Genomic DNA, 53,987 nt, shown 5'->3' with positions numbered 1-53,987 from the left:
TCCGCGGTGCCGGTTTCCGCGCCAGTCCCGAGGAGACGCCCCGGAGGGGCCCCACCCGCCCCACCACCGGACAGCGCGGCGGCGCCCCCGGGGGGCACGGCGCCGAAAATCAAGCCCGTCCGGCGATTGAGGACGGAACCCCCGCCCCCGGACCGGGGTGCGAGAACCGCACCGCCCGCCAGGACGGCCCCGCGCTCCCGGACCGGGGCAGAAAAAACGCCGGGTTACCGGGCCCGAAAAGGCACCCGGCAACCCGGCGGTACGTTTCTGCTGGCCGGGGCTTCAGCCCCGGACGTCAGCCTTCCTCGTGGGCAACCGCGCGACGCGCATCCGCGTCCAGCACGCCCCAGCTGATCAGCTGTTCCGTGAGCACGGACGGCGACTGGTCGTAGATCACGGCCAGCGTGCGCAGGTCGTCCTGGCGGATCGAGAGCACCTTGCCGTTGTAGTCACCGCGCTGGCTCTGGATCGTCGCGGCGTAGCGCTGCAGCGGTCCGGCCTTCTCCGGCGGGACGTGAGCGAGGCGCTCCAGGTCCAGGACAAGCTTCGGCGGCGGCTCTGCGGCCCCGCCAGGCGTCGTACCGGGCAGAAGCTCCTGCACCGGGACCCCGTAGAAGTCCGCCAGCTCGGCGAGGCGCTGCACGGTCACGGCGCGGTCGCCGCGCTCGTACGAGCCGACCACGACGGCCTTCCAGCGGCCCTGGGACTTCTCCTCCACGCCGTGGAGGGAGAGGCCCTGCTGGGTGCGGATGGCACGGAGCTTGGCCCCGAGCTGTTTTGCGTATTCGCTGGACATAAGGCTCCCCGGACGAAGTCTGGTAACTCACTGTGAGGTTACGCAGCGTTACTTGGATGCGTCAAGCCGAATGGTCCGGACCGGCACCTCCCGGGGGTGCGACCAGGGTCGGGTTCAAGCCCTGGTAACGTTGATGACGCAATTTCGACGTCCTTTAAGGTCCGTCCAGTGAGGCGGAGAAGGAGGTCCGTTTCTTATGGACGCACAGCACGAAGCCACCGGCAATGCGGCACGCCCCGTTCTGGAGGCTCCCGACGTCGCCCGGGTACTGACCCGCATCGCCCACGAAATCGTCGAACGCGCCAAGGGCGCCGACGACGTGGTCCTGCTCGGCATCCCGACCCGAGGCGTCTTTCTCGCCCGTCGGCTCGCCGACAAGCTCCAGGAGATCACCGGCCGGAAGATGCCGGTCGGCTCCCTCGACATCACCATGTACCGCGACGACCTGCGGCTGCGCCCGGCGCGCGCCCTGGCGCGTACCGAGATCCCCGGTGAGGGCATCGAGGGCTGCCTGGTCGTCCTGGTGGACGATGTTCTCTTCTCCGGCCGCACGATCCGCGCCGCGCTCGACGCGCTCGGCGACATCGGCCGGCCCCGCGCGGTGCAACTTGCGGTCCTCGTCGACCGCGGCCACCGCGAACTCCCGATCCGTGCCGACTATGTCGGCAAGAACCTCCCCACGTCGCTGCGGGAGACGGTCAAGGTCCAGCTCGCCGAGGAGGACGGCCGTGACGCCGTACTGCTCGGCGTCCAGCAGACCGCTCCGGCAGGCGAGCAGTAGCTGCACACATCCCCGTACGACGCACCGGTCGTACGACGGCTTCCGCACGCCCGCATGCCTGAACTCTCCAGGAGAACACCCAGATGAAGCGTCACCTCATCTCGGCCGCCGACCTCACCCGCGACGACGCCGTCCTGATCCTCGACACCGCCGAGGAGATGGCCCGGGTAGCGGACCGGCCGATCAAGAAACTCCCGACCCTGCGCGGCCGTACCGTCGTCAACCTCTTCTTCGAGGACTCGACGCGCACCCGCATCTCCTTCGAGGCCGCTGCCAAGCGCCTCTCCGCCGATGTCATCAACTTCTCCGCGAAGGGCTCGTCGGTCTCCAAGGGCGAGTCGCTCAAGGACACCGCGCTGACCCTGGAGGCGATGGGCGCCGACGCCGTCGTCATCCGGCACGGTGCCTCCGGCGCCCCGTACCGCCTCGCGACGTCCGGCTGGATCGACGGCGCCGTCGTCAACGCCGGTGACGGCACCCATGAGCACCCCACCCAGGCGTTGCTCGACGCGTTCACCATGCGTCGCCGGCTGGTGGGCGCCGACGCCGGCCTGGGCCGGGACCTGGACGGACGGCGGATCACCATCGTCGGCGACATCCTGCACAGCCGGGTCGCCCGCTCCAATGTCCACCTGCTGCACACACTCGGCGCCCACGTCACCCTGGTGGCCCCGCCGACCCTCGTGCCGGTGGGTGTGGAGCAGTGGCCCTGCGAAGTCAGCTACAGCCTCGACGAGGTGCTGCCGAAGTCCGACGCGGTGATGATGCTGCGTGTGCAGCGTGAACGGATGAACGCCGCGTACTTCCCGACCGAGCGCGAGTACTCCCGCCGCTACGGCCTGGACGGCGAGCGCATGGCCAAGATGCCGGAGCACGCCATCGTCATGCACCCCGGTCCGATGGTCCGCGGCATGGAGATCACCGCCGAGGTCGCCGACTCCGACCGCTGCACGGCCGTCGAGCAGGTCGCCAACGGTGTCTCCATCCGGATGGCGGTGCTCTATCTGCTGCTGGGTGGGTCCGAGCCCGCCACCACCCTTGATCGAAACGCTGCGCGCCCCGCTGATTCCGAGGAGAACAAGTAATCATGAGCAAGATCCTTATCCGCGGCGCGAAGGTCCTCGGCGGCGAGCCCCAGGACGTCCTGATCGACGGCGAGACCATTGCCGCCACCGCCCGGCAGGGCGAAATCGACTGGAGTGGCGCCGGGATCGACGCCGGCGACGCGACGGTCGTCGAAGCCGAGGGGCAGATTCTGCTGCCCGGTCTGGTCGACCTGCACACCCATCTGCGTGAGCCCGGGCGCGAGGACTCCGAGACCGTTCTCACCGGCACCAAGGCGGCGGCGGTCGGTGGCTTCACCGCCGTGCACGCCATGGCCAACACCTTCCCGGTCGCCGACACCGCCGGTGTCGTCGAGCAGGTCTGGCGGCTCGGCAAGGAGTCCGGGTACTGCGACGTGCAGCCGATCGGCGCCGTCACCGTCGGACTGGAGGGCAAGCAGCTCGCCGAACTCGGCGCCATGCACGACTCGGCCGCTGGAGTGAAAGTCTTCTCCGACGACGGCAAGTGTGTCGACGACGCGGTGATCATGCGGCGCGCGCTGGAGTACGTGAAGGCGTTCGACGGTGTCGTCGCCCAGCACGCCCAGGAGCCCCGCCTGACCGAGGGCGCCCAGATGAACGAGGGCATCGTCTCGGCCGAGCTCGGTCTCGGTGGATGGCCGGCCGTCGCCGAGGAGTCGATCATCGCCCGCGATGTTCTCCTCGCTGCGCACGTCGGCTCCCGGGTGCACATCTGCCACCTGTCGACCGCCGGCTCGGTGGAGATCGTCCGCTGGGCCAAGTCCAAGGGCTGGAACGTGACCGCCGAGGTCACCCCGCACCACCTGCTCCTCACCGACGAGCTCGTACGGTCGTACAACCCGGTCTACAAGGTGAACCCCCCGCTGCGCACCGAGGCCGACGTGCTGGCCCTGCGCGAGGCACTCGCCGACGGCACGATCGACTGCGTCGCCACCGACCATGCCCCGCACCCGCACGAGGACAAGGACTGCGAGTGGGCCGCGGCCGCCATGGGCATGGTGGGTCTGGAGACCGCGCTCTCCGTCGTCCAGCAGACGATGGTCGAGACGGGGCTCCTCGACTGGGCGGGCGTCGCCGACCGGATGTCGTTCCGCCCGGCGGCCATCGGCCGGCTCGACGGACACGGCCGCCCCGTCTCGGCCGGTGAGCCTGCCAACCTCACGCTGGTCGATCCGGCATACCGTGGAGTCGTGGACCCCGCGGGCTTCGCCTCCCGCAGCCGCAACACCCCGTACGAGGGGCGCGAGCTGCCGGGTCGCGTCACCCATACCTTCCTGCGGGGCCGTGCCACGGTCGTCGACGGGAAGCTCGCGTGACATCACTGACCCCCCTGTACCAGCTGGCCGCCGAGCAGAAGTCGGCGGACGTGACCGATTGGCCCGCCCGCATCAGCTGGGTGATCGGACTGATCGTCTTCATCGCCTTCATCTACTGGCTGATGCGCCAGGGGTGGAAGTGGCGGGGGAGCCTGCAGTCCGATCTGCCGGAGCTGCCCGCCACGCCGGAGGGGTACGCCGACGGCGAGCCGCTGCTGACGATGACCGGCCGCTACCACGCCTCGACGACCGCCGGGCAGTGGCTCGACCGGATCGTCGCCCACGGCCTCGGTACCCGCAGCCGCGTGGAGCTCACGCTGACCGAGCAGGGACTCGACGTCGTACGCCCCGGAGCAGCCGACTTCTTCGTCCCGGCCGCGCAGCTGCGTGACGCCCGGCTCGACAAGGGCATCGCGGGCAAGGTCCTCCCCGAGGGCGGCCTGCTGATCATCACCTGGGCGCTCGGCGACAAGCTGATCGACTCCGGCTTCCGCTCCGACCGCTCGGCCGAACACCCGGCCTGGGTCGACGCCATTCACCACCTCACCAGCACTACGGAAGGCACCGCACGATGACCATCTCCACCCGGGGAGCCGCCAAAGCTCCCGCCGTACTCGTCCTGGAGGACGGCCGCGCCTTCCGCGGCCGCGCCTACGGGGCCGTGGGGGAGACCTTCGGCGAGGCGGTGTTCTCCACCGGCATGACCGGCTACCAGGAGACCCTGACCGACCCCTCGTACCACCGCCAGGTCGTCGTGATGACCGCCCCGCACGTCGGCAACACCGGGGTGAACGACGAGGACCCCGAGTCCCAGCAGATCTGGGTCTCCGGCTACGTGGTGCGCGACCCCGCACGGGTGCCGTCCAACTGGCGCTCGCAGCGTTCGCTCGACGAGGAGCTGGAGCGCCAGGGCGTCGTCGGCATCAGCGGCATCGACACCCGCGCCCTCACCCGCCACCTGCGCGAGCGCGGCGCCATGCGCGTCGGTATCTTCTCCGGCGACGCGGTCGCCGACGAGGCCACGCTGCTGGCCCGAGTGCTGGAAGCCCCCGAGATGGTGGGCGCCGACCTCTCCGCCGAGGTCGCGACCAAGGAGACGTACGTCGTCCCCGCGATCGGCACCAAGAAGTTCACCGTCGCCGCTATCGACCTCGGCATCAAGGGCATGACCCCGCACCGGATGGCCGAGCGCGGTATCGAGGTGCACGTCCTGCCCGCCACCGCCACCCTCGACGAGGTGTACGCGGTCCAGCCCGACGGAGTCTTCTTCTCCAACGGCCCCGGCGACCCGGCCACTGCCGACCACCCGGTCTCCGTCATGCAGGGCGTCCTGGAGCGGAAGACGCCGCTCTTCGGTATTTGCTTCGGCAACCAGATCCTGGGCCGCGCGCTCGGCTTCGGCACGTACAAGCTCAAGTACGGCCACCGCGGCATCAACCAGCCGGTGCAGGACCGCACGACCGGCAAGGTCGAGGTCACCGCGCACAACCACGGCTTCGCCGTCGACGCCCCGCTGGACAAGGTGTCGGACACGAAGTTCGGCCGCGCCGAGGTCTCCCACGTCTGTCTGAACGACCAGGTCGTCGAGGGGCTGCAGCTCCTCGACCAGCCGGCCTTCAGCGTCCAGTACCACCCCGAAGCAGCCGCGGGCCCGCACGACGCCGCGTACCTCTTCGACCGCTTCGTATCCCTGATGGAGGGCCAGCGTGCCTAAGCGCTCCGATATCCAGTCCGTCCTGGTCATCGGCTCCGGCCCGATCGTCATCGGTCAGGCTGCCGAGTTCGACTACTCCGGCACCCAGGCCTGCCGCGTCCTCAAGGCCGAGGGCCTGCGCGTCATCCTGGTGAACTCCAACCCGGCGACGATCATGACCGACCCGGAGATCGCCGACGCCACGTACGTCGAGCCGATCACCCCCGAGTTCGTCGAGAAGATCATCGCCAAGGAGCGCCCCGACGCGCTGCTCCCGACGCTGGGCGGCCAGACCGCGCTCAACACCGCGATCTCCATGCACGAGAACGGTGTTCTGGAGAAGTACGGTGTCGAGCTCATCGGCGCCAATGTCGAAGCCATCAACAAGGGCGAGGACCGCGACCTCTTCAAGGGCGTCGTCGAGGCCGTCAACGCGAAGATCGGCCACGGCGAGTCCGCCCGCTCGGTCATCTGCCACACGATGGACGACGTGCTCCAGGGCGTCGACACGCTCGGCGGCTACCCCGTCGTCGTCCGCCCCTCCTTCACGATGGGCGGTGCCGGCTCCGGCTTCGCGCACGACGAGGAGGAGCTGCGCCGGATCGCCGGTCAGGGCCTCACGCTCTCCCCGACGACCGAGGTGCTCCTGGAGGAGTCCATCCTCGGCTGGAAGGAGTACGAGCTGGAGCTGATGCGCGACAAGCACGACAACGTCGTGGTCGTCTGCTCCATCGAGAACTTCGACCCGATGGGCGTCCACACGGGTGACTCGATCACCGTCGCCCCGGCGATGACGCTCACCGACCGTGAGTACCAGCGGCTGCGCGACATCGGCATCGCGATCATCCGTGAGGTCGGCGTCGACACCGGCGGCTGCAACATCCAGTTCGCCGTCGACCCGACCGACGGCCGGGTCATCGTGATCGAGATGAACCCGCGCGTCTCCCGCTCCTCGGCGCTGGCGTCGAAGGCCACCGGCTTCCCGATCGCCAAGATCGCCGCCAAGCTGGCCGTCGGTTACACGCTCGACGAGATCCCCAACGACATCACCGAGAAGACCCCGGCCTCCTTCGAGCCGACGCTCGACTATGTCGTCGTCAAGGCACCGCGGTTCGCCTTCGAGAAGTTCCCGTCCGCCGACTCGACCCTCACCACCACCATGAAGTCGGTGGGCGAGGCCATGGCGATCGGCCGCAACTTCACCGAGGCGCTCCAGAAGGCGCTGCGCTCCCTGGAGAAGAAGGGCTCGCAGTTCGCCTTCACCGGTGAGCCCGGTGACAAGGCCGAGTTGCTGGCCGAGGCGGTCCGCCCGACCGACGGCCGGATCAACACGGTCATGCAGGCGATCCGGGCCGGCGCCACCCAGGAAGAAGTCTTCGACGCCACGAAGATCGACCCCTGGTTCGTCGACCAGCTCTTCCTGATCAAGGAGATCGCCGACGAACTGGCCGCCGCCGACAAGCTCGGTCCCGAGCTGCTCGCCGAGGCCAAGCGGCACGGATTCTCGGATGTCCAGATCGCCGAGATCCGCGGTCTGCGCGAGGACGTCGTCCGTGAGGTGCGGCACGCGCTCGGCATCCGCCCGGTCTACAAGACGGTCGACACCTGCGCCGCCGAGTTCGCCGCGAAGACGCCGTACTTCTACTCCTCGTACGACGAGGAGAGCGAGGTCGCGACCCGCACCAAGCCCGCGGTGATCATCCTCGGCTCCGGCCCCAACCGCATCGGTCAGGGCATCGAGTTCGACTACTCCTGCGTCCACGCCTCCTTCGCGCTGAGCGACGCGGGCTACGAGACCGTGATGGTCAACTGCAACCCGGAGACCGTCTCCACGGACTACGACACCTCCGACCGCCTGTACTTCGAGCCGCTGACGCTCGAGGACGTGCTGGAGATCGTGCACGCCGAGTCCCTCGCGGGCCCGATCGCCGGTGTCATCGTCCAGCTCGGCGGCCAGACCCCGCTGGGTCTGTCGCAGGCGCTCAAGGACAACGGGGTGCCGGTCGTCGGCACCTCCCCCGAGGCGATCCACGCAGCCGAGGACCGCGGCGCGTTCGGCCGTGTCCTGGCCGAGGCCGGGCTCCCGGCCCCGAAGCACGGCACCGCCACCACGTTCGCAGAGGCCAAGTCCATCGCCGACGAGATCGGTTACCCCGTCCTCGTGCGCCCGTCGTACGTGCTCGGCGGCCGTGGCATGGAGATCGTGTACGACGAGACGCGGCTCTCCTCGTACATCGCCGAGTCCACCGAGATCAGCCCCACCCGGCCGGTCCTGGTCGACCGCTTCCTCGACGACGCCATCGAGATCGACGTCGACGCGCTCTACGACGGCACCGAGCTCTACCTCGGCGGCGTCATGGAGCACATCGAGGAGGCCGGCATCCACTCCGGCGACTCCGCCTGTGCGCTGCCCCCGATCACCCTCGGCGGCTACGACATCAAGCGGCTGCGCGCCTCCACCGAGGGCATCGCCAAGGGCGTCGGCGTGCGTGGGCTGATCAACATTCAGTTCGCGCTCTCCGGCGACATCCTGTACGTCCTGGAGGCCAACCCGCGTGCCTCCCGTACCGTCCCCTTCACGTCGAAGGCGACTGCGGTGCCGCTCGCCAAGGCCGCCGCCCGCATCTCGCTGGGCGCGACCGTCGCCGAGCTCCGCGAGGAGGGCCTGCTGCCGAGGAGCGGCGACGGCGGCACCCTGCCGCTCGACGCGCCGATCTCTGTCAAGGAGGCCGTCATGCCGTGGTCGCGGTTCCGCGACATCCACGGCCGCGGCGTCGACACGGTCCTCGGCCCGGAGATGCGCTCCACCGGTGAGGTCATGGGCATCGACTCGGTCTTCGGCACGGCGTACGCCAAGTCGCAGGCCGGCGCGTACGGCCCGCTGCCCACCAAGGGCCGTGCCTTCATCTCCGTCGCCAACCGTGACAAGCGCTCGATGATCTTCCCGGCCCGTGAGCTGGTCGCCCACGGCTTCGAGCTGATGGCCACCTCCGGCACCGCCGAGGTCCTCAAGCGCAACGGCATCAACGCCACCGTCGTGCGCAAGCAGTCCGAGGGCGAGGGGCCGAACGGCGAGAGGACCATCGTCCAGCTCATCCACGACGGCGAGGTCGACCTGATCGTCAACACGCCGTACGGGACGGGCGGCCGCCTCGACGGCTACGAGATCCGTACGGCGGCCGTGGCCCGCGCGGTGCCGTGCCTGACCACGGTCCAGGCGCTCGCCGCCGCGGTCCAGGGCATCGACGCGCTCACCCACGGAGACGTCGGCGTACGTTCCCTCCAGGAACACGCGGAACGTCTGACCGCGGCCCGCGACTAGGGCGCGTTTCGAAAGTCCCGTCTGCCGGGCGGCGTCCGGTACGCACGCTCCGGACGCCGCCCGGCCCGCCCCGCGGGCGGACGACGCTACTTTCGAAACAAGCCCTAGGCAGCCCAGCAGGGGGACACCGGAAACGGTGTCCCCCTCTCTGTGAGGACACTCCCATGTACAAGTTCTTCTTCCGGCTGGTCTTCAAGCGGATGGACCCGGAGCAGGCCCACTACCTGGCCTTCCGGTGGATCCGCCTCGCGGCCCGCATCCCCGTCCTGCGCACCTTCGTCGCCGCGGTGCTCGCCCCCCGCTACAAGGAGCTGCGCACCGAGGCCCTCGGTCTGCGCATGCACGGCCCGTTCGGTCTAGCCGCGGGCTTCGACAAGAACGCCGTCGCGATCGACGGCATGTCGATGCTCGGCTTCGACCACATCGAGATCGGTACGGTCACCGGCGAGCCGCAGCCCGGCAACCCCAAGAAGCGCCTCTTCCGCCTCGTGGCGGACCGTGCGCTGATCAACCGCATGGGGTTCAACAACGAGGGCTCCGCGGCCGTGGCCGAGCGCCTGGCCGCCCGTAACCCCGTCTTCCGGACGACGGTCGGCGTCAACATCGGCAAGACCAAGGTCGTGCCGGAGGCCGAGGCCGTCGGCGACTACGTGAAGTCCACCGAGCGGCTCGCCCGCCACGCCGACTACCTCGTCGTCAACGTCTCCTCGCCCAACACGCCCGGTCTGCGCAACCTCCAGGCCACCGAGGCGCTGCGCCCGCTGCTCACCGCCGTACGCGAGGCGGCCGACCGGACCGTCACCGAGCGCCGGGTCCCGCTCCTCGTCAAGATCGCCCCCGACCTCGCCGACGAGGACGTCGACGCGGTCGCCGACCTCGCGGTCGAGCTCGGCCTGGACGGCATCATCGCCACCAACACCACCATCGCCCGCGACGGTCTCGGGCTGAAGTCCTCACCGTCGCTCGTCGAGGAGACCGGCGGACTCTCCGGAGCGCCCCTCAAGGCGCGCTCCCTGGAGGTCCTGCGGCGCCTCTACACGCGGGTCGGCGACGAGATCACCCTGGTGGGCGTCGGCGGCATCGAGACCGCCGAGGACGCCTGGCAGCGGATCCTTGCCGGCGCCACCCTCGTCCAGGGCTACAGCGCCTTCATCTACGAGGGCCCGTTCTACGCCCGTGCGATCCACAAGGGCCTGGCCGCACGCCTCGCCGCTTCCCCGTACGCCACCCTCGCCGAGGCCGTCGGCGCCGAGACCCGGAAGGCCACGAAGTGACTCTTGAACCGTTCGGCGCACGACTGCGCCGCGCCATGGACATCCGCGGGCCGCTCTGCGTCGGCATCGACCCGCACGCCTCGCTGCTCGCCTCCTGGGGTCTGAACGACGACATCGCGGGCCTGGAGCGCTTCACCCGCACCGTCGTCGAGGCGCTGGCCGACCGGGTGGCCGTCCTCAAGCCGCAGTCCGCGTTCTTCGAGCGGTTCGGCTCGCGCGGCATCGCCGTCCTGGAGAAGGGCGTCGAGGAGGCGCGGGCGGCCGGCGCGCTCGTCCTGATGGACGCCAAGCGCGGCGACATCGGCTCCACCATGGGCGCCTACGCGGAGACCTACCTGGACAAGGACTCGCCGCTGTTCTCCGACGCGCTCACCGTCTCGCCGTACCTCGGCTTCGGCTCGCTGCGCCCGGCGCTCGACGCGGCCGTCCTCTCCGGTGCGGGGGTCTTCGTCCTCGGACTCACCTCCAACCCCGAGGGCGCCGAGGTGCAGCGCGCCACCGCCGCGGACGGCCGGTCGCTGGCCCAAGTGATGCTCGACCACGTGGCCGGCGAGAACGAGGGTGCCGAGCCGCTCGGCTCGGTCGGCGTCGTGATCGGCGCCACGCTCGGCGACGCGGGCGTGGATCTGGCGGTCAACGGACCGCTGCTGGCCCCCGGGATCGGCGCCCAGGGTGCCACCCCCGCCGATCTGCCGGGTGTCTTCGGTGCCGCGGTGGGCAACGTGCTGCCGAGCGTGAGCCGGGGCGTGCTGCGCCACGGACCGGACGCGTCCGGGCTGCGCGAAGCCGCCGAACGGCTCACGGACGAGGTCCGTGCAGCCGTTCAGGAAAACTGACCATGCCATGTAACAGCGTGTTGACGGAATCATGACCTGAAAACTCGGTTGTTATGTCTGAAATGTCCTGGTCGGCTGAGGCTGACCAGGACTTTTCGTCTGTTCTCGCTGACTCCGGCGGCCTTGGCCGCTAGTCTCCGACGAGAGCCAACGTGCACAGGTTGTTCGTTGCTCACCAGGTGTGGGGCGACTAGGTTCCTCACTGGTCCGTATCCGACAGATCGACATCCGAGGTGACGTAGGCGTGGCTCTTCCGCCCCTTACCCCTGAACAGCGCGCAGCCGCGCTCGAAAAGGCCGCCGCGGCTCGCCGGGAGCGGGCCGAGGTCAAGAATCGACTCAAGCACTCCGGCGCCTCGCTCCACGAGGTCATCAAGCAGGGCCAGGAGAACGACGTCATCGGCAAGATGAAGGTCTCCGCCCTTCTGGAGTCCCTGCCCGGCGTGGGCAAGGTCCGCGCCAAGCAGATCATGGAGCGGCTCGGGATCTCCGAGAGCCGCCGTGTGCGGGGTCTCGGCTCCAACCAGATCGCTTCCTTGGAGCGAGAGTTCGGCGGCTCCGCCGCCTGACGTTCTCAGGCACCCCTGAGAACGGGGATAATCGCTCCATGGCTGCAACATCCCGGGGGACGTCCCCCGTACCCCCGGACGTACGTCCGCGGCTGACCGTGCTCTCCGGCCCCTCCGGTGTCGGCAAGAGCACGGTCGTCGCTCACATGCGAAAGGCGCACCCCGATGTCTGGCTCTCGGTGTCGGCGACGACCCGCAAGCCGCGCCCGGGGGAGCGCAACGGTGTCCACTACTTCTTCGTGGACAACGACGAGTTCGACAAGCTGATCGCCAACGGCGAACTGCTGGAGTGGGCCGAATTCGCCGGTAACCGGTACGGCACACCGCGCCGCGCTGTGGTCGAACGCCTCGACGCGGGCGAGCCGGTTCTCCTGGAGATCGACCTCCAGGGCGCCCGGCTGGTCCGCCAGTCGATGTCCGACGCGCAGCTGGTCTTCCTCGCCCCGCCGAGCTGGGACGAGCTGGTGCGCCGGCTCACCGGCCGCGGGACCGAGGCGCCCGAGGTGATCGAGCGTCGGCTGGCCGCCGCGAAGATCGAGCTCGCCGCCGAATCGGAGTTCGATACGACGCTGGTCAACACCTCCGTCGAGGACGTATCACGTGAGCTGCTAGCCTTGATGCTTCAGGCTTCCGCCCGCCGTGACAGCAGCGCCTGAACCAGCCGAACCGGAGCACCACCCCGGCGGAATCCGCAGTATCAAAGATTTCTTTGATCTTTACCCCCTTCGGAAGGCAGAGAGTGTCCTCTTCCATCACCACGCCCGAGGGCATCATCAACCCGCCGATTGATGAGCTCCTTGAGGCCACCGACTCGAAGTACAGCCTTGTGATCTACGCCGCCAAGCGTGCGCGTCAGATCAACGCGTACTACTCGCAGCTCGGCGAAGGTCTCCTCGAGTACGTCGGTCCGCTCGTCGACACCCACGTGCACGAGAAGCCGCTCTCGATCGCGCTCCGCGAGATCAACGCGGGCCTGCTGACCTCCGAGGCCATTGAAGGCCCCGCTCAGTAAGCAGGAACAAAGCACCTTCACCACAGGCCCGGCGGCCACCATCGCCGGGCCTGTGGTGTGTCCGGGGGCGTGGCGGTGCCGTCGGTGCCGTGAGGCAGCATGGGGGTTGTACGTGTCCGAGTACGTACCCGAGTGCGGGGAGACGCAGTGGAGAAGCCGAAGGTCGTTCTGGGGATCAGCGGGGGTATCGCCGCCTACAAGGCGTGCGAGCTGCTGCGACGGCTGACCGAGTCCGGTCATGACGTACGGGTCGTCCCGACCGGATCCGCGCTCCAGTTCGTGGGCGCCGCCACCTGGTCGGCGCTCTCCGGCCACCCGGTGTCGACCGAGGTATGGAACGACGTCCACGAGGTGCCGCACGTCCGCATCGGGCAGGGTGCCGACCTCGTCGTGGTCGCCCCCGCCACCGCGGACGTGCTCGCCAGGGCCGCCCACGGTCTCGCCGACGACCTGCTCACCAACACGCTCCTCACCGCTCGCTGTCCGGTGGTCTTCGCGCCCGCCATGCATACCGAGATGTGGGAGCACCCCGCCACCCAGGAGAACGTCGCCACGCTGCGCCGACGTGGAGCCGTCGTCATCGAGCCCGCCGTCGGCCGGCTTACCGGCGTCGACACCGGCAAGGGCCGGCTGCCCGATCCCGGTGAGATCTTCGAGGTCTGCCGCCGGGTGCTGGCCCGCGGGCCCGTCGCGCCGGACCTGGTGGGCCGCCATGTGGTGATCAGCGCGGGCGGTACGCGGGAGCCGCTCGACCCGGTCCGCTACCTCGGCAACCGCTCCTCCGGGAAGCAGGGGTACGCGCTGGCCCGTACCGCGGTCGCCCGCGGGGCCAGGGTCACGCTCATCGAGGCCAACACCGGACTGCCCGATCCGTCGGGTGCCGACGTCGTACGGGTCGGCACCGCGGTGCAGCTGCGAGAAGCGGTGCTGAAGGCCGCGTCCGATGCCGATGTCGTGGTGATGGCGGCCGCGGTCGCCGATTTCCGCCCGGCCGAGTACGCCGAGGGGAAGATCAAGAAGAAGGACGGCCAGGAGCCTGCGCCGATCCTGCTCGTCCGTAATCCGGACATCCTCGCCGAGGTCTCCGCCGAGCGGGCGACGCCGGACCAGATCGTCGTCGGGTTCGCCGCCGAGACCGACGACGTGCTCGCCAACGGCCGCGAGAAGCTCCTGCGCAAGGGCTGCGACCTGCTCGTCGTCAATGAGGTGGGGGAACGCAAGACCTTCGGCTCCGAGGAGAACGAGGCAGTGATCCTGGCGGCCGACGGCGGCGAGACTCCCGTGCCGTACGGCCCCAAGGAGGGGCTCGCCGACACGGTCTGGGATCTCGTGTCGGCACGCTTCTCGTTCCAGGCGTGATTAAGCTCTCAGATCGGTGAAAAAACATCCATACCCGGGCGTCAGTGGCTTCTCCGCAGGGTGATTCTCGTACCGTGGGCATCAGTGCCGCGGGTCACAGAACTCCCAAAGGGCGAGATACGTGGTCCGGCAGGTGGCGGCGACCGATAAACTGTTCCCGGATCGTGCCGGGCGCAGCTCCCGGCCGTCCGCCAATGATCAGCCAGCAGCCGCTGCAACCCCAGGGAGCGATGTGTCCCGCCGTCTCTTCACCTCGGAATCCGTCACCGAGGGTCACCCCGACAAGATCGCTGACCAGATCAGCGACACCATTCTCGATGCCCTCCTGCGCGAGGACCCGACTTCGCGCGTCGCCGTCGAGACCTTGATCACCACCGGTCTGGTGCACGTCGCGGGTGAGGTCACGACCAAGGCCTACGCCGACATCCCGACTCTGGTGCGCAACAAGATCCTGGAGATCGGCTACGACTCCTCGAAGAAGGGCTTCGACGGCGCCTCCTGCGGCGTCTCGGTGTCCATCGGCGCACAGTCGCCCGACATCGCTCAGGGTGTCGACACCGCCTACGAGAAGCGGGTCGAGGGCGCCTCCCGGAGGGACGAGGAGGACGAGCTCGACAAGCAGGGCGCGGGCGACCAGGGCCTGATGTTCGGCTACGCCTGCGACGAGACGCCCGAGCTCATGCCGCTCCCGGTCTACATCGCGCACCGGCTCTCCCGCCGGCTGTCCGAGGTCCGCAAGAACGGGACCATCCCGTACCTGCGCCCCGACGGCAAGACCCAGGTCACCATCGAGTACGACGGCGACAAGGCGGTCCGCCTCGACACCGTCGTCGTCTCCTCGCAGCACGCCAGCGACATCGACCTGGACTCGCTGCTCGCTCCCGACATCCGCGAGTTCGTCGTCGAGCACGTCCTCGCGCAGCTGATCGAGGATGGCATCAAGCTGGACACCGACGGCTACCGGCTGCTGGTCAACCCGACCGGCCGCTTCGAGATCGGCGGCCCGATGGGCGACGCCGGTCTGACCGGCCGCAAGATCATCATCGACACGTACGGCGGCATGGCCCGTCACGGCGGCGGCGCCTTCTCGGGCAAGGACCCGTCGAAGGTCGACCGCTCGGCGGCGTACGCGATGCGCTGGGTCGCCAAGAACGTCGTCGCGGCGGGCCTCGCTGCCCGTTGCGAGGTGCAGGTCGCGTACGCGATCGGCAAGGCCGAGCCGGTGGGCCTGTTCGTCGAGACGTTCGGCACCGCCGCGGTCGAGACCGAGAAGATCGAGCACGCCATCGGCGAGGTCTTCGACCTCCGCCCGGCCGCGATCATCCGCGACCTCGACCTGCTGCGTCCGATCTACGCCCAGACCGCGGCGTACGGCCACTTCGGCCGTGAGCTCCCCGACTTCACCTGGGAGCGCACGGACCGCGTGGAGGCACTGCGCACGGCGGCCGGGCTGTAGGCCCGCCGCACTCGCTCTGTACGCCGGGGCCCGGACGCCGCACGTGGTGTCCGGGCCCCGGTGCGTGAGCCCGGGGCCGCTGTCAGTGGCGTCTGGTAGGAATGTGGCTGTGAGCAGGGACAACGAGCAGTCCGCGGAGCCCGACGGCGGGGCGCCGGAGCAGCTTGCGCTCATCCGGGAGACCGTGCGGCAGGCGAAGGTGCCGCGGGCCAAACCGCGGACCTGGCGGGGCGCCGCGCTCGCGAAGGAGCTGCCCGTCGCCCGGGTGCTGGTCAACAAGGGCGTGCTCCACCTCGACCAGTACTTCGACTACGCCGTACCGGAGGAGCTCGACGCCGAGGCGCAGCCCGGGGTGCGGGTGCGAGTCCGGTTCGGGGCCGGGGGGCGCAATGTCCGCGCCGGGCGCCGTGAGGGCGGCGGCCTCATCGACGGGTTCCTCATCGAGCGGCGCGCCGAGTCGGACTACCCGGGGGCGCTTGCCGCGCTGGCCTACGTCGTCTCGCCCGAGCCGGTGCTCGGACCCGAGCTGCTCGCCCTGTCGCGCGCAGTGGCCGACCGGTACGCCGGCAGCCTCGCGGATGTGCTGCAGCTCGCCGTGCCGCCCAGGAACGGAAGGGCCGAGTCCAGGCCCTCACCGGAGCCGCTGCCACCGCCCCCGGCGCCGTCGCCCGGGAGCTGGGAGCGATACGAGCAGGGGCCCGCGTTCCTGCGGTCGCTGGCCGAGGGCGGTGCCCCCCGGGCGGTGTGGACCGCGCTGCCCGGGCCGCACTGGCCTCAGGAGATCGCGAGGGCCGTGGCCGCCACCCTCGCCTCGGGGCGGGGCGCGCTCGTCGTCGTACCGGACGGGCGCACGGCGGGACGTGTGGACTCCGCGCTCACCGAACTGCTCGGGGTGGGCCGCCACGCCCTGCTGACCGCCGATTCCGGACCCGAGAAGCGGTACCGGGAGTGGCTTGCAGTGCGGCGCGGATCGGTGCGTGCGGTGGTCGGGACACGGGCCGCGATGTTCGCGCCGGTCGCGGACCTGGGCCTGGTCGCAGTCTGGGACGACGGGGACTCGAGCCACAGCGACGACAACGCCCCCTTCCCGCATGTCCGGGAGGTCCTGGAGCTGCGGGCCGCGCACGGCCGGTGCGCGTTCCTGCTCGGCGGCACGAGCTGCACCGTGGAGGCCGCCCAGCTCGTGGAGACCGGCTGGGCGCTGCCGCTGCGCGCGGACCGGGAGCAGCTGCGGATCGCGGCGCCGTTGGTGCGTACCGTCGGCGACGGCGAGCTGGCCCGGGACGAGGCGGCCAGGGCCGCCCGGCTGCCCAGTCTCGCCTGGCAGACCGTACGGGACGGGCTGCGCCGCGGACCGGTGCTGGTCCAGGTGCCGCGTCGCGGATACGCGCCGCGGCTGGCCTGCGAGCGGTGCCGTGAACCTGCCCGGTGCCGCCACTGCGCCGGGCCGCTGGAGGCGCCGGACCAGCAGGATCTCAACTGTGCGTGGTGCGGGCGGGCCGAGACCGCCTGGCACTGCGTGGCCTGCGGCTCCCAGCGGCTGCGGGCCCGGATCGTCGGCGCTCGCCGGACGGCCGAGGAACTCGGCCGGGCCTTCCCCGCCGTGCCGGTGCGGACGTCCGGCCGCGACCACATCCTGGACTCCGTGCCGGCCGCGCCCGCGCTGGTCGTGAGCACCCCGGGTGCCGAACCCGTCGCCGAGGGCGGTTATGCGGCCGCGCTGCTGCTGGACGGCTGGGCGATGGTCGGCCGCCCCGATCTGCGGGCCGGTGAGGAGGCGCTGCGCCGCTGGACCGCCGCGGCCTCGCTGGTACAGGGCCAGCCGGAGGGCGGCACGGTGGTGATCGTCGCCGAACCGACCCTGCGGCCGGTCCAGGCACTGGTGCGCTGGGACCCGGTCGGCCATGCCCGCCGCGAGCTGGCGGAACGTGCCGAGCTGGGTTTCCCACCGGTGTCCCGGATGGCGTCGGTGACCGGCCTGCCGGAGGCACTCGCGGCGTTCCTTGCCGCGGCCGAACTGCCGCCGGAGGCGGAGGTGCTCGGCCCGGTCCCGGTTCCGGGTACGGAACCCGGCAGGCCCAGAAGACCGTGGGACGCGCCGTTGGGGGAGAGCTGGGAGCGGGCGCTGCTCAGGGTTCCTCCGGGCAGCGGCGCCGCGCTGGCTGCCGCGCTGAAGACGGCGCAGGCCGCGCGGACGGCCCGGGGCAGCGGTGATCCGGTCCGGATCAGGATCGACCCCCCGGACATCGGCTGACCCGGCCCGCCGTTCACCGGTGCCCGGTGCCCGGTGGACGGCGCACATACGACTGCCCCCGCCGCGTGCCAGGCACGGTGGGGGCAGAAGGGCACTCGGTCAGCCGTTGCGCGGGCCGGGGAAGACGCCGGGGCGCAGCTCCTCGCGCAGGGGCGGCCGGTCCGCGGCGGGCTGCGGGGGCATGGAGCGGGCGGCGGGTACGGCGGGCAGCACCGGAGCCGTGCCGGCCCCGGGCGTCACGGGCAGCGGACGTGGCACTGCTGTCTCGGCCGGCAGCTCGGTGGTTCCCGGCTGGGGGGTGTTCCGGCGGGCGCCGTAGCGCCGGTGGACCGCCTGCTTGGTGACTCCGAGCGCGGAGCCCACCGCATCCCAGGAGAAGCCCAGCGAGCGGTCGAAGTCCACAGCCGCCGTCACCAGGGTCTCGACGCTGTCGCGCAGTTCCTGGGCCAGTCTGACGGTGGGGGCCGGGGCCCTGCCGTAGACGACGAAGCCCGTGGACGGGCCGGAGCGGCGCGGACGGTAGACGTTGCCCAGTTGGGCCGTGAGCGTGCGCAGTGCGTCCACCTGCCGCCGGACCCGCTCGATGTCCCGCACCAACAGATGCAGGCTGGCCCGCGCTTGGGCGTCGTGGGTTGAGTGGTCGGCCATGAAGAAGCCTCTCGAACGGGCGTTGAAAGGGGCCGGGCTGCACTGTGGCGGCCCGCTTCGGTCAATCTCTCTTGACCAACGCGTGACCCGGTGATGTGGTCACGCTCCCAGGGCGTATGGGTAGATGCGCGGGGCGCACGGCCGGGAGTACGCCCCCGGCGGGGCGGTGTTCCCGCACCGGCGTAGTACGCTCTGGCTCTGCCCCTGGGCCGCGGTCAGGGCTTGGCCGTCACGAGGCTCTGGTGAGCCAAGTGAGAAACCGCCCCGTTCGTGGGGCGGAGGAGTCACAGACTGGTGCGCTGCTCAAACCCGTACCAGCTTGAGAGGCCATCGGATGAAGCTCGTCTTCGCAGGCACCCCCGAGGTTGCCGTACCCGCCTTGGACGCCTTGATCGCCTCCGACCGCCACGAGGTGGCCGCTGTCGTCACCCGCCCCGACGCACCTTCGGGACGGGGGCGCCGCTTGGTCGCCAGCCCCGTCGCCGAGCGCGCCGAGGAGGCCGGGATCGAGGTGCTCAAGCCCGCCCGCCCGCGCGACGAGGACTTCCTCGCGCGGCTGCGGGAGATTGCCCCGGACTGCTGTCCGGTCGTCGCGTACGGGGCGCTGCTGCCCAAGACCGCTCTCGACGTACCCGCCCGCGGCTGGGTCAACCTCCACTTCTCGCTGCTGCCCGCCTGGCGCGGCGCGGCCCCCGTCCAGCACGCGGTGATGGCCGGCGACGAGGTCACCGGCGCCTCGACCTTCCTGATCGAGGAGGGGCTCGACTCGGGCCCGGTGTACGGCGTCCTCACCGAGGAGGTGCGGCCCACGGACACCAGCGGTGATCTGCTGACCCGGCTCGCCTTCGCCGGTGCCGGGCTGCTCGCCGCGACCATGGACGGCATCGAGGACGGCACGCTGCACGCCGTGCCGCAGCCCGTGGACGGCGTCACCGTCGCACCGAAGATCACCGTCGAGGACGCCCAGGTTCAGTGGTCCGCACCCGCGCTGAGGGTCGACCGGGTGGTGCGTGGCTGCACCCCCGCCCCCGGGGCATGGACGCTCTTCCGCGGGGAACGCCTCAAGCTGATCCAGGCCGTGCCGGTCCTGGACCGGCACGATCTGGCGCCCGGTGAGCTGTCCGCGTCCAAGAATCATGTGCACGTCGGCACCGGATCGCACGCCGTCGAGCTGCTCTGGGTCCAGCCGCAGGGCAAGAAGCCGATGCGGGCCGCGGACTGGGCGCGTGGGGTGCGGATCGTCCCGGGGGAGCTGGTCGGAATCTAGCGTGTTTCGAAAGCCCCGTCTGCCGGGCTGCGTCTGGCCAGGGTCTTCGTCCGGATCAGGCTGGACCGGGGAGCGGCTGGTGCCGCCGTGGTGAGCACGGCCGCCCCCACAGGGCGGAGGAGGGGCCCTCCGTACCCCTGAAGGCTGTGGAGGCGTCGGCGACCGATGAGGCGACGAACGCACGCACCTCGGGTCTCGTCCGCCCGTGATCGGTTACCGCCGCTGCCCAGGGCAAGGCGTCCTGGCAGCTCACTCAGCCACTGTCCCGGTACGGAGGGATTAGGCTGGGAGGGTTCGTCCCTCACCATCAGCGGAGCACCTTTCACGTGAACGACCAGCAGCGTCGCCGTCCCGCCAAGCCGCATCGCCGGCCCCAGAAGGACCCGGTCCGGTTCCTCGCCTTCGAGGCACTCAGGGCCGTCGACGAACGCGACGCGTACGCCAACCTCGTCCTGCCCCCGCTGCTGAAGAAGGCACGCGCCAAGGGCGATTTCGACGCCAGGGACGCGGCGCTGGCGACCGAACTGGTCTACGGGACGCTGCGCCGCCAAGGCACGTACGACGCGATCGTCGCGGCCTGCATCGACCGGCCGCTGCGGGAGGTCGACCCGCCGGTTCTCGACGTGCTCAACATGGGCGTGCACCAGCTGCTCGGCACCCGTATCCCCACCCACGCCGCGGTCTCCGCCAGTGTGGAGCTGGCCCGGGTGGTGCTCGGCGAGGGGCGCGCCAAGTTCGTCAACGCCGTGCTGCGGAAGGTCGCCGCGGACGACCTCGACGGCTGGGTGGCGCGCGTCGCCCCGTCGTACGACGAGGACGCCGAGGACCACCTCGCGGTCGTGCACTCGCATCCGCGCTGGATCGTCTCCGCGCTCTGGGATGCGCTGGGCGGCGGCCGCGCCGGGATCGAGGACCTCCTCGAGGCCGACAACGAGCGGCCCGAGGTCACCCTCGTCGCCCGCCCCGGCCGCTCCACCACCGAGGAGCTGCTCACGGCTCTCGGCGACGAGAACGGCCTCCCCGGCCGCTGGTCGCCCTATGCCGTGCGGATGGCGGAGGGCGGTGAGCCCGGCGCCCTGGGCGCCGTGCAGGAGGGCCGCGCCGGGGTCCAGGACGAGGGCAGCCAGCTGGTGGCAGCCGCCCTCGCCAACGCGCCGGTGGAGGGCAGCGACAGCCGCTGGCTCGACGGGTGCGCCGGGCCGGGTGGCAAGGCCGCCCTGCTCGCTGCCCTCGCCGCCGAACGCGGAGCCGCGCTGCTGGCCGCCGAGAAGCAACCGCACCGGGCCCGTCTCGTGGAGCGGGCGCTGGCCGGTAACCCCGGCCCGTACCAGGTGATCACCGCCGACGGCACCCGCCCGCCGTGGCAGCCCGGCGCCTTCGACCGGGTCCTGATGGACGTACCGTGCTCCGGCCTCGGCGCGCTCCGCCGCCGCCCGGAGTCCCGCTGGCGCCGCCGCGCCGAGGACCTGGAGAACTTCGCGCCGCTCCAACGCGGTCTGCTGCGGGAGGCGTTGAAGGCCGTGCGGGTCGGGGGCATCGTCGGTTACGCGACCTGCTCGCCGCACCTCGCGGAGACCCGGGTGGTGGTCGAGGACGTACTCAAGGGACGCGGCGGTGAGCCGGTCGAGGCGGAGTGGGTGGACGCGCGTCCGCTGATGCCGGGCGTGCCCGCGCTGGGCGACGGACCCGACGTCCAGCTGTGGCCGCATCTGCACGGCACGGACGCGATGTACCTCGCGCTGTTGCGTCGTACAGCCTGACGGCGACCTTCCAGGCCCTCGGCGCGGGTCGAATCGCCGGGATTGCGCGAACTGTAATGATCCCGTGAGGCTTTGGGGCGCACCGAGGCAGGGAAGTGTCGCGGAACGTGGCAGGCTTGGCACATGGCCCAGATCAACCCGAGCATCCTGTCCGCCGACTTCGCCCGGCTCGCCGAGGAGGCGACGGCCGTCGACGGCGCCGACTGGCTCCACGTCGACGTGATGGACAACCACTTCGTGCCCAACCTGACCCTCGGCGTGCCGATCGTTGAATCGCTCAGCCGGGCCACGGAGACACCGCTGGACTGCCATCTGATGATCGAGGACCCGGACCGCTGGGCGCCGCAGTACGTCGAGGCGGGTGCCGGTTCCGTCACCTTCCACGTGGAGGCCGCGGCAGCGCCCGTACGGCTGGCGCGGGAGATCCGGGCCAAGGGTGCCCGCGCCTCGATGGCGCTCAAGCCGGCGACGCCCATCGAGCCGTACGAGGACCTGCTCCCCGAGCTCGACATGCTGCTGATCATGACGGTGGAGCCGGGTTTCGGCGGCCAGGCCTTCCTCGACATCATGCTGCCGAAGATCCGCCGCACCCGTGAGCTGATCTCCAAGCACGGTCTGGAGCTGTGGCTGCAGGTCGACGGTGGCGTCTCGGAATCCACCATCGAGCGGTGCGCCGAGGCCGGTGCGGACGTCTTCGTCGCCGGATCGGCGGTGTACGGGGCCAATGACCCGGCCGAGGCGGTACGCGCCCTGCGTACCAAGGCGGACGGGACGATCGCTTCGGCGCCCTGGGCGTGCAACCACTGAGGCCGACGGGGACGTCGGCAGTGACGGAGGCACCGGCTCCGGCCCCCGATTGTCGGTCGGCTCGGCCACGTGCAGATGAACGCGGTCCGACGGGACCGATCAAGGATTGCCGTATCTGACAGGATGAACGGCGTATCGAGCGTGTGAACAGCAGTGAGGAGATCGCGGTGTCTGCAATGTCGGCGGGCAGGTCCGCCCTGCGGATGGGGCCCGCGGAGCTGGTGCAGGCGGCGGCCATGGCCCGTCGCTTCTACCTTGAGGGGAAGTCGAAGATCCAGATCGCCGAAGAGTTCGGCGTCAGCCGCTTCAAGGTGGCCCGGGTCCTGGAGACGGCCCTTGAGCGTGACCTCGTACGGATCGAGATCCGGGTCCCCGCAGAGCTGGATGCGGAGCGCTCCGACGCGCTGCGGGCCCGCTACGGGCTGCGGCACGCGGTCGTCGTCGAATCGCCGGCAGAGGAGGAGGACGACGCCCCGGACCCGGAGAATCTGGGCGAGGTCGCGGCCGACCTTCTGGGCGAACTGGTGAACGAGGGTGATGTGCTGGGCCTGGCCTGGGGCCGGTCCACCATTCACATGGCGGCGGCCCTCGACCGGCTGCCACCGTGCACCGTCGTCCAGCTGACCGGCGTGTACGACGCGGGAACGGCCGAGCGCGGCTCGGTCGAGGCGGTCCGCAGGGCCGCCCAGGTTTCCGGCGGCGAGGCCCACCCGATTTATGCGCCGATGCTGCTGCCCGACCCGGCCACCGCCGCCGCGCTGCGTCACCAGACCGGCATCGCCCGTGCCTTCGAATACTTCGACAAGGTGACGGTTGCTGCGGTCTCCATCGGCTCGTGGGAGCCGGGTATCTCCACCGTCCATGACATGCTCACGGACGAGGAGCGGGCGCACTACGCGTCGCTCGGCGTCGCCGCCGAGATGTCCGCCCACCTCTTCGACACGCAGGGGCGCCGGGTCGGCCGCGACCTGGGGGAGCGGTGCATCACGGTCGAGGCGGACCGGCTGCGCCGGATCCCGGAGGTGGTGGCGATCGCGGGCGGCCAGCGCAAGGCGGCGGCGATCGGGGCGGTCCTGCGGTCCGGTCTGGTCACCAGCCTGGTGACGGACACGGCCGCTGCCGACTATCTGCTGACGGAGTCGGCGGCGCCGCAGCGGCCCGCGCTGGAGCGCGCCGACCCGGACGGCGCTTAGACCGGCCGGCACAGGAGGCGGCGTCGAGGGGCCCCGTACGCACCTCTGCGAGGACGAACGGTCAGGAGGAAAGCCGGGTGCGGCACGCGCACCCGGCTTTCTCCGTACTGTCTGCTCTTTTCTGCGTGGTCCTCAGCCGACGCGCCCCTCGGCCCCGCAGTCGGCGGGTTCCGCTCCGATGCCCAGGACCGTCGCCTCCAGGTACTGATCCGGCTCCTTGTACTGGCTGACGTCGGCCGGGTTGTAGCGGGGCGTCTGCCGTGTCCAGTCCAGATTGCCGCGCATCCAGCTACGCATCCCGTCCAAGTACGGGAGAAGCACCCCGGACAGCTGGGGATAGGCCATGAGCAGTTCGGCCTCGGCTGCCAGGAAGCGCTCGGTCTCGGTGGCGATCTCCGCGCAGACGTGTTCGAGCGCCTGCTGTTTTCCGTAACCGCGGTGGTGCCGTACCAGATGGACGAGGTTGTGGATCTCGCCGAGCACCTGTTCCTTCTCGTACGAGTACACGTCGTTGGCCCAGCACACGACGTTGCACGAGGTTTCCACGGCGACGATGAACCGGGGGTCGTTGTGGATCGACTCGGGCGCCTCGATGCCGGCCACGATCTCGATCAGGTCCATGCAGACGTGTATCGCGCCGGTGTGCCGCCGCTTGGCGATGTAGGTCTCCTCGGACGGCACGACACCGTTCGCCCGGTTCCCCGCCTCCCAGGTGGTGGCCGTGGTGAGGTAGGTGACCAGGTGCCAGGTGAAGCGCCGGAGCCAGTGCGCCGCCGCGTTGGGCGTCGTACGTTTCCACAGGTCGGCCAGGGCGACCACGGCGGCCGGGAGGTCCTCGTCCGGCAGCGGGCCGGTACCGGTGCCCTCGACCACGCTGCGCATCAGGGCGACCACGTCCCGCACCCGCTCCGGGTTGCGGCCGAGATGGCCGTCGTCGAGCTGGTCGTCGACGAGGAACAGCCACACGAACCAGTCGGCGACGAGGTCGAGATCGTGCTCGTTCGCGGTCGGGTGCACCATGCCGACGAAGGTGCCGAAGTCGGCTTGCTTGAAGCGCTCCCTGGCTGAATCGCGCTGCACCAGACCGGTGTTGCGCGTCCAGTTGTCGAGGTGTTCGCGGGTGTGCGCGACGTGCGGATTCGTCCGCTGCGGGAACGGGCAGTAGATTTCCGGCAGTTCGTTCTCCACGGGCGGGCCTGGATCCTCTCCGGTCGTACGTATGACGGAAGTTGGGGCCGTTCCGCCTGTTCCCCGGGGCGCAGTTGTGACCCGCGGGACCTGCGCGTTTGAAATTACCTGACCCTTTGTTATCAGGTCCAGGAAAGATGATCGTGAATGGTTCGTATGCCATGCGGGTAGGGTCCCCGCACAAGGCAGGTTCCACGTGCCCGGGGCTCCCGCACTCGCTCCTTCTCCCCCCATGTGCCGGTCGGTCTTGGAGGAACGTACGAACGCGGGGGTCATCTGCTGTGTCTTCAGGGCAGCGACCTGCGCCGTTTCGCGTGAAAATATGAGTGTCATGCGTTTTCTTGAACCCGGCACCGGTCGCTACACACAGTCCCCCGCGGTCCCGTACGACCTCACGTACGACGATGTCTTCATGGTTCCGGGCCGTTCAGCGGTCGGTTCCCGCCACGGGGTCGACCTCTCCTCGCCGGACGGCACCGGCACCACCATTCCGCTCGTCGTCGCCAACATGACGGCGATCGCGGGCCGCCGGATGGCCGAAACGATCGCCCGCCGAGGCGGTCTGGTCGTCATTCCGCAGGACATCCCGATCGACGTCGTTACCGACGTCATCTCCTGGGTGAAGACGCGCCACCTCGTGCTCGACACGCCGATCGTGCTCGCCCCGGGCCAGACGGTCGCCGACGCCCTGTCCCTGCTCCCGAAGCGCGCCCACGGCGCGGGCGTCGTCGTCGACGAGGAGCAGCGGCCCATCGGCGTCGTCACCGACCACGACCTGACCGGCGTCGACCGCTTCACCCAGCTCTCCGTGGTCATGTCCAAGGACCTCGTGGTGCTCGACGCGGACATCGACCCGCGCGACGCGTTCAACAAGCTCGACGGCGCCAACCGCAAGCTTGCCCCCGCGGTCGACGCGGACGGCCGGCTCGTCGGCATCCTCACCCGCAAGGCGGCGCTTCGCGCCACGCTCTACACCCCGGCCACCGACGCCGACGGCAGGCTGCGGGTCGCCGCCGCCGTCGGGATCAACGGCGATGTCGCGGGCAAGGCCAAGCAGCTCCTCGACGCGGGCGTCGACACGCTCGTCGTCGACACCGCCCACGGCCACCAGGAGTCCATGATCAGCGCGGTCCGCGCGGTCCGGGCGCTCGACCCGCAGGTGCCGATCGTCGCGGGCAACGTCGTCGCCGCCGAGGGCGTGCGCGACCTCATCGAGGCCGGCGCGGACATCATCAAGGTCGGGGTCGGCCCCGGTGCCATGTGCACCACGCGGATGATGACCGGTGTCGGACGGCCGCAGTTCTCCGCAGTGCTGGAGTGCGCCGCCGAGGCGAAGAAGCACGGCAAGCACGTCTGGGCGGACGGCGGCGTCCGCCACCCGCGCGATGTCGCCATGGCACTCGCCGCGGGCGCGTCCAACGTGATGATCGGCTCCTGGTTCGCCGGTACGCACGAGTCGCCGGGCGACCTCCAGCAGGCCGCCGACGGCCGGTACTACAAGGAGTCCTTCGGCATGGCGTCCGCGCGCGCCGTGAAGAACCGTACGTCGGACGAGTCCGCGTACGACCGGGCCCGGAAGGCGCTCTTCGAAGAGGGCATCTCCACCTCGCGGATGTTCCTGGACCCGGCCCGTCCCGGCGTCGAGGACCTGATCGACTCGATCATCGCGGGCGTCCGCTCCTCCTTCACGTACGCCGGTGCGGCCTCCCTGGAAGAGTTCGCCGAGAAGGCGGTCGTCGGTGTGCAGAGCGCCGCCGGTTACGCCGAGGGCAAGCCGCTCCACGCCAGCTGGAGCTAGTGCCGTGACCGGCAATGTTCGCCCCGTGAGGAGCGTCGTCCAGCGCGTGCGATCGCAAGGCGGGCGGAAGTCCTTGTAGCCGAGCTATCAGGACTTTTGGCCAACGCGGCGAGCGGGCGTGCTGGACGACGCGACGGGGCAAAGCTTGCCGGGAGGGGCACCGGGGCGAATTTCGAAAGTCCCGTCTGCCGGGCGGAGCCTGGTACGCGCGCTCGCTGCGCTGTCGGGCTCGCCCTGATACGACCGGTATCGGGGCGATCCTCCGCCTGACGGTCGCACGCACCGGACGCAGCTCGGCCCGCCCTACGGGCGCACGACGCTGCTTTCGAAACACGCCCTGGGCCCTGTCCTGTCGATCTTCGCGGATCAGCCCGGGGCGTCCGGTGCGGCCCGGGCGTTCTCCGTTGCCACGGGTATGTGCGGGGTGAGGGCATCTGCGACCGCCGCCGCCAGCAGGGCGTGGCCTCTGTCGTCCGGGTGGAGGCCGTCCACCAGGTGTTCCGGGCCCAGGACATCCCGTCCCGGCAGCACTGACAGCCGGGCGTCCCCCGCCCGGACGAGGCTCGCGCCGGCCCGCTCCAGCGCCGTCCGCAGCTCGGACAGTGTGGCTCCGAGGGCGTTCGGGGTGTCCTCCGCGTCCGGGCGCAGCAGCGGCGAGACCAGCAGGATCGGCGTCCCCGGGTGGCCCGCGCGCACCAGGGCGACGAAGGCGCGCACCGTCTCGTACAGCAGCGGCGCCGAGAAGGGTACCGACGACCAGCAGTTCGTGCCGAAGGCCAGCGTCAGTACGTCGGCCGGGAGCCCGGCCATCTGCTCGGCGACGCACAACTCCCCGCGCGCCGAACCTGCGTACCCGAGGTTGACCGGGTCGAGGCCCAGCGCGCGGCCCGCCACGGCGGGCCAGGCGTGGGCTGGGCGCGTCGACCACCAGCCCTCGGTGATCGAGTCCCCGTGGACGACCCACCGCGGCCGTACGGGGGCGGGCAGCAGCGCACCGCCCACCGCCCGCAGACCCAGGATCGCCGGGCCCAGCGTCTCCGGTGGATGAACGGTGAACGGGCCTTCCCCCGGCGGGAGCCCGATCACGGTGACGGCCTCCTCGGCGGGCGCAACGAGGATCTCGGCGACACACCGCCCGCCCTGCCACAGTGCGAAGAGCCCGGCTTGGCCGTCCGCCGCGCCCCGGCCCGGGGCGCGGTAGCGGATCTCCACCGCACGCGCTCCCGGTGCCAGGAACTCCAGCCGGATCCCGGTCGGCAGCAGTGCCCGCTCCGTGGTGTCCCACGGCAGCCGCGCCAGATCGGCCGGGTCGGCCCGGACCGGGCGCGCGCCGTCCCGCCAGGCGACACCTCGCAGGAAGGGGCCGGGGTCGAGCCAGGTCATCGGAGCTCCATTCGCCGGGTGTGCACTCCACCCCTACCCCGTTGCACCGGGCCGACGTCCGTACGGCCCCGCCCACCACCACGTGTTCTACTTCGGTTGCGGCACCGTGCTGCCGACGCCCCGAACGGCCATCGCAGAGAAGTGATCCACCTGAAGTGCGACTGAACGATCTCGACGAACGCATCGTCCACGCCCTCGCCGAGGACGCCCGCCGCTCCTACGCCGACATCGGCGCGATCATCGGCCTGTCCGCGCCCGCGGTGAAACGCCGGGTCGACCGGTTGCGGGCGGAGGGGGCCATCACCGGATTCACCGTGCGGGTGGATCCGGCGGCGCTCGGCTGGGAGACCGAGGGTTTCATCGAGATCTACTGCAGCCGCAACACCTCCCCGGAAGCGATCAAAAGCGGTCTGGCGCGCTACCCCGAGATCGCCTCGGCCTCCACGGTCACCGGGGAGGCCGACGCGATCGTCCAGGTCTTCGCCGCCGACATGCGCCATTTCGAACAGGTGCTGGAGCGGATCGCGGGCGAGCCCTATGTGGAGCGAACCAAGTCCGTGCTGGTGCTGTCGCCGCTGCTGCGGCGGTACTCCTCGGGGACGCCGGGCTGATCCTGCGGGCGGGCCTCAGCTCTTCTGCTCGTACTCCGGGTGCCAGGGCAGCACCGTGAAGTCGCCGCTGCCCGCCTCGACCTTCTCGAACGGGGCCGAGGACACGCAAGGGGGCAGGTGGTCCTCCGCCTCCGGGTTCACCCAGCTGTACCCCAGCCGGTCGTGCCTGCCCAGGTCGTGGACCGACATGCCGACCCGCCTGCCCTTGATGCCGATGTCGGTCGCCGTGATGACGCCGGTGACCACGGCCACCTTGCCGCCGGTCAGCAGGCAGTCCACCGAGCCCTCGGCCCAGCCGGACGTGCCGTTCGGGAAGACGTGGCGGAAGCGGAAGGTACCGTACGCCCGATCCGGGTGCATGTTGTCCTTCGCGGCGAGGTGGGCGTCGAAGGTGAAGGTGATGTCGTCCCCGGCCGGGCGGTACAGCTTCGCCGTGCCGGTCAGGGCGGCCGCTTCCCGTTGCTCCCTCGCAGATCCGGGGGCGGAGTCGCCGAGCGCCGCTGCCGAGCCGGCGGCGCTCGCGGTGATCAGCAGCGCAGCTGCGATCGCGGCGAGCCGGGTGCGGGTGTGCGCGATGCGGGTCATGACAGGCCTTCCGTGGAACGGAGCGGGAGTCGCTCGGACGGCTCCCACTCTTCCGGCGGGACCGCCGCCGCACATCGCGCCAGGGTCCCCGTCCGCTCTCCGCCGCGCGGCGGGGACCCGCTCCGACGCGAGACCGATATCACCCCTCTGACCTGCCCAGATGCTCCACGCAACGAATCGCCGCCGGACCGGCACATTGCGCAATGGATCGACGGTCGGCGCGCAACGCTCGCGCCTTGTCCAGCCGGATTACCGGCCCGTACCGTCTATACGTCCCCGCCCCGCCCGCACTGCCCGAGGTCAGCCATGCCGCCGTTGCGCACCGCCCTGCTCCAGAGCTCCGGACGTCCGGGCTCGGTGGCCGAGAACATCAAGACCCTCGACGAGGCGGCAGAGCGCGCGGCAGCCGCCGGGGCGCGGCTGCTCGTCTGTCCCGAGCTGTTCCTGACCGGGTATGCCATCGGCGACGACGTACCCCTGCTGGCCGAGCCCGCCGACGGCGCCTCCGCGCAGACCGTCGCCTCCATCGCCGCACGGCACGGGCTCGCGGTCCTCTACGGGTACCCGGAGCGCGCGGACGAGCTGATCTTCAACTCCGCGCAGCTGATCGGCCCCGACGGCACCCGGCTCGCCAACTACCGCAAGACCCACCTCTTCGGCTCCTTCGAGCAGCAGTGGTTCACCCCCGGCGAGCAGACCGTCGTCCAGGCCGAACTGGACGGTGTACGCATCGGGATCATGATCTGTTACGACGTCGAGTTCCCGGAGAACGTACGGGCGCACGCCCTCGCCGCCACCGACCTGCTGCTGGTGCCGACCGCGCAGATGCACCCCTTCCAGTTCGTCCCCGAGTCCCTCGTGCCGGTCCGCGCCTTCGAGAGCCAGATGTATGTCGCGTACGTCAACAGGACCGGTCCGGAAGGCGAGTTCGAGTTCGTCGGGCTGAGCTGTCTGGCCGGCCCCGACGGCACGGTCCGCACCCGCGCCGGACGTGGCGAGGAGCTCGTGGTCGGCGAGGTCGACCCGGAGTTCCTGACTGCGTCCCGCGCCGGCAACCCGTATCTGCGCGACCGCCGCCCCGGTCTGTACGGCTCCCTCGTCTGAGCCCAAGGCGCCCTGCTCTTCCGCTGCCCTCGTAAGGAGTCCCTACCCCATGACGTCCACGGTGCCCAACGCCGTTCAGCACACCGACGCGCAGCCGCCGATCACCATGTTCGGTCCGGACTTCCCCTACGCGTACGACGACTTCCTGGCGCACCCCGCGGGGCTCGGGCAGATACCGGCGACCGAGCACGGCGCCGAGGTGGCGGTCATCGGCGGCGGGCTCTCCGGCATCGTGGCGGCATACGAGCTGATGAAGATGGGCCTCAAGCCCGTCGTCTACGAGGCGGACCGGATAGGCGGCCGGCTGCGTACCGTCGGCTTCGACGGGTGCGACCCCTCACTGACCGCGGAGATGGGCGCGATGCGCTTCCCGCCGTCGTCCACGGCGCTGCAGCACTACATCGACCTGGTGGGCCTGGAGACCAGCCCGTTCCCGAACCCGCTCGCGTCGGCCACCCCGTCGACCGTCGTCGACCTCAAGGGCGAATCGCACTACGCGGAGACGATCGACGACCTGCCGCAGGTCTACCGCGACGTGATGGACGCCTGGAACGCGTGTCTTGAGGAGGGCGCCGACTTCTCCGACATGAACCGTGCGATGCGCGAGCGCGACGTCCCGCGGATCCGGGAGATCTGGGCGAAGCTCGTCGAGAAGCTCGACAACCAGACCTTCTACGGCTTCCTCTGCGCCTCCGACGCCTTCAAGTCGTTCCGGCACCGCGAGATCTTCGGCCAGGTCGGGTTCGGCACCGGCGGCTGGGACACCGACTTCCCCAACTCCATCCTGGAGATCCTGCGGGTCGTCTACACCGAGGCCGACGATCATCACCGCGGCATCGTCGGCGGCAGCCAGCAGCTCCCGCTGCGGCTCTGGGACCGTGAGCCGCAGAAGATCGTGCACTGGCCGCTCGGTACCTCGCTGTCCTCGCTGCACGATGGGGAACCCCGTCCCGCCGTGACCCGGCTGCACCGCACCGCCGGGAACCGGATCACCGTCACCGACGCGACCGGCGACATCCGCACCTTCCGGGCGGCGATCTTCACGGGGCAGTCCTGGCTGCTGCTCTCCAAGATCGCCTGTGACGACGAGCTGTTCCCCATCGACCACTGGACGGCGATGGAGCGGACCCACTACATGGAGTCGTCGAAGCTGTTCGTGCCCGTCGACCGGCCGTTCTGGCTGGACAAGGCCGTCGACGGCAGGGGGGTTCCCACCGGACGCGACACCATGTCGATGACGCTCACCGACCGGATGACCCGGGGCACGTACCTTCTCGACGACGGGCCCGACAAGCCGGCCGTCATCTGCCTCTCGTACACCTGGTGCGACGACAGTCTGAAATGGCTGCCGCTCTCCCCGAACGAGCGCATGGAAGTGATGCTGAAGTCGCTCGGCGAGATCTACCCGAACGTCGACATCAGGAAGCACATCATCGGCAACCCGGTGACGGTCTCCTGGGAGAACGAGCCCTATTTCATGGGCGCGTTCAAGGCCAACCTGCCGGGCCACTACCGCTACCAGCGGCGGCTGTTCACCCACTTCATGCAGGACCGGCTGCCCGCCGACAAGCGGGGAATCTTCCTCGCGGGCGACGACATCTCCTGGACGGCCGGGTGGGCCGAGGGCGCCGTGCAGACCGCGCTCAACGCCGTATGGGGTGTGATGAACCACTTCGGCGGTGCCACGGACGCGACGAACCCCGGCCCCGGCGATGTCTTCGACGACATCGCCCCGGTCGAACTCCCGGAGGACTGAGCGGCGTTACGCGGGCCGGCAGACGCTGCGCTGCCGGCCCAGGCCGGAGATCTCGACCTCCATCACATCGCCCGGTCCCAGGTACGGGAAGCGACCGGACAGCGCCACGCCCTGCGGCGTACCGGTGTTGATGATGTCCCCGGGCTCCAGCACCAGATACTGCGACAGATGGTGCACCAGATGCGCCACGCTGAAGATCATGTCCGCGGTGCCGGAGTCCTGCCGCAGCTCCCCGTTGACGTAACTGCGCAGCCGCAACTGCTGTGGGTCGCCGACCTCGTCGGCCGTCACCAGCACCGGGCCCAGCGGGTTGAACGTGGCGCAGCTCTTGCCCTTGGACCACTGGCCACCCGACTCCTCCAGCTGGAAGGCGCGCTCCGAGACGTCGTTGCTGACGGCGTAACCGGCGATGTATGAGGCGGCGTCGGCCGGCGAGTCGAGGTAGGCGGCGCGGCGGCCGATGACGACGGCCAGCTCCACCTCCCAGTCGGTCTTCTTCGAGCCGCGCGGGATGAGGACGTCGTCGTACGGGCCGACGATCGTGTTCGGCGACTTGTAGAAGAGGATCGGCTGCTCGGGCGGCTCGGCCCCGGACTCCGCGGCATGGGCCGCGTAGTTCTGGCCGATGCAGAGCAGCGCGTGCGGACGGGCGACGGGCGCGCCGATCCGCCGGCCGGTGATGTCGGTCTCCGGGAGCTTCGGCTCGGCGGGGATCAGGGTCGGTTTCTCGGTGAGCGCGGCGAGGAACACGCCGTCGATGTCGTCGGTGACGTCCGACAGGTCGTAGTGGCGGCCTTCTGGGCGGACGAGGACCGGACGCTCATGGCCCGGCTCGCCGATGCGCATCAGTCGCATGGGTGAACTCTCCTGAGGGGTGAAGGGAACGACGCGATGGATCAGTGCAGGCGGGTCAGGGCGCCGACGGTGACCGCATGGGCCGGGGGCTGCCCGGCCAGCAGCCGCAGCACCTCGCCGACCGCACTGGCACCGAGCCGCTGCCGGCACTCGACACTGCCCGCTGCCTGATGCGGGGTCAGCAGCACATTCGGCAGGGCGCGGAACGGGTGGTCCGACGGCAGCGGCTCGGCGTCGAACACATCGATCGCCGCATCGAGCCGGCCCGACCGAAGTTCGGCGAGCAGCGCGTCCTCGTCGACCAGCCATGACCTGGCCGTGTTCACCAGGCCCGCCCCGTCCGGCATGAGTGCCAGCTGTCCGGCGCCGATCATCCGACGGGTCTCCTCCGTCACCGGCGCGTGCACGGCCACGATCCGGCTGCGCGACAGGAGTGTGTCCAGAGGGACGGACTCCACGCCGAGCGCGCTGGCATCCGCCTCGGACAGGAACGGGTCGGTGACGGAGACCCGCGCGCCCATCGCCTGCACCATTGCGATGTACGCCCGTCCGGTACGGGACGCGCCGATCACCCCGATGTCGCTGCCGTGGATCTCGTGGCGGGGCGGGGCCTCGCTCGCCGCTGCCCACTCGGCGCCGCCCTGCAGCGCGTGGTCGAAGCGCTGGATGCGGTGGAGCAGCGACAGGGTGAAGGCGAGTGCGACCTCGGCGACCGGCCGGGCCATCTCGTCCCCGGCCTGGGTGACACGGATCCCGCGCCGGAACACCTCTTCGGTGACGTACGGGGCGACGGCCGAGCCGGTGTGCGCCACCAACTCCAACCGGTCGGCCGCGGACAGGAGTTCGGCGTCGACCTGGGGGGCGCCCCAGGAGAGGATCAGCGCGCGGGCGCCGGGCAGCGCCGCTGCCACTGCCGCCCGGCCGGAGTGCTCGTCGAGGACGGTCAGCTCCGCCGCCCGTGCCAGCTCCTGCCAGACCGCGCCGGTGAAGAACTGGGCGCGCAGCCGGGGCGGTACGGCGACGACGACCCGGGGGCGGTCAGGAGAGCCAGGCATCGAGGTGCTCCGCAATGAAGGCGTCATCGGTCAGCCAGGGGTAGGCCGCGGCCACCCGGGTGATCTCGTCCGCCTGCCCGGGGGAGAGCGTCTCGGCCGGGTCCAGGCACCGGATGTTCGCCAACAGGCCCTGTCGGCGCAGCACTTCGTGCACGCCTGCGATGCAGCCGCGGAACGCGCCGCGGACATCGAAGACCGCGCTGTTGGCGTCCGTCAGCTCGGAGCGGCGGGCCAGGCAGCGTACCGTCGCCGCGTGGTCGCCGGCGCGGGCCGCGCGGACGTCGTCGAGGAGGGTGGCGGCTGAACTGGTCCATACGGCCCACTGGCCGAGGAGCCCGCCCGCGAACCAGCGCCGCGTGCCGTTCGCCGTCTCGTACGGGGTGAGCAGGTCACCGATGATGTCGTCGTCGTTGCCGGTGTAGAGCGCCACCTCGTCGGCGCGGTCGGCGGCGGCCACCGCCCGCACGACATCCGCGGTGCGGTACCGGTCGAACGGAGCGACCTTCACGGCGACCGTGGACGGCAGATCGGTGAAGGCCGACCAGAACGCCGGGGAGAGATAGCGCCCGCCGACGGCCTCCTGGAGGTAGAAGCCGATCACGGGCAGCACCTCGCCGACCGCGCGGGCCCGCTCCAGCAGACCCTTCTCGTCGGCGCCCGGCACGGCCGGGCTGAGCAGCACGGCGTCATAGCCGAGTGCGGCGGCGGTCTCGGCCTCGGCGACGGCCTGCGCGGTGTAGCCGCAGGCGCCGGCGACCTTGATGAACGGGCGGCCCGCCTCGGCATCGATGGTCTCGGCGGCGAGTTCGAGCACCGGCCGCAGGAGACCGACCTCCGGCTCCCGGATCTCGAACTGGGTGGTGTGCACGGCGACGGCGACACCGCCGGCACCGGACGCCAGGTAGTAGCGGGTCAGCGCACGCTGACGCCGCTCGTCGAACGTACCGTCGGCGTGCAGTGCGAGCGGGTGGGCGGGGATCACCGCCCCCCGGGCGAGCGCGTCGAGGGAGGGCGTGGCCGTGGCCGCGGTGGAGGTAGTGGACATGGAGTGGATCAGAACCTTCCGTCACGGACCTGGAATTTGGTGGGCTTGCCGGACAGCGGCAGCCCGCGGCGCAGCCAGTCGGCCTGCCACTCGACGAGCGTGCGCAGGGTGACGTCCGGGTAGCCGAAGAGAGCATGACAGCGGCTGGCGTCGGAGAGCAGCGCCGTCGGTGCTTCCTCGCCCTCGAACACCGGCTCCCGGCCGAATTCGGTGCCGAACCACTCGGCGATCCGGCGCACCGAGGCGGTCTCGGGGCCGGTGAGGTTGAGGGTGAACGCCCGGCCGTCGGTGGCGTGCAGTAGCGAGCGCAACGCGACCTCGTTGGCGTACCCCTGCCACACCACGTTCGCATGACCGGTCGTCACATTCACGGGCTCGCCCGCCTGCACGCGGGACGCGATGTCGGCGAGAACGCCGTACCGCAGGTCCACCGCGTAGTTGAGGCGGATGGTGGCGACCGGCGTGCCGCGGGTCAGCGCGGCGTGGTCGAAGATCCGCTCACGGCCCAGGCAGGACATGGCGTACTCGCCGACCGGCCCGACCGGGTCGGTCTCGGTGCAGCCGCCGGAGGAGACGGGCACCAGCGGGTACACATTGCCGGTGGAGAAGGCCGCGATCCGCGAGTCGGACCAGCGGCGCGCCACCCGGTCCGGCATGGCGGCGTTCACCGCCCAGGCGTGCGAAGGCGCCCCGGCCGAACCGAACTTGGCGCCGACCATGAAGACGACGTTCCCGGCGTCGGGCAGCTCCGCCAGATCGGCGGCCGGGTCCATCAGATCGAAGGCGACGGTACGGACCCCTGCTCCCTCGAGTTCCTCGGCGGCGGACGTGTCCGACCAGCGGGACACGGCGTACACCGTGGTGTCCGTACGTCCGGCGGCGTCCAGTGCACTCCGGGCCAGCCGGCACAGACTGGGGCCCATCTTGCCGCCCGCGCCGAGGACCAGCAGGTCGCCTTCGAGGCGGCCGAGGTCGGCGACGAGCGCGGGGGAGGGGGTGGCGAGCCGCTCTTCGAGAGCGGCCTCATCGGTGAACATGCGTGGCTATCCCTTGATTCCGGACGCGGTGACGCCCTCGGTGAAGTAGCGCTGGCCCACCATGTACGCGGCGAAGATGGGCACGAACGCGATGACGGAGCCGGAGAGCACCACATTGAGCGGCACGTTCTGCTGCTGGAGCGAGGCGATGCCGACGGTGAGGGTGCGCATATCGGTGGACTGGCCGATGACGAGCGGCCAGAGGAAGTCGTTCCAGTGCCACAGGAAGACGAACACGCCGAGCGTGGCAAGGATCGGCTTCAGCAGCGGCAGCACGATGCGGTGGAAGATCTGCCACTCGTTGCAGCCGTCGAGGCGGGCAGCCTCGAAGAGTTCGTCGGGCAGTCCCTGGATGAACTGCCGCATGAGGAAGACCGCCTGGGCGTTGGCCAGGGTCGGCACGATCAGACCCCAGTACGTGTCGACTCCGCCGAGCTTCGCGATCATCGCGAAGGTCGGGATCATCGTGACGTGGTAGGGGACCATCACCATCGACAGGAACGACCAGAACATGGTCTCCCGGCCGGGGAACCGCTTCTTGGCGAAGGCGTACCCGGCGAGCGAGGCGAGCAGCAGCACGCCGACGACCGAGACGACGGAGTAGACCAGGGTGTTGACCAGCCAGCGCGGCACGTCCTGGGCGTTCATGACGGTGTCGTACGCCTCGCCGGTCAGCGGCCAGGGCAGCAGGCTGCCGGGGAACTCGACCGCCGCGGACGGCTTCAGGGAGAGCACGACCATCGCGTAGAAGGGGAAGATCGTCACGATCGCGGCCGCCGTCAGCAGCAAACCGCGGGCGATCCGGCCGGCCGGGGTGGCGCGCATGCCGTGCGGGACGGTGTCCTGCTCGGACAGTTTGCGCAGCTTGCGTTCGGCGCGGCGGGCGGCCCGGTCGGGTCCGGCGGGCTCCGGGGGTGCGGGCGCCTTCTTCTCGGTCTCCACGGGTGTTGCGGTCATGGTCACTGGTCCTTCCCGATCACGAGCCGCTGGATCACGGCGACCACCACCGTCAGCACGAACAGTGCGACGCCGATGGCGGAGGCGTAACCCAGGTCGAAGTACTTGAAGCCCGCGTCGTAGAGCTGGAAGACGAGCGTGTAGCTGGCGTTGGCGGGCCCGCCGCCCGTCATGGTGTAGACGGCGTCGAACACCTGGAACGAGGCCGTCGTCTCGATCACGGCGAGGAAGAACAGAGCAGGTTTGAGCTGCGGCAGCACGATGTACCGGAAGCGCTGCCAGGGGCCCGCGCCGTCGGTGAGCGCGGCTTCCTCCAGTTCCCGGGGGATGTCCTGCATCCGGGCGAGGAGGATCAGCATCCCGTAACCGAAGCGGGACCAGACGCCGACGATCGCGAGCGCGGGCAGAACGAGGACGTCGTCGGAGAGCCAGGAGCCCTCGGACATCCCGAACCAGCCCATCAGGGTCGACCACGGGCCGCCGGTCGAGAAGATCCAGACGAAGACGGTCGCGGCCAGCACCAGCGAGGTGACGACCGGCAGGAAGAACACCGAACGGAAGAACCTGGCGCCGCGGAAGGCACGGCGGGTGATCAGCGCCAGGGACACGGACGCGATGAGCGTGCCGGGCACGGCGAGGACGGTGTAGAGGACGGTGACCTTCAGCGCCTGCCAGAACAGCGGGTCGTCCCAGAGGCGGGTGAAGTTGTCGAGCCCGATGAAGCTGCCGCCGCCGGTCAGGGAGTAGTCGGTGAAGCTCATCAGCACACCGGCCACGCCGGGACCGAACCGGAAGGCGAGGAACAGCAGGAAACACGGAAGGACGAAGAGCAGGCCGATCCGGGCCTCGCGGCGCGCCTGCGGCCCGCTGCGGCGGCCCCGGCGGGTGGGTTCCGCGACGACTGCCACGGGGATCTCCTTGCGGGACGAGAGGAATTGCGGTGGGTGCGAGGCCCCTGCGGGGGGCTGCGCGGGTGTTCCGCGCGAGGTGGCGCGGAACCGTACCGGTGGTGCGGGGTGTAGGCCCGGGTCCCGGACGGGGTCCGGCTGAGTGCGGTGCCGGGTGGTGTACGAGGTGCCGGGTGAGCCCTGCGGGCCCGCGCCGGCGGTGCGGGGGTGTCCGCCGGGGGTCCGGGTTCGTGGCTCCGGACTCCCGGCGGGGCTTCGGTGCGGAGCGCGCCGCGCCCCGTGGTGACGGGCGGGCGCCGGTCGGCCCCCGCCCGTCATGGCTCAGCGGCCGAGCATTCCCTGCGCCGCCTTCTGCGCCGCGTTCAGCGCCTCCTGCGGGCTCTTCTTGCCCAGCAGCGCCGCCTGGATCTCCGGCGCGAGCACGCCCTGGACCTCGCGGGCCTTGTCGTGCAGCGGACCCACGGTCATGCTCGGCAGAGTCGCACCGACCGCCGTCTGGAGCGCGTCGTCCGGGTACAGGTCGCCGCCGGACTTGCGGGCCGGGAAGTAGCCCGCGGTCTTCTGCAGACCGGCCGCGTTCTGCGACTCGGCGACGAAGTTCAGCCAGTCCCCGGTGTTCTTCTTGTCGGCGCCCTTCAGCATGGACAGTGCGCCCACGGTGCCGTAACCGATCGACTCGGCCTCCTTCAGCGGCGGCTGGACGACGATGTTCTCCTTGCCCCAGAACGGTTCGACGTCCGCCGGGGTGTTCTGCCAGGTGCACGCCACCTTGCCCTTGGCGACCGGTGTCTGCTCGAGCTTCGGCGTGGTCGTGACCAGGTCCTTGTCGGTGTAGCCGCCGTCGACGAGCTTCTTCAGGTACGTCAGGGCCTTGACCCCGGCGGCGTCGTTGAAGGTGACCGTCCTGCCGTCCTCGGAGAAGACGTCGCCGCCCGCCTGCCACAGCAGCGGGTAGAACGTCATGTTCAGCGTCTGCTGGGTGTCGCCGCTGTAGCTGGTGGCGTAGTAGCCCTTCTTCTTGAGCTTCGGCGCCAGCGCCTCCAGGTCCGCCCAGCTCGTCGGGTAGGTCTTCTCGCCGATCGCGGCGAACACCCGCTTGTCGCAGATCAGCGGGTTGGCGCTGGTCAGGATCGGGCTGGCGAGCGCCTTGCCGTCGACCGTGACGGACTTCAGCGCGAAGTCCGTGTAGTCCGACTTGGCGTCGGCCGGCATGTAGTCGTCGGCCGGGACGATGCTCTTGGCGTACTTCGGCAGCTGGTCCGGGATCAGGTAGACCGCGTCCGGGCCCTTGCCGGAGGCGATCGCCGTGGCCAGCGCGGTGTCGCGGTTGGCCCACGGGAAGGTCTCCACCTTCACCGTTACGCCGGAGTGCTTCTTCTCGAACGCCTTGACCAGGCCGTCCCAGTACGCCTTGTTCTTGGCCTCGTCGAAGATGACCGGGTAGGTCCACATGGTGACGGTGCTGCCGTCGCTGCCGCTGCCGGAACAGCCGGCCAGCACACCGGCGGCGAGCGCGGTTGCCAGGACGGGGGCGGCCACGGCACGGACTCTGGAACGGCGGGTGAGAAGACGGGACATGAGGTGGTCCTCCGAGGACGTGAGGGTGGGGCGGGGGTGAGGGGGTGTCACTTGGCCGGCACCGACTGGACGGTGCCGGTGTGCCGGGCGCGCTCGGCGGCGAACGCCGCGAGATGGCTGCCGAGCGACGTGGCGGGACCGGAGCGGACGGCCCCGGCATCACCGGTGGCCACGGCGGTGACGAACGCCTCGACCAGCGCGGCGTCCCCACCCCCGTGCCCATCGGCGGCGTTCGAACCGGATACGCCGAGTTCGTGGACAGTCGTTTCGCCGGTACGGAAGTCCTGTACGGTGACGCGTTCGCCGTCACCGCGCAGCCAGCCGTGCGAGCCGAAGATGCGGGTCTGCCGATGGGTCTGCTCGGTGAACGCCACCATCTGGAAGGTGGCGGTCACCCCGCCCGACAGCTGCATGGCGAGCACCTGGTGGTCGACCACGTCGTTGTCGCTGCGGTACGCGCAGACGCCGTACGGACCCTCGCGCAGCGCCTGCACCAGCCCGGCCTCGTCGGTCGCCTCGGTGACATGGGTGACCGGCCAGACCGCGCCCTTCTCGCGCAGCGTCGGCATGTACAGCTTCAGCGCGCTGTACGGGCAGTCGGACTCCACCGCGCAGTCGAGACAGCGGTCGGCGGACCCGGCCGGGGCGTTCTCCGGCCGGAAGTGCTTCAGTCCGCCGAAGCCGGTGACCTGCTCGATCCGGCCGCCCATGATGTACGTGATCCAGTCCAGGTCGTGGCACGACTTGGCGAGCAGCATCGGCGACGAGTCCTTCTCGCTGCGCCAGGGACCGCGTACGTAACTGTGGGCGTAGTGCCACCAGCCGACCGGCTCCAGATGGTCGAGGGAGACCAACTGCCCGAGCACGCCGGAGTCCACGACATCCTTCACCAGGTCGGTGTAGGGCGTGTAGCGCATGACGTGGCAGACCGCGAAGAGCACCCCGGCCCGCTCGACGCCCTCGACGATCTTCCGGGTCTCGTCCTCGGTCGGGGCGAGCGGCTTCTCGGCGAGGATCGCGTAACCGGCCTCGGCGAGGGCCAGCACCGGCTCCACATGGAAGCGGTCCTGGGTGGCGACGATGACGGCGTCCGCGATGCGGTTCTCGACGAGCGGCCGCCAGTCGTCGAACTCCACGGGCGCGCCAGCCGCGGCACGAGCCGTGGGGCGCGGGTCGGCGACGGCGACGAGTTCGGCGCGGTCGGGGTGCGCCTTGATCCACTCGGCGTACGTCAGACCGCGGTTGCCGGCGCCGACGAGCGCGACCCGGACGGGCCGGCCGGTGATCGGGGGATGCGTGGACACGGGGGTTCCCTGGGACTCAGTGGGTGGGTTCGGTGGTGCGGTCAGAACCGCAGCGTGGCCGCGGTGTGGGCGACGCGGCCGCCCTCGTCCGGCAGCGCGGTGCGCTCGGTGCCGTCCTCGACGCAGCCGGTGTGCAGCAGATGGCTTCCGGAGCCGGCGAAGGCCGCGGGCCGCAGTTCGAGCCGGCCGCCCGTGAAGGTGGAGCCGGTCGCCCGGTAGCGGTTGGGGCCCTCGGTGACCAGCACATGGGCGGTGTCCTTGGGTGCGGTCGAGTCGAGGCCGGACAGCTGCCAGTCGACGGTGCGGCCGGTGCCGGTACGGGACAGCAGCGCGCCGTCCTTGTTGGTGCCGTTGATCCGGGCGCCGTCGACCCGCAGCCGCTGGTTCTTGGCCGAGGTCAACTTCAGCCCGGTGTTGCGGAGTTCGCCGCCCGTCACGGTGATGTCGGTGTGCGCGAGCGAGACGGGCGCGGTGTCCTTGGAGCCGGTGAGGGTGCACTGGTCGAGGACGAGCGGCCCGGCGCCGTTGAACACCGCACCGTCGACGCCGTTCAGCGTCGTCCGTGCGAGGGTGACCGGGGCGGCCACATTGGCCTGGGTGACCTCGGCGCCCGCAGCGAACGTGAACGCCGAGTCGGCGATCACATTGGGCCGGGCGGAGAGCGTGGACGCCTGGGAGATGATCAGCGGCCCGCTCGCCGTGCACCCGCGCAGCTGCACACCGTCGGCGTTGACCCAGAGCATTCCGGAGCCGGAGAGCGACTTCTTGCCGATGACCAGAACGTCTTCGAGCGTCAGATCGGTGATCTTCACCCGGGCGACGAACCAGGAACAGGCATGGCGGCGTACGGTGATCCGCTTGGCCCGGCCGCCCCAGGCGGCGCCCGAGTTGGCGAACGTCATCAGACCGGAATTACCCGTGTAGACGAGGTCGTGCTCGAACTGACCGTGCGTCACGAACGGTCCCTCGTCGTCGCCGTCGCCGTGACAGTTGGTGACGTAGCAGTAGGCGGAGGCCGTGAAGTCGTTGAGGTGGCGGGCGTTGGAGGTGTGACAGTCCTCGACATGCCCGTACAGGCAGTAGATCTGCTGGGTCAGATAGCCCGCGCCGCCGTAGGTGACCGACTTCGGGTTGGTCAGCGAGCACTGCTCGGTGCGGTAGTACGTGCACCAGCGGCGCATCACCACCGGCCAGAACGTGCCGACGGCCTCGATCCCGGAGACGTCGCACCGCACCGCGTACTCGTAGGAGACCGGGTGCGAGCCGGTCATCTCGTCCTCGCCCCAGCCCTCGAAGACGAGGTTGCGGACATGGGCGCGGTCGACGGGCTCGATCCGGGTCCAGGTGAGCGTCCGGCCGGCTGCCAGGTCCCAGCCGATCTGGTAGTTGACCCTGATGTGCGTCGCGTCGACGACCTCGGTGACCTGGACGAGACGCTGGATCTCCTTCTCGTACTTCCCCGACAGGGCGTTGATCTCCACGGCCCACCACTGGCCGACGGAGAACTTCCCGGAGTCGCCGACCTCGAAGAGATCGGAGAGATCCGGCATCGCCGCACCCAGGGTGTGGGTGTGCACGGTGTCGGTGACGGTGCCGCGGAAGGAGAGGACGGCGCCGAAGGGGTTGTCGTGGGTGTTCTTCTCGATGCCGTCGGTGACCATGCGGTGGCCGCCGAAGTCGAGTTCTATGTGGGAGCGGTTCCAGAGGTGGCGCTTGGTGAAGTGCAGGTCGGTGTGGGCCTCGATGCGGTGGACCGAGTTGTCGGCGATCATCGCGTCGAGGGCGGCGTCGGCCGGTTCCTCGGTGTCGAAGTGTCCGAAGGTGCGGAAGTCGACGGTCCCGTTGTGGAGTTGGACCCAGCGGCCGGGCTTCCCGCCGGCGGGTGCGATCACGGTGCCGCCGTTGTGGGCCGTGTCGGACTTCTTGTCCCAGCGCACGGCCATCGCGCCGCCGTCGCCCGGGGCGTGGTAGCCGGCGACCAGGACCTGGGCACCGTCGTCGAGCGGTGGCGTGTTCAGCGCGCGCAGCTCGGCGACCGTGTCGACACGCTGCACATCGCCGGCGTGTGCCGGTGCGGCCTGCGCCGAGCCGGTGGCCACGGCCGAACCGGCCATGACCAGACCGGCAAGCCCCGAAGCCCGCAGCAGTGTGCGGCGGGACTGGGCAGGGGTGGGGTGGTGCGGAACGCTCATGCGGACTTCGCCTTCCGAGAAGTGCCGAAAATGAGGGAGCGTTCCTGCGGTGGACTGCCATGAGGCGGATGGCTGAATAAGGTCCGGCCGTCAGCTGTTCACAACGCGCTGGGCAGGCGTCGGAAGCGGACCGGAAGGGGTAAACCGCCGATGTCGTCTGAATGTCATCGGGGTTGGCAGGGAACCTACGGCCGATGGAGCCGATCGGTCAAGACCTGATTCCGTCGGAATGCTCGGGGCCCGTCGAGCTGTCCGCGTCGGCGACCCAGCCCAGCGAGACGCTGATCCGCCGCGCCGCGTCCCGGACCTGACCGCCCAGTTCCTGGTAGCGCCAGGCCGGCAGGCCGAGCTTGAGCCCGGTGATGCTGATGGCCCCCGCGCACACCGAACGGTCGTCGAAGACCGGCGCACCGATGCAGATGATGCCCTCGGCGTCCTCCTCGTCGTCCAGGGCGTAGCCGACCCGGGCGATGTCGCGCAGATGCGACAGGAAGGTGGCCGGGTCGGTGATGGTGCGGGAGGTGCGCCGGGGCAGTCCGAACCGCTCGATCACCGCGGCGGCCTCGCTCTCCGGCACCGCCGAGAGCAGTGCCTTGCCCAGGCCCGTGCAGTGCGGCAGCTCGCGCTGCCCCATCCGCAGATCGAGCCGGACGCGCTGATCGACCTCGACCTGGTCCACGACGACCGCATGGCCGTTCTCGGGCACGGCGAGCCGGGAGGCCATGCCGGTGGTCCTGGTCAGTTCTGTGAGTACGGGATGGGCGACCCCGCGCAGGGACACCTGGGACCGTGCGCGGTCGCCGAGCCTGGCCAGGCTCATGCCGAGCCGGTAGCGGCGGTTCATGCCCTCGCCGTCGTCCGAGACGAGGCCGTACGCGCGCAGGGTCTGGAGCATGCCGAAGGCGGCGCTCTTGGAGATGGAGCAGGCCTGGCCGACCTCCGTGACGCTGAGGCCGTTCCCCTGTGCGGGGGCGGCGAGCGCTTCGAGGATGTCCGCTGCCCTGGCCACGCTCTTGACCCAGTACTTCGGTTCTTCTGGGGCAGCACTGTTCGTCATAGCAGAACAGCCTAGTCCCTTACATGGGTTGAGTGGACCCCTCCGCGAGGTGAACCTGCCTGGAATGGGCCTCTCGTGGCCGGAAGGGGGTTGACCGGCACCGGGGTCGGACGTAACATCCAGGCACTGTTCTGCTCTACAGAACAGTGTTCGGAAAAAGCGAAACACTCAAGAAACACGCACCACGGACCACCACTTCCTGCGGCGACTGCCGGGCGGATGGCGCCAGGGAATCGCAGGCCGGGCAGGGCCTGCGAAAACCGACGACTCTCGACGCAAGGAGCAAGCGATATGAGCTCAGGCCCGGTAGGCAATGAATCCGGAGCCCGACTCGCCGAGCGCGCCCGCCAGGTCGTACCCGGTGGAGTGAACAGCGGTCAGCGCAGCGTTCCCGGACTGACCGACCTGGTCGTCACCGGGACCGACGGCGCACGGTTCCGTACCGCCGACGGACGTGAGTACACCGACTTCCACTCGGCGTTCGGCCCGCCGCTGCTCGGGCACAACGATCCCGACGTGGCCCGCGCCACCGCAGAGGCCGGTGCCACGCTCGGCCACATGGGCGTCGGAGTCACCGAAGGCGAGATCCTCCTCGCCGAACAGCTCACCGAGCTGATCCCGTCGATCGAGAAGGTCCTCCTCACCAGCACCGGCAGCGAGGCCACGTTCCACGCGCTGCGCGTCTCCCGCGCCGCCACCGGCCGCCGTCTCGTCGTCAAGTTCCAGGGCTGCTACCACGGCTGGCACGACTCGGTCAGCCTCAATGTCATCTCCGCCCCTTCGATGGTCGGCGGCCACGACCCGATCTCCACCGGCATCCTGCCCGAGGTCCTCGAGGCCACCCTCGTCCTGCCGTTCAACGACAGCGACGCCGTCCGCCGCACCTTCGCCGAGCACGGCTCCGACATCGCCGCCGTCATCGTCGAGCCTGTCCCGCACAACGTCGGCGCGCTCCTGCCGTTCCAGGAATTCCTCACCACCCTGCGCGAGGAGACCACGAGGGCCGGCAGCGTCCTGATCTTCGACGAGGTCATCACCGGCTTCCGCCACGACATCGGCGGCTGGCAGAAGATCTCCGGCATCACCCCGGACCTCACCACCCTCGGCAAGGCCATCGCCAACGGCGCCCCCGTCGGCGCGATCGGCGGCCGCGCCGACCTGATGGACCTCTTCTCCACCCGCCCCGGCGCCCCCGCCTTCTTCGCCGGCACGTACAACGGACACCCGTCCGTCGTCGCTGCCGCCCTCGCCACCCTGCGCAAGCTCCGCGAGGAGCCGGTCCACGAGCACGTCTTCCGGCTCGGTGACCGCGTCCGCACCGAGCTGACCGGACTGTACGAGCGCCTCGGGGTCCCGGCCGTCGTCACCGGCTACGGCTCCGTCTTCGTCAGCTACTTCATGCCGGGCGAGACCCCCCGTACCTACGCCGACCTGCTCGCCAACGATGCCTCACTGTTCGTCGGCTACCGCCGGAGGCTCCTCGACCACGGTCTGTTCGAGCTGCCGCTCAACCTCAAGCGCAGCCACATCAGCTACGCCCACACCGACGCCGATGTCGACCGCCTCATCGAGGGCACCGAGGCCGCCGTCAAGGCCGTCCTCGCCGAGGGCGGCACGCGCGACCTCGAGAACACCTCCACCATGGGCGGAGCCCGCTGATGCTCACCGTGAACCGCACCCGCCCGGCCGGCCCCGCCGGACGGATCACCCGGGTCGAGACCCTGATGCTGGGCACCTCCTGGCGCGACTTCGGCTACGTCCGGGTCCACACCGACGAGGGCCTCTCCGGCATCGGCGAGATCACCCACCCCTACCGGGTCGGTGAGGTCTGCGCCCTCACCGAGGCCCTCGCCCGGCGGCACCTCATCGGCGCCGACCCGTTCGACATCGAGGAGCTGTGGCTCCGCGTCTACCAGGGCGACTTCCTGCGCGGCGGCGACATGGGCGGCATCGCCCTGTCCGGCCTCGACCAGGCGATGTACGACCTGATGGGCAAGGCGCTCGGCGTGCCCGCGTACCGCCTGACCGGAGGCGCCTGCCGCGACACGGTACGCGTCTACGCCAACGGCTGGTACACCGGCGAGCGCGAGCCCGAGACCTTCGCGGCCAAAGCGAAGGAGACCGTGGCGAAGGGCTTCACCGCCCTGAAGTTCGATCCGTTCGGCCCCGGACTCCACGAGCTGGAGCGTGCCGAGCTGCGCCGCTCCATCGACCTCGTCGCCGCGGTCCGCGAGGCCGTCGGACCGGATGTCGACCTGTTCATCGAGGGCCATGCCCGGTTCGCCATGCCGACCGCGGCCCGGCTGGTCCGCGAGCTGGAGCCGTTCGACATCGGCTGGTTCGAGGAGCCGATGCCCTGGACCCACATCGAGCGGTACGCGGAACTGCGGCAGCGCGCCGCCTTCCCGATCTCCGGCGGCGAGCACTTCCACAACCGCTACGAGTACAAGCAGCTCTTCGCGACGAACGCCGTCGACATCATTCAGCCCGACCTCTCCATGGCCGGCGGCTTCACCGAGGTACGGAAGCTCGCCGCGATCGCCGACACCCACGGCATGCTCGTCGCCCCGCACAACTCCAACTCGCCGCTCTGCACCACGGTCTCGGTGCACGCGACTCTCGGAATCCCCAACCTCAAGATCCTCGAGACCTTCGACGGGCTCCTGGAGCCGTACGTCTTCGACGCCCTCAAGGGCACGCTCCCGATCGTCGACGGCCACATCGGCCTGCCGACCGCCCCCGGGATCGGCGTCGAACTCGTCGACGAGGTCTTCGAGGAACACCCACCCAGCCACCGCTTCTGGAACATGTTCGCGGACGGCTGGGAGAAGCGGAACCGGACATGATCGTCGACGTCCACTCCCATCTCTTCCGGCACAGCCACGACTTCACCGAGCCTTTCAAGTCCGACTCGGCCCGCGCCCACGCGGGGGAGGTCGACCTGACGGTGAAGTGGGAGGAGTACGCCGCCACCGCACCGGAGGGCACCCGTACGATCGTCGTCGGCGGCAAGGCCCGCCGCAGCGGACTCTGGGTCGACGACGCCGCCGTGGCCTCGTACGCGGCTGCACACCCCGACCGGCTGATCGGCTACCTCTCGCTCGACCCCACCCAGCCCGGCTGGCAGGACGAACTCCGCTACGGCCACCAGGAGCTCGGCCTGCGCGGCATCAAACTGATGCCGATGTACGCGGGCTTCGACCCTGCGGCAGAGGAGTACGACGAGCTGTACGGGTACGCCGAACGGCACGGCCTGCCGCTCCTCGTCCACACCGGCACCACGTTCGTCTCGAACGCCCCGCTGGAATGGGCGATGCCCCGTCACCTGGACGCGGTCGCCATCCGTCACCCGGAACTACGGATGGTCCTCGCCCACCTCGGCCACCCGTTCGAGGGCGAGTGCATCGCCGTCATCCGCAAGCACCCGCATGTGTACGCGGACGTCAGCGCCCTGCACTACCGGCCCTTCCAGCTCTGGCACAGCCTCCGGCTGGTCCAGGACTACGGGGTCTTCGACAAGCTGATGTTCGGCAGCGACTACCCGTTCACAACGGTCGACGACTCGGTGAAGGGGCTGCGGGAGATCGCCCGCATCCCCGGCATCCCCGGACTGCCGCCGCTCGACGTGGACGCGGTGGAAGAGATCATCCACCGGCCGTCGCTGGACCTGCTGGGACTGAACGGCTGATCCCGCAGCCCCCACTCCACCGGGACCGAACGGCACCACCCGCCGTTCCCGTGATCCTGCCGGTACGACACCGGGGTCTTCCCCCATTCCCCGGCCGTCGTCCGGCAGCCGGGCCGCCGCGCAATTCACCCCCTGGTGCGGTGCGGCGGCCCACCTCCCCGTACCACCCCGCCAGGAGGAATCCCGCCATGACCGCAGCCGTCCCGCCCCGCGGTACCGACCGCTTCGACCTCACCGGCCGCACTGCGGTCGTCACCGGAGCCGCCCGCGGCCTGGGCCGGTCCTTCGCCGTCGGGCTCGCCGAGGCGGGCGCCGATGTGGTCCTTGTCGACCTGCCCGGCGCCGACGGTGTCGCGGAGACGGCCGCGGCCGTCGAAGCGCTCGGTCGGAGGTCCTGGACCTATGGGCAGGACCTTGCCGACATCGAGGCCCTGGCCGGCTTCGTCGACGCCGTGCGTGCCGAGACCGGACCGCTGCACATCCTGGTCAACAACGCGGGCACGGCGGCGCTGGAGCGTTTCAACGAGATCACCCCCGCGAGCTGGTCGCACATCATGCGGGTCAATGTCGACGCGGTCTTCTTCCTCAGCCAGCGCATCGCCGAACACATGACGGCTGACGGTGTCGCGGGCCGCATCATCACCATCACGTCGAAGAACGCCCTGGTGGCGGAGGCGGGCCTGGCCCACTACAACGCCTCCAAGGCCGCCGCCCAACTGCTCACCGAGACCCTGGCGGTCGAGCTCGCCCGGCACGGCATCACCGCCAACACCCTGGCCCCCGGCATGGTCGAGACGCCCATCGACGGGGAGTTCCCGTTCGACCGGGAGGCGTTCGAGTCCGCGTACCGCGAGCGGATCCCGGTCGGCCGCTATGCGCAGCCCGACGAGTGCGTGGGCGCGCTGCTGCTCCTCGCATCGGACGCCGGGGCGTACCTGACCGGTGCGCGCCTGGTCGTCGACGGGGGAGTGCTGGCCGACCAGATGCCGCGCATGCGGTTCATGCCGCCGTACCGGAACACCATCTGACGCCGTCGCGCACGTATCACGTACCCGACCGATCACGCATCACGCACGCATCGACAACGCGAGGAGCGCCTCCGCCATGTCCGTCAATGCATCGTCACGCCGTAATCTGCTGAGGGCTTCGGGTCTGGCCGGTCTGGTGGTGGCCGGTTCGGCCGTGGCCACCGGTGCCGCGCAGGCGGCCCCTTCCCCTGCGTCGACCGTGTCGACTGTCGACACGGTCGCCGAACTGCGCGCGCTGAACACGACACCGCTCGACGACGGTGCCCAGGTCCTGGTCGCCGGCTACCACGCCCCGGGCGACGGCGGCGCGATGGCCGTGCGCTGGGACAAGAAGTCCGACACGGCCCACAACGGCGGCACCGTGATCGCACCCGCCGGCGGGAAGCCCGGCCGCTGGGTCCAACTCCACAACGGGACCGTCGACTTCCGCACCTTCGGACACTTCGACACCGAGGAACCGGCCGACGCCGCCCTCGACGCGATGATCGCCGACAACTCGGTCCACCGCATCGAGGCCCACACCGACCTGCACTTCACCAAGCGCCACCTCTGGAACCGCTCCCACATAGAACTCGACTTCGGCGGCCACCGCATGGTCACCGACGGCATCGAGAAGAACACCCACGACAACCCCTTCGGCGCCGTCCTCTCCTTCCGCGGCACCGTCACCGACACCACGGTCAAGCACGCGCTGTCGGGCAAGGTCATCGAGCTCACGGACACCTTCCCGGTCCCGGACGCCACGGCGTTCGAGGTCGGCCAGTGGTGGTCCGTGCAGGTCGACCCGGTCGCGGGCGGCGGCCGTGACGAGCGCGAGCTGCAGAAGCTGGTCGAGATCACCGAGATCGTGGACGCGGGACACATCCGGATCGGCTACCTCAACGGCTGGGAACTCGCCGAGGGGCGCAGGCTCACCTGGACCCGCATCGAGCCGGTCCTGAACACGCACATCCGCAATCTCGTCTTCGAGGGCGCGGGGCCCGACGAGTACACCGGCTCGCACCCGGTCAGCTTCGAGTACGCCGTCGGCTGCGACGTCTCCGGCATTCACGCCACCGGCAGCTTCTGGCCGGTCGTCATGCGGCGGTGGTGCACCCGGTTCCGTACCGAGGAGTGTTCCCTGAAGAACCCGCCCACCGTCGACTACGGTGGCGCGGGCTATCTCACCCAGCAGATCTACTGCCTCTACGGCCGGGTGGCCGACTGCACGACCAGCAATGTCCGGCATCTCAACGACCTGACCGCCTCCGCCTACTGCACCGTCGTGAACTGCCACGGTGACGGCGACGACGCGGGCGGAAACCCCTTCACCACCCACGGGCAGTACGAACACGATCTGCTCTTCGACGGCAACTCCGGTCTGATGGACATCGCCAACTCCGGTGCGCAATGGGGCATTTCCGCCAAGCGGATCACTGTGCGCAGACACGTCTGCTCATGGTTCACCGCCAATACCAAGATCACCGATCTGACGCTCGAAGACATCACGGTGATCGCCCGTCCGACCTTCGACCAGGCGGGCACTCTCACGGTCAACGCCGACGGTGTCCAGGTGCGTGGCTGCACCGCCAGGACCTTCGCCGTGGCCCAGCGCTCCGCCCGTTCCACCCGGCCGACCGTCATCAGCGACTGCTCGTTCGAGCTGCCCGCGGGCGCCGTCCTCGTCCAGACCCCGGTCACCGCGCAGGTCCACTTCGTGCGCTGCACGTTCAAGGGCGTCGACGGGGCGATCCTGCGCGGCGCCGGCCCCGTCCACTTCACCGACTGCACCGTCATCGGCACCGAGAACGCGGCCCCGCTCTCCATCGGATCGGCGGACCTCCGGATCCACGGCGGCACATACGACAACACGGGCGTCGAGCTCAGCGCCGTACGCGACCAGCGGATCACCGTCACCGGCGGGACCCGCCTCACCGGCAGCAACAAGGCGAAGGCGCTCCTCGGCCGCGCCGCCGGCAACGCCACCTTGACCTGGGACATCTCTTCCCTCACCAGCGTCACCTCGGACTCCGGCACAGCCCACATCCGGATCGCGGACGGCACCAATCACTACGCGGCCACGGGCAGCCGATTCACCGGCGGAACGCTCCATCTCGCCCCGGACGCAATGAAGTCCGTGCTCCACACATCATGCGTGGAGCAGGGCACGAAGCGCACGGCCATGCCGGAGGACAGCAACTCCGTCCGCACGGAAGGCAGTCTGACGCTGTGAGCGCCACTCTCCGGACCGCGACCCCGGCCGACGAGCCCGCCCTGGCCGCACTCTGGGGCGAGTGCTTCGCCGCCCCGCACCTCCCCGCTCTGTACGCCCTCGATCCGGACCGGCACCACCGCACCTTCGTGGCGGAGCAGGACGGACGGATCGACGCCGTCGTCGTCTATGTACCGAGGCAGCTCCGCGACGCGCACGGCGTACCGCAGCGGGTCGGCGGCCTCGGCAGCGTCGCCACCCGGCCCCAGGCGCGAGGCCAGGGGCTCATCCGGCGGCTGCTCGTCGAGGCGGAACGGACCATGACGGCGGAGCTGTGCGCCTGGTCGCTCCTCTTCACCGGAACGCCCGGCGTCTACCGCAGCTCGGGCTGGCAGGAGTTCCCCAGCCCCGTCACCGAGGGCGCGATCGCCCGGGGCGGCCCCCCGGCCGGCAGCCGGTTCCGTATCCGCACCGCCACACCCGCCGACGGCCCGGCCCTGGCCGCACTCCGGGCGGCATACGACGAGCACCGGCCGCTCAGCTCGGTGCGGACCGACGAGGAATGGGCCGTACGCATCCCCGCCTGGTACGGGCCGCTCGACCGCACCCTGGTCGCCGAGGACCCCGACTCCCACAGGATTGTCTCCATGCTCGTCACCCACCACGGCGAACAGGTCCTGGAGGTACGGGAATGCGCTGTCGACCCGCGGGCACCCCAGGCCCTGGGCAACCTGCTGGCGGCTGCCGCCGCGCGCACCCGTGACACCGGACCGACCCGCGCGCGCGTCCGGCTCCCCGACACCGCCGAGGTCCGGGCAGCCCTGCCTCGACTGCTCACCGACGCGGTGGCCGGGGAGGAGCACGTGGGCATGGCCCGACCGTTGCTGGCGGACCCGGCGGCGGTACGGGCGACGGTCACCGCGCCCGGAGCCGTCCACTGGTACGGCGACAGTTTCTGAGGACCCGGTGAGGCGCGGTCAGCGGCAAGGAGTGAGCAGACAGCGCCCCACCAGACCGACCCCGGCGTCCATCCGCTGCCGGAACTCCTCGGCGAGGAGCGGGAGATCACGCAGCCGCCACAGCACCCGGGCCGCCGACCACGCCGCCTCACGGGCCCGCTCCAGGCTCCACGACCCCAGCAGATGGGTGAGCGGATCCGCGACCTCCAGCAGATCGGGCCCCGGCATCAGATCCTCGCGGATCTGCTCCTCCAGCATCACGAGGAGATCGCCCACCTGGTCGAATTCGTCCTCCAGCTCCGGCGGAGCGCAGTGCAGCGCATGGCAGGTGTCCACAACCGCGAGTGCCAAGTCATGGCCGATGTGTGCGTTGATACCCGCCAGTGCGAACTGCAGCGGCCGTACGCCGGGGTGGCGCCGGTACTGGAACAGCGGACGCCAGCAGTCGGGCGGCCGCTGCCCGGCCGTCGCCGCGTCGACCGCCGTCAGATAGTGCTCCGCGAACCGCACGTCCAGGGTGGCGGCGGCCCGCCGGTCCGGGAACGCGCCACCGGTGATCCGCCGGTCGACGGTCTCGGTGACCGTCAGGTAGATCCGGTTGAAGACGGCCACCCCGTCCACCGGCGGCCAGGAGGACTGAAAGTCACGCATCCGCCCGATCACCGCGGTGACATCGGGCGGCGCGGCGCCGGGACCGGCCCGGTGAGTGAACTGCTCCATCTGCTTGAACTGCGCCATGGGGGCAGCGTTCCAGCCGCGGGCACGTCCTGGCGCCGACCGGCCGCGGGTTCATCGGAACGGGCGAACGACGGCAGGGCCATCGGTGACCCGGGGGCCGGCTCCGGGCCGCTCCGGACAGGTGCGGCGGTTCGCGGTCAGGCGGAGGGCACGGGGTCGCCGAGTCCCTGTGCGAGCCTGCGCAGATGGGGGCCGTACTCCGGGTCGGCGAGCGCAGCGGCGAACTGGGCGGTGAGATAAGCCAGCGGATTGCCGGTGTCGTACCACTGGCCCTCGATGACCTGCCCGTACACGGCACGGCTGCCTGCGTAGACGTTGATGGCGTCGGTCAGGTAGACCTCACCGGTGCGGTGCTGGTACCAGCGTTCCGTCTGCCGGCGCAGCTCGTCGATGATGCCGGGAGTCACCACGTATCCACCGATCGCCGCGTACGCCGACGGGGCGTCCTGCGGCTTCGGCTTCTCGACGAGGCCGGTGATGCGCAGGAGCCCGTCGTTCAGGTCCTCCTTGACGACGGGCACGCCGTAACGGTGCGAGTCGGCGGGGCTCATCGGCATGAGGGCGAGCACGGGGCAACTCGTCGCCTCGTACCCCCTGATCAGCTGCTGCGCACGCGGAGTCCCGGCGACGAAGACGTCATCGGGCCACAGGACCAGCATCGGCTCGTCGCCGAAGTTCCGCGCCGCGTTGAGGACAGGGGTTCCGTTGCCGTACGGGCCGTGCTGGTCGAGGTAGGTGATGTGCCCGAGCCTGGACAGTTCACCTACTTCCTCCACGGCATCCGCGTATGCGGTCTTGCCGTCCGCGCGGAGCTGGGCGACGAGAGCCGGGTTGGGGCGGAAATGGTCCTGGATCAGCCCTTTGCCGCCGGAGATGACGATGGTGATGTCCGTGATGCCCGAGGCCACGAGTTCTCGCACAGTGTGCTCGATCACCGGCTTGTCACCGACCGGAAGCATCTCCTTCGGCGTCGCTTTGGTGAGCGGGAGGAGACGCGAACCGAGGCCCGCGGCGGGGATGACTGCCCTCCGGATCGTGGCGGACATGAGTTCCTTTCGGCAGCCCGGTGCGGCACCCCACTCGGTGCCACGGCCGACGACGCTATCAGCTGGTCCGAGCGAACTGTCCGTCCTCGACGTGCCGTGTGCCTGAGTTTCCCTGACGGCCGACTGGATGACGGGCGGGGCGCGGAGTATGACGGGCGCCGGCCTGTACACGAAGACCGAGAACTGGGACAAGACCCTGGGTGATCACAAGATCTGAGGCAGCGCCGAAGTCGGATCACAGGGCGACAAGTTCACGATGACGATCACGGTCCACGCCATGGACCGCTACGACTTCAACAAGGGAATGAAGGACAAGGCATCGGGTGCGGCGGACGCCGATAGCGTCGTAGTAACGCTGGACCGGCCGTCGGCCGTACGCACACGCGTACGGGCCGCGGCGCCCCCTCCTGTGGTTGGGGGGTTGTATTTAGGGTGGCGTTGGGGTTGGGGGGGATAGTAGCCCCACCGAAGGCGCCTGGGGAAACAACGGGCGCAAC

Annotated in this window: 45 protein-coding genes; 28 read left to right on the top strand and 17 right to left on the bottom strand. The window is 70.3% G+C overall.

All coding sequences use genetic code 11. The features are described 5' to 3' along the window. Positions 1 to 295 precede the first annotated feature (295 nt). Complete coding sequence (gene bldD / locus ACNPQM_RS31985; RefSeq protein ID WP_014044812.1) at positions 296 to 796, bottom strand: transcriptional regulator BldD; 501 nt, start codon at positions 794 to 796, stop codon at positions 296 to 298. 196 nt (positions 797 to 992) lie between these two features. On the opposite strand from bldD, the gene pyrR reads away from it, so the two are divergent. The 14 genes from pyrR to ACNPQM_RS31915 all read left to right on the top strand — a co-directional run bounded on the left by pyrR (position 993) and on the right by ACNPQM_RS31915 (position 17,752). Then, positions 993 to 1,577 carry a bifunctional pyr operon transcriptional regulator/uracil phosphoribosyltransferase PyrR gene (pyrR, locus tag ACNPQM_RS31980; RefSeq protein ID WP_358860743.1) on the top strand — a complete coding sequence of 195 codons (585 nt, stop codon included), beginning with the start codon at positions 993 to 995 and terminating at the stop codon, positions 1,575 to 1,577. Between the two features lie 83 nt (positions 1,578 to 1,660). Next, positions 1,661 to 2,662, top strand: a complete 1,002-nt coding sequence (locus ACNPQM_RS31975; protein ID WP_358860742.1) for an aspartate carbamoyltransferase catalytic subunit — start codon at positions 1,661 to 1,663, stop codon at positions 2,660 to 2,662. A gap of 2 nt (positions 2,663 to 2,664) precedes the next feature. Then, a complete protein-coding gene (locus ACNPQM_RS31970) occupies positions 2,665 to 3,978 on the top strand; it encodes a dihydroorotase (protein WP_358860741.1) in 1,314 nt (437 codons plus the stop codon). After that, on the top strand, positions 3,975 to 4,553 hold the full coding sequence (locus tag ACNPQM_RS31965) for a hypothetical protein (RefSeq protein ID WP_358860740.1): 579 nt from the start codon (positions 3,975 to 3,977) through the stop codon (positions 4,551 to 4,553). The genes ACNPQM_RS31970 and ACNPQM_RS31965 overlap by 4 nt, the downstream gene beginning before the upstream one ends. Further along, positions 4,550 to 5,692, top strand: coding sequence for a glutamine-hydrolyzing carbamoyl-phosphate synthase small subunit (gene carA, locus ACNPQM_RS31960; protein ID WP_358860739.1), 1,143 nt, complete (start codon positions 4,550 to 4,552; stop codon positions 5,690 to 5,692). The genes ACNPQM_RS31965 and carA overlap by 4 nt, the downstream gene beginning before the upstream one ends. Further along, positions 5,685 to 8,993, top strand: a complete 3,309-nt coding sequence (gene carB / locus ACNPQM_RS31955; protein WP_358860738.1) for a carbamoyl-phosphate synthase large subunit — start codon at positions 5,685 to 5,687, stop codon at positions 8,991 to 8,993. The genes carA and carB overlap by 8 nt, the downstream gene beginning before the upstream one ends. A gap of 164 nt (positions 8,994 to 9,157) precedes the next feature. Beyond that, positions 9,158 to 10,267 (top strand): quinone-dependent dihydroorotate dehydrogenase, encoded by a 1,110-nt coding sequence (locus ACNPQM_RS31950; protein ID WP_418086686.1) that lies wholly within the window; start codon positions 9,158 to 9,160, stop codon positions 10,265 to 10,267. Continuing rightward, positions 10,264 to 11,103, top strand: coding sequence for an orotidine-5'-phosphate decarboxylase (pyrF, locus tag ACNPQM_RS31945; protein ID WP_358861685.1), 840 nt, complete (start codon positions 10,264 to 10,266; stop codon positions 11,101 to 11,103). Before ACNPQM_RS31950 ends, pyrF begins: the two co-directional genes overlap by 4 nt. Before the next feature lie 244 nt (positions 11,104 to 11,347). Further along, positions 11,348 to 11,671, top strand: coding sequence for an integration host factor (locus ACNPQM_RS31940; RefSeq protein WP_014157387.1), 324 nt, complete (start codon positions 11,348 to 11,350; stop codon positions 11,669 to 11,671). A gap of 38 nt (positions 11,672 to 11,709) precedes the next feature. Beyond that, the gene (gmk, locus tag ACNPQM_RS31935) at positions 11,710 to 12,327 is read left to right on the top strand and encodes a guanylate kinase (RefSeq protein WP_358861686.1); all 618 of its coding nucleotides are present in this window, start codon (positions 11,710 to 11,712) and stop codon (positions 12,325 to 12,327) included. Positions 12,328 to 12,410: 83 nt separating this feature from the next. Next, positions 12,411 to 12,683: a DNA-directed RNA polymerase subunit omega gene (gene rpoZ, locus ACNPQM_RS31930; protein WP_003970369.1), complete on the top strand. Its 273-nt coding sequence runs from the start codon at positions 12,411 to 12,413 to the stop codon at positions 12,681 to 12,683. Between the two features lie 147 nt (positions 12,684 to 12,830). Continuing rightward, on the top strand, positions 12,831 to 14,042 hold the full coding sequence (gene coaBC, locus ACNPQM_RS31925) for a bifunctional phosphopantothenoylcysteine decarboxylase/phosphopantothenate--cysteine ligase CoaBC (protein ID WP_418086685.1): 1,212 nt from the start codon (positions 12,831 to 12,833) through the stop codon (positions 14,040 to 14,042). Between the two features lie 232 nt (positions 14,043 to 14,274). After that, a complete protein-coding gene (metK, locus tag ACNPQM_RS31920) occupies positions 14,275 to 15,498 on the top strand; it encodes a methionine adenosyltransferase (RefSeq protein ID WP_358861688.1) in 1,224 nt (407 codons plus the stop codon). 109 nt (positions 15,499 to 15,607) lie between these two features. Continuing rightward, complete coding sequence (locus ACNPQM_RS31915; protein WP_418086684.1) at positions 15,608 to 17,752, top strand: primosomal protein N'; 2,145 nt, start codon at positions 15,608 to 15,610, stop codon at positions 17,750 to 17,752. A 99-nt stretch (positions 17,753 to 17,851) separates the two neighbouring features. Here ACNPQM_RS31915 and ACNPQM_RS31910 read toward each other — a convergent pair whose 3' ends face one another. Beyond that, a complete protein-coding gene (locus tag ACNPQM_RS31910; RefSeq protein ID WP_418086683.1) occupies positions 17,852 to 18,400 on the bottom strand; it encodes a hypothetical protein in 549 nt (182 codons plus the stop codon). 334 nt (positions 18,401 to 18,734) lie between these two features. Between ACNPQM_RS31910 and fmt the strand changes: the two genes are divergently transcribed. The 4 genes from fmt to ACNPQM_RS31890 all read left to right on the top strand — a co-directional run bounded on the left by fmt (position 18,735) and on the right by ACNPQM_RS31890 (position 23,427). Further along, positions 18,735 to 19,667 (top strand): methionyl-tRNA formyltransferase, encoded by a 933-nt coding sequence (fmt, locus tag ACNPQM_RS31905; protein ID WP_358861691.1) that lies wholly within the window; start codon positions 18,735 to 18,737, stop codon positions 19,665 to 19,667. Positions 19,668 to 19,993: 326 nt separating this feature from the next. Then, positions 19,994 to 21,427 carry an RsmB/NOP family class I SAM-dependent RNA methyltransferase gene (locus ACNPQM_RS31900; RefSeq protein ID WP_418086682.1) on the top strand — a complete coding sequence of 478 codons (1,434 nt, stop codon included), beginning with the start codon at positions 19,994 to 19,996 and terminating at the stop codon, positions 21,425 to 21,427. Between the two features lie 123 nt (positions 21,428 to 21,550). Then, positions 21,551 to 22,234: a ribulose-phosphate 3-epimerase gene (rpe, locus tag ACNPQM_RS31895; protein ID WP_418086681.1), complete on the top strand. Its 684-nt coding sequence runs from the start codon at positions 21,551 to 21,553 to the stop codon at positions 22,232 to 22,234. A gap of 176 nt (positions 22,235 to 22,410) precedes the next feature. Next, the gene (locus tag ACNPQM_RS31890; RefSeq protein WP_358861707.1) at positions 22,411 to 23,427 is read left to right on the top strand and encodes a sugar-binding transcriptional regulator; all 1,017 of its coding nucleotides are present in this window, start codon (positions 22,411 to 22,413) and stop codon (positions 23,425 to 23,427) included. Between the two features lie 132 nt (positions 23,428 to 23,559). Here ACNPQM_RS31890 and ACNPQM_RS31885 read toward each other — a convergent pair whose 3' ends face one another. Continuing rightward, positions 23,560 to 24,615, bottom strand: a complete 1,056-nt coding sequence (locus tag ACNPQM_RS31885; protein WP_358861694.1) for a terpene synthase family protein — start codon at positions 24,613 to 24,615, stop codon at positions 23,560 to 23,562. Between the two features lie 331 nt (positions 24,616 to 24,946). Between ACNPQM_RS31885 and ACNPQM_RS31880 the strand changes: the two genes are divergently transcribed. After that, entirely contained in the window at positions 24,947 to 26,413 is a 1,467-nt protein-coding gene (locus ACNPQM_RS31880; protein WP_418086680.1) for a GuaB1 family IMP dehydrogenase-related protein, read from the top strand. A 366-nt stretch (positions 26,414 to 26,779) separates the two neighbouring features. Here the strand turns inward: ACNPQM_RS31880 and ACNPQM_RS31875 are convergent, their stop codons facing one another. Continuing rightward, positions 26,780 to 27,796, bottom strand: coding sequence for a GDSL-type esterase/lipase family protein (locus ACNPQM_RS31875; protein WP_418086679.1), 1,017 nt, complete (start codon positions 27,794 to 27,796; stop codon positions 26,780 to 26,782). A 155-nt stretch (positions 27,797 to 27,951) separates the two neighbouring features. Between ACNPQM_RS31875 and ACNPQM_RS31870 the strand changes: the two genes are divergently transcribed. After that, positions 27,952 to 28,407, top strand: a complete 456-nt coding sequence (locus ACNPQM_RS31870) for an Lrp/AsnC family transcriptional regulator (RefSeq protein WP_266987999.1) — start codon at positions 27,952 to 27,954, stop codon at positions 28,405 to 28,407. A 15-nt stretch (positions 28,408 to 28,422) separates the two neighbouring features. On the opposite strand, the gene ACNPQM_RS31865 is transcribed toward ACNPQM_RS31870, so the two are convergent. Further along, complete coding sequence (locus ACNPQM_RS31865) at positions 28,423 to 28,992, bottom strand: Repetin (protein WP_358861697.1); 570 nt, start codon at positions 28,990 to 28,992, stop codon at positions 28,423 to 28,425. A gap of 306 nt (positions 28,993 to 29,298) precedes the next feature. Here ACNPQM_RS31865 and ACNPQM_RS31860 point away from each other — a divergent pair, with 306 nt between their 5' ends. Together ACNPQM_RS31860 and ACNPQM_RS31855 are read left to right on the top strand one after the other, a co-directional pair. Then, positions 29,299 to 30,096: a carbon-nitrogen hydrolase family protein gene (locus ACNPQM_RS31860; protein ID WP_358861698.1), complete on the top strand. Its 798-nt coding sequence runs from the start codon at positions 29,299 to 29,301 to the stop codon at positions 30,094 to 30,096. A 49-nt stretch (positions 30,097 to 30,145) separates the two neighbouring features. Continuing rightward, positions 30,146 to 31,852 carry a flavin monoamine oxidase family protein gene (locus ACNPQM_RS31855; RefSeq protein ID WP_358861699.1) on the top strand — a complete coding sequence of 569 codons (1,707 nt, stop codon included), beginning with the start codon at positions 30,146 to 30,148 and terminating at the stop codon, positions 31,850 to 31,852. Positions 31,853 to 31,858: 6 nt separating this feature from the next. Here ACNPQM_RS31855 and ACNPQM_RS31850 read toward each other — a convergent pair whose 3' ends face one another. The 10 genes from ACNPQM_RS31850 to ACNPQM_RS31805 all read right to left on the bottom strand — a co-directional run bounded on the left by ACNPQM_RS31850 (position 31,859) and on the right by ACNPQM_RS31805 (position 43,840). Next, positions 31,859 to 32,707, bottom strand: coding sequence for a fumarylacetoacetate hydrolase family protein (locus ACNPQM_RS31850; RefSeq protein WP_418086678.1), 849 nt, complete (start codon positions 32,705 to 32,707; stop codon positions 31,859 to 31,861). A gap of 41 nt (positions 32,708 to 32,748) precedes the next feature. Continuing rightward, the gene (locus tag ACNPQM_RS31845) at positions 32,749 to 33,762 is read right to left on the bottom strand and encodes a hydroxyacid dehydrogenase (RefSeq protein WP_418086677.1); all 1,014 of its coding nucleotides are present in this window, start codon (positions 33,760 to 33,762) and stop codon (positions 32,749 to 32,751) included. Beyond that, positions 33,746 to 34,807, bottom strand: coding sequence for a dihydrodipicolinate synthase family protein (locus ACNPQM_RS31840; protein WP_358861702.1), 1,062 nt, complete (start codon positions 34,805 to 34,807; stop codon positions 33,746 to 33,748). Before ACNPQM_RS31840 ends, ACNPQM_RS31845 begins: the two co-directional genes overlap by 17 nt. Positions 34,808 to 34,815: 8 nt before the next feature. Continuing rightward, positions 34,816 to 35,844 (bottom strand): NAD-dependent epimerase/dehydratase family protein, encoded by a 1,029-nt coding sequence (locus ACNPQM_RS31835; RefSeq protein ID WP_418086676.1) that lies wholly within the window; start codon positions 35,842 to 35,844, stop codon positions 34,816 to 34,818. A 6-nt stretch (positions 35,845 to 35,850) separates the two neighbouring features. After that, a complete protein-coding gene (locus ACNPQM_RS31830; protein WP_418086675.1) occupies positions 35,851 to 36,801 on the bottom strand; it encodes a carbohydrate ABC transporter permease in 951 nt (316 codons plus the stop codon). A 2-nt stretch (positions 36,802 to 36,803) separates the two neighbouring features. Continuing rightward, positions 36,804 to 37,709: a carbohydrate ABC transporter permease gene (locus tag ACNPQM_RS31825; protein ID WP_266988015.1), complete on the bottom strand. Its 906-nt coding sequence runs from the start codon at positions 37,707 to 37,709 to the stop codon at positions 36,804 to 36,806. Positions 37,710 to 38,030: 321 nt separating this feature from the next. Beyond that, positions 38,031 to 39,287 (bottom strand): extracellular solute-binding protein, encoded by a 1,257-nt coding sequence (locus ACNPQM_RS31820; protein WP_418086674.1) that lies wholly within the window; start codon positions 39,285 to 39,287, stop codon positions 38,031 to 38,033. A 47-nt stretch (positions 39,288 to 39,334) separates the two neighbouring features. Beyond that, positions 39,335 to 40,591 (bottom strand): Gfo/Idh/MocA family protein, encoded by a 1,257-nt coding sequence (locus tag ACNPQM_RS31815; RefSeq protein ID WP_358861705.1) that lies wholly within the window; start codon positions 40,589 to 40,591, stop codon positions 39,335 to 39,337. Between the two features lie 41 nt (positions 40,592 to 40,632). Then, entirely contained in the window at positions 40,633 to 42,783 is a 2,151-nt protein-coding gene (locus tag ACNPQM_RS31810) for a peptidase C14 (RefSeq protein ID WP_418086673.1), read from the bottom strand. A 208-nt stretch (positions 42,784 to 42,991) separates the two neighbouring features. Continuing rightward, positions 42,992 to 43,840 (bottom strand): IclR family transcriptional regulator, encoded by an 849-nt coding sequence (locus ACNPQM_RS31805; protein WP_358863236.1) that lies wholly within the window; start codon positions 43,838 to 43,840, stop codon positions 42,992 to 42,994. 291 nt (positions 43,841 to 44,131) lie between these two features. Between ACNPQM_RS31805 and ACNPQM_RS31800 the strand changes: the two genes are divergently transcribed. The 6 genes from ACNPQM_RS31800 to ACNPQM_RS31775 all read left to right on the top strand — a co-directional run bounded on the left by ACNPQM_RS31800 (position 44,132) and on the right by ACNPQM_RS31775 (position 51,706). Continuing rightward, positions 44,132 to 45,499 (top strand): aspartate aminotransferase family protein, encoded by a 1,368-nt coding sequence (locus ACNPQM_RS31800; RefSeq protein WP_358863237.1) that lies wholly within the window; start codon positions 44,132 to 44,134, stop codon positions 45,497 to 45,499. Then, the gene (locus ACNPQM_RS31795; protein WP_418086672.1) at positions 45,499 to 46,686 is read left to right on the top strand and encodes a mandelate racemase/muconate lactonizing enzyme family protein; all 1,188 of its coding nucleotides are present in this window, start codon (positions 45,499 to 45,501) and stop codon (positions 46,684 to 46,686) included. Before ACNPQM_RS31800 ends, ACNPQM_RS31795 begins: the two co-directional genes overlap by 1 nt. Then, a complete protein-coding gene (locus tag ACNPQM_RS31790; RefSeq protein WP_418086671.1) occupies positions 46,683 to 47,528 on the top strand; it encodes an amidohydrolase family protein in 846 nt (281 codons plus the stop codon). Before ACNPQM_RS31795 ends, ACNPQM_RS31790 begins: the two co-directional genes overlap by 4 nt. A gap of 188 nt (positions 47,529 to 47,716) precedes the next feature. After that, positions 47,717 to 48,556, top strand: a complete 840-nt coding sequence (locus ACNPQM_RS31785) for an SDR family NAD(P)-dependent oxidoreductase (protein ID WP_418086670.1) — start codon at positions 47,717 to 47,719, stop codon at positions 48,554 to 48,556. A 76-nt stretch (positions 48,557 to 48,632) separates the two neighbouring features. Next, positions 48,633 to 50,768 (top strand): peptidase C14, encoded by a 2,136-nt coding sequence (locus tag ACNPQM_RS31780; protein ID WP_418086669.1) that lies wholly within the window; start codon positions 48,633 to 48,635, stop codon positions 50,766 to 50,768. Beyond that, the gene (locus tag ACNPQM_RS31775; protein WP_418086668.1) at positions 50,765 to 51,706 is read left to right on the top strand and encodes a GNAT family N-acetyltransferase; all 942 of its coding nucleotides are present in this window, start codon (positions 50,765 to 50,767) and stop codon (positions 51,704 to 51,706) included. The genes ACNPQM_RS31780 and ACNPQM_RS31775 overlap by 4 nt, the downstream gene beginning before the upstream one ends. An 18-nt stretch (positions 51,707 to 51,724) precedes the next feature. Here ACNPQM_RS31775 and ACNPQM_RS31770 read toward each other — a convergent pair whose 3' ends face one another. Beyond that, positions 51,725 to 52,426 (bottom strand): DUF5995 family protein, encoded by a 702-nt coding sequence (locus tag ACNPQM_RS31770; RefSeq protein ID WP_418086687.1) that lies wholly within the window; start codon positions 52,424 to 52,426, stop codon positions 51,725 to 51,727. A 155-nt stretch (positions 52,427 to 52,581) separates the two neighbouring features. Beyond that, positions 52,582 to 53,490 (bottom strand): UTP--glucose-1-phosphate uridylyltransferase, encoded by a 909-nt coding sequence (locus ACNPQM_RS31765; protein WP_418086667.1) that lies wholly within the window; start codon positions 53,488 to 53,490, stop codon positions 52,582 to 52,584. Positions 53,491 to 53,987 lie beyond the last annotated feature (497 nt).

Source organism: Streptomyces sp. NPDC056231, assembly GCF_048270745.1.
In the GTDB taxonomy this organism is placed as follows: domain Bacteria; phylum Actinomycetota; class Actinomycetes; order Streptomycetales; family Streptomycetaceae; genus Streptomyces.
Note: the sequence above shows the minus strand (reverse complement) of the source record. Positions and strands in the feature narration are given on the sequence as shown.

Excerpts from the sequence above, each read along its gene's own strand:
- bldD (WP_014044812.1), bottom strand. The coding sequence starts at position 796 with ATGTCCAGCGAATACGCAAAACAGCTCGGGGCCAAGCTCCGTGCCATC.
- pyrR (WP_358860743.1), top strand. The coding sequence starts at position 993 with ATGGACGCACAGCACGAAGCCACCGGCAATGCGGCACGCCCCGTTCTG.
- ACNPQM_RS31975 (WP_358860742.1), top strand. The coding sequence starts at position 1,661 with ATGAAGCGTCACCTCATCTCGGCCGCCGACCTCACCCGCGACGACGCC.
- ACNPQM_RS31970 (WP_358860741.1), top strand. The coding sequence starts at position 2,665 with ATGAGCAAGATCCTTATCCGCGGCGCGAAGGTCCTCGGCGGCGAGCCC.
- carA (WP_358860739.1), top strand. The coding sequence starts at position 4,550 with ATGACCATCTCCACCCGGGGAGCCGCCAAAGCTCCCGCCGTACTCGTC.
- ACNPQM_RS31950 (WP_418086686.1), top strand. The coding sequence starts at position 9,158 with ATGTACAAGTTCTTCTTCCGGCTGGTCTTCAAGCGGATGGACCCGGAG.
- gmk (WP_358861686.1), top strand. The coding sequence starts at position 11,710 with ATGGCTGCAACATCCCGGGGGACGTCCCCCGTACCCCCGGACGTACGT.
- ACNPQM_RS31910 (WP_418086683.1), bottom strand. The coding sequence starts at position 18,400 with ATGGCCGACCACTCAACCCACGACGCCCAAGCGCGGGCCAGCCTGCAT.
- fmt (WP_358861691.1), top strand. The coding sequence starts at position 18,735 with ATGAAGCTCGTCTTCGCAGGCACCCCCGAGGTTGCCGTACCCGCCTTG.
- rpe (WP_418086681.1), top strand. The coding sequence starts at position 21,551 with ATGGCCCAGATCAACCCGAGCATCCTGTCCGCCGACTTCGCCCGGCTC.
- ACNPQM_RS31890 (WP_358861707.1), top strand. The coding sequence starts at position 22,411 with ATGTCGGCGGGCAGGTCCGCCCTGCGGATGGGGCCCGCGGAGCTGGTG.
- ACNPQM_RS31880 (WP_418086680.1), top strand. The coding sequence starts at position 24,947 with ATGCGTTTTCTTGAACCCGGCACCGGTCGCTACACACAGTCCCCCGCG.
- ACNPQM_RS31875 (WP_418086679.1), bottom strand. The coding sequence starts at position 27,796 with ATGACCTGGCTCGACCCCGGCCCCTTCCTGCGAGGTGTCGCCTGGCGG.
- ACNPQM_RS31865 (WP_358861697.1), bottom strand. The coding sequence starts at position 28,992 with ATGACCCGCATCGCGCACACCCGCACCCGGCTCGCCGCGATCGCAGCT.
- ACNPQM_RS31860 (WP_358861698.1), top strand. The coding sequence starts at position 29,299 with ATGCCGCCGTTGCGCACCGCCCTGCTCCAGAGCTCCGGACGTCCGGGC.
- ACNPQM_RS31855 (WP_358861699.1), top strand. The coding sequence starts at position 30,146 with ATGACGTCCACGGTGCCCAACGCCGTTCAGCACACCGACGCGCAGCCG.
- ACNPQM_RS31850 (WP_418086678.1), bottom strand. The coding sequence starts at position 32,707 with ATGCGACTGATGCGCATCGGCGAGCCGGGCCATGAGCGTCCGGTCCTC.
- ACNPQM_RS31845 (WP_418086677.1), bottom strand. The coding sequence starts at position 33,762 with ATGCCTGGCTCTCCTGACCGCCCCCGGGTCGTCGTCGCCGTACCGCCC.
- ACNPQM_RS31840 (WP_358861702.1), bottom strand. The coding sequence starts at position 34,807 with ATGTCCACTACCTCCACCGCGGCCACGGCCACGCCCTCCCTCGACGCG.
- ACNPQM_RS31835 (WP_418086676.1), bottom strand. The coding sequence starts at position 35,844 with ATGTTCACCGATGAGGCCGCTCTCGAAGAGCGGCTCGCCACCCCCTCC.
- ACNPQM_RS31830 (WP_418086675.1), bottom strand. The coding sequence starts at position 36,801 with ATGACCGCAACACCCGTGGAGACCGAGAAGAAGGCGCCCGCACCCCCG.
- ACNPQM_RS31820 (WP_418086674.1), bottom strand. The coding sequence starts at position 39,287 with ATGTCCCGTCTTCTCACCCGCCGTTCCAGAGTCCGTGCCGTGGCCGCC.
- ACNPQM_RS31810 (WP_418086673.1), bottom strand. The coding sequence starts at position 42,783 with ATGAGCGTTCCGCACCACCCCACCCCTGCCCAGTCCCGCCGCACACTG.
- ACNPQM_RS31805 (WP_358863236.1), bottom strand. The coding sequence starts at position 43,840 with ATGACGAACAGTGCTGCCCCAGAAGAACCGAAGTACTGGGTCAAGAGC.
- ACNPQM_RS31800 (WP_358863237.1), top strand. The coding sequence starts at position 44,132 with ATGAGCTCAGGCCCGGTAGGCAATGAATCCGGAGCCCGACTCGCCGAG.
- ACNPQM_RS31795 (WP_418086672.1), top strand. The coding sequence starts at position 45,499 with ATGCTCACCGTGAACCGCACCCGCCCGGCCGGCCCCGCCGGACGGATC.
- ACNPQM_RS31790 (WP_418086671.1), top strand. The coding sequence starts at position 46,683 with ATGATCGTCGACGTCCACTCCCATCTCTTCCGGCACAGCCACGACTTC.
- ACNPQM_RS31785 (WP_418086670.1), top strand. The coding sequence starts at position 47,717 with ATGACCGCAGCCGTCCCGCCCCGCGGTACCGACCGCTTCGACCTCACC.
- ACNPQM_RS31780 (WP_418086669.1), top strand. The coding sequence starts at position 48,633 with ATGTCCGTCAATGCATCGTCACGCCGTAATCTGCTGAGGGCTTCGGGT.
- ACNPQM_RS31770 (WP_418086687.1), bottom strand. The coding sequence starts at position 52,426 with ATGGAGCAGTTCACTCACCGGGCCGGTCCCGGCGCCGCGCCGCCCGAT.
- ACNPQM_RS31765 (WP_418086667.1), bottom strand. The coding sequence starts at position 53,490 with ATGTCCGCCACGATCCGGAGGGCAGTCATCCCCGCCGCGGGCCTCGGT.